General features: G+C 61.6%; 46 protein-coding genes, 15 tRNA genes and 6 pseudogenes (2 of these 67 cut by a window edge). 32 read left to right on the top strand and 35 right to left on the bottom strand.

Translation table 11 applies throughout. The annotated features are described in order from the left end of the window. The 5 genes in view from ABKF58_RS13165 to nudC are tightly spaced (at most 20 nt apart) and all read left to right on the top strand, a layout consistent with a single transcriptional unit that may run on beyond the window. Positions 1 to 754: the 3' portion of a cation:proton antiporter gene (locus ABKF58_RS13165; protein WP_482581134.1), read on the top strand. It extends 26 nt beyond the left edge of the window; 754 of the gene's 780 nt are visible here — the last part of the coding sequence; its start codon lies off the left edge, out of view; the stop codon is at positions 752 to 754. Beyond that, positions 682 to 1,116 carry a cation:proton antiporter domain-containing protein gene (locus ABKF58_RS13160; protein ID WP_482581133.1) on the top strand — a complete coding sequence of 145 codons (435 nt, stop codon included), beginning with the start codon at positions 682 to 684 and terminating at the stop codon, positions 1,114 to 1,116. The genes ABKF58_RS13165 and ABKF58_RS13160 overlap by 73 nt, the downstream gene beginning before the upstream one ends. Next, positions 1,110 to 1,256 (top strand): hypothetical protein, encoded by a 147-nt coding sequence (locus ABKF58_RS13155; protein WP_482581132.1) that lies wholly within the window; start codon positions 1,110 to 1,112, stop codon positions 1,254 to 1,256. The genes ABKF58_RS13160 and ABKF58_RS13155 overlap by 7 nt, the downstream gene beginning before the upstream one ends. Positions 1,257 to 1,269: 13 nt before the next feature. Next, positions 1,270 to 2,409 (top strand): YbdK family carboxylate-amine ligase, encoded by a 1,140-nt coding sequence (locus tag ABKF58_RS13150; RefSeq protein WP_482581131.1) that lies wholly within the window; start codon positions 1,270 to 1,272, stop codon positions 2,407 to 2,409. 20 nt (positions 2,410 to 2,429) lie between these two features. Continuing rightward, positions 2,430 to 3,215, top strand: a complete 786-nt coding sequence (nudC, locus tag ABKF58_RS13145; protein WP_482581129.1) for an NAD(+) diphosphatase — start codon at positions 2,430 to 2,432, stop codon at positions 3,213 to 3,215. Between the two features lie 177 nt (positions 3,216 to 3,392). Here the strand turns inward: nudC and ABKF58_RS13140 are convergent, their stop codons facing one another. The 5 genes from ABKF58_RS13140 to apaG form a co-directional block, all read right to left on the bottom strand. Then, positions 3,393 to 3,581 carry a hypothetical protein gene (locus ABKF58_RS13140; RefSeq protein WP_482581128.1) on the bottom strand — a complete coding sequence of 63 codons (189 nt, stop codon included), beginning with the start codon at positions 3,579 to 3,581 and terminating at the stop codon, positions 3,393 to 3,395. After that, a complete protein-coding gene (locus ABKF58_RS13135) occupies positions 3,578 to 4,198 on the bottom strand; it encodes a peptidase dimerization domain-containing protein (protein WP_482584377.1) in 621 nt (206 codons plus the stop codon). The genes ABKF58_RS13140 and ABKF58_RS13135 overlap by 4 nt, the downstream gene beginning before the upstream one ends. After that, entirely contained in the window at positions 4,156 to 4,845 is a 690-nt protein-coding gene (locus ABKF58_RS13130) for a M20/M25/M40 family metallo-hydrolase (protein ID WP_482581127.1), read from the bottom strand. The genes ABKF58_RS13135 and ABKF58_RS13130 overlap by 43 nt, the downstream gene beginning before the upstream one ends. Positions 4,846 to 5,331: 486 nt before the next feature. Further along, positions 5,332 to 7,125 carry an ABCB family ABC transporter ATP-binding protein/permease gene (locus ABKF58_RS13125; protein WP_482581126.1) on the bottom strand — a complete coding sequence of 598 codons (1,794 nt, stop codon included), beginning with the start codon at positions 7,123 to 7,125 and terminating at the stop codon, positions 5,332 to 5,334. 180 nt (positions 7,126 to 7,305) lie between these two features. Then, entirely contained in the window at positions 7,306 to 7,686 is a 381-nt protein-coding gene (gene apaG / locus ABKF58_RS13120) for a Co2+/Mg2+ efflux protein ApaG (RefSeq protein WP_008953633.1), read from the bottom strand. Between the two features lie 145 nt (positions 7,687 to 7,831). Between apaG and rpe the strand changes: the two genes are divergently transcribed. The 4 genes and pseudogenes from rpe (at position 7,832) to trpE (ending at position 11,624) form a co-directional block, all read left to right on the top strand. After that, a complete protein-coding gene (rpe, locus tag ABKF58_RS13115) occupies positions 7,832 to 8,512 on the top strand; it encodes a ribulose-phosphate 3-epimerase (protein WP_482581124.1) in 681 nt (226 codons plus the stop codon). Positions 8,513 to 8,514: 2 nt separating this feature from the next. Next, positions 8,515 to 9,264, top strand: a complete 750-nt coding sequence (locus ABKF58_RS13110) for an SDR family NAD(P)-dependent oxidoreductase (protein ID WP_482581122.1) — start codon at positions 8,515 to 8,517, stop codon at positions 9,262 to 9,264. Between the two features lie 94 nt (positions 9,265 to 9,358). Further along, positions 9,359 to 10,028, top strand: a pseudogene (locus ABKF58_RS13105) (phosphoglycolate phosphatase). A 132-nt stretch (positions 10,029 to 10,160) separates the two neighbouring features. After that, entirely contained in the window at positions 10,161 to 11,624 is a 1,464-nt protein-coding gene (gene trpE / locus ABKF58_RS13100) for an anthranilate synthase component I (protein WP_014087634.1), read from the top strand. A 110-nt stretch (positions 11,625 to 11,734) separates the two neighbouring features. Here trpE and ABKF58_RS13095 read toward each other — a convergent pair whose 3' ends face one another. The 4 genes from ABKF58_RS13095 to ABKF58_RS13080 form a co-directional block, all read right to left on the bottom strand. Beyond that, a complete protein-coding gene (locus tag ABKF58_RS13095) occupies positions 11,735 to 11,938 on the bottom strand; it encodes a DUF2788 domain-containing protein (protein WP_008953628.1) in 204 nt (67 codons plus the stop codon). A 93-nt stretch (positions 11,939 to 12,031) separates the two neighbouring features. Next, on the bottom strand, positions 12,032 to 13,252 hold the full coding sequence (locus ABKF58_RS13090) for an argininosuccinate synthase (RefSeq protein WP_008953627.1): 1,221 nt from the start codon (positions 13,250 to 13,252) through the stop codon (positions 12,032 to 12,034). Positions 13,253 to 13,474: 222 nt separating this feature from the next. Then, positions 13,475 to 14,398, bottom strand: a complete 924-nt coding sequence (gene argF / locus ABKF58_RS13085; protein WP_482581120.1) for an ornithine carbamoyltransferase — start codon at positions 14,396 to 14,398, stop codon at positions 13,475 to 13,477. Positions 14,399 to 14,578: 180 nt separating this feature from the next. Beyond that, positions 14,579 to 16,537, bottom strand: coding sequence for an aminotransferase class I/II-fold pyridoxal phosphate-dependent enzyme (locus tag ABKF58_RS13080; protein WP_482581118.1), 1,959 nt, complete (start codon positions 16,535 to 16,537; stop codon positions 14,579 to 14,581). A 150-nt stretch (positions 16,538 to 16,687) separates the two neighbouring features. Between ABKF58_RS13080 and dinG the strand changes: the two are divergent. The 4 genes and pseudogenes from dinG to map all read left to right on the top strand — a co-directional run bounded on the left by dinG (position 16,688) and on the right by map (position 21,949). Then, positions 16,688 to 18,812, top strand: a pseudogene (gene dinG, locus ABKF58_RS13075) (ATP-dependent DNA helicase DinG). A 124-nt stretch (positions 18,813 to 18,936) separates the two neighbouring features. After that, on the top strand, positions 18,937 to 19,251 hold the full coding sequence (locus ABKF58_RS13070; protein WP_008953623.1) for a DUF3579 domain-containing protein: 315 nt from the start codon (positions 18,937 to 18,939) through the stop codon (positions 19,249 to 19,251). A 625-nt stretch (positions 19,252 to 19,876) separates the two neighbouring features. Then, a complete protein-coding gene (locus ABKF58_RS13065) occupies positions 19,877 to 21,046 on the top strand; it encodes a porin (protein WP_482581116.1) in 1,170 nt (389 codons plus the stop codon). Positions 21,047 to 21,151: 105 nt separating this feature from the next. Continuing rightward, a complete protein-coding gene (gene map, locus ABKF58_RS13060; RefSeq protein WP_294863749.1) occupies positions 21,152 to 21,949 on the top strand; it encodes a type I methionyl aminopeptidase in 798 nt (265 codons plus the stop codon). Between the two features lie 136 nt (positions 21,950 to 22,085). Here map and ABKF58_RS13055 read toward each other — a convergent pair whose 3' ends face one another. From ABKF58_RS13055 to ABKF58_RS13035, 5 genes and pseudogenes are all read right to left on the bottom strand, one after another. Continuing rightward, positions 22,086 to 22,982 (bottom strand): ATP-binding cassette domain-containing protein, encoded by an 897-nt coding sequence (locus tag ABKF58_RS13055; RefSeq protein ID WP_482581114.1) that lies wholly within the window; start codon positions 22,980 to 22,982, stop codon positions 22,086 to 22,088. 81 nt (positions 22,983 to 23,063) lie between these two features. Beyond that, positions 23,064 to 23,673, bottom strand: a pseudogene (locus ABKF58_RS13050) (alpha/beta hydrolase). Beyond that, entirely contained in the window at positions 23,673 to 23,981 is a 309-nt protein-coding gene (locus ABKF58_RS13045) for a (2Fe-2S) ferredoxin domain-containing protein (protein WP_482581112.1), read from the bottom strand. Before ABKF58_RS13045 ends, ABKF58_RS13050 begins: the two are co-directional and overlap by 1 nt. 58 nt (positions 23,982 to 24,039) lie before the next feature. Continuing rightward, complete coding sequence (gene dnaB / locus ABKF58_RS13040) at positions 24,040 to 25,446, bottom strand: replicative DNA helicase (RefSeq protein WP_482581110.1); 1,407 nt, start codon at positions 25,444 to 25,446, stop codon at positions 24,040 to 24,042. A gap of 86 nt (positions 25,447 to 25,532) precedes the next feature. Then, the gene (locus tag ABKF58_RS13035; RefSeq protein WP_482581108.1) at positions 25,533 to 26,705 is read right to left on the bottom strand and encodes a BaiN/RdsA family NAD(P)/FAD-dependent oxidoreductase; all 1,173 of its coding nucleotides are present in this window, start codon (positions 26,703 to 26,705) and stop codon (positions 25,533 to 25,535) included. A 118-nt stretch (positions 26,706 to 26,823) separates the two neighbouring features. Here ABKF58_RS13035 and sodB point away from each other — a divergent pair. Then, positions 26,824 to 27,406: pseudogene (gene sodB / locus ABKF58_RS13030) on the top strand (superoxide dismutase [Fe]). A gap of 123 nt (positions 27,407 to 27,529) precedes the next feature. Here the strand turns inward: sodB and ABKF58_RS13025 are convergent. The 9 genes from ABKF58_RS13025 to ABKF58_RS12985 all read right to left on the bottom strand — a co-directional run bounded on the left by ABKF58_RS13025 (position 27,530) and on the right by ABKF58_RS12985 (position 36,022). Then, positions 27,530 to 29,359 carry a SurA N-terminal domain-containing protein gene (locus ABKF58_RS13025; RefSeq protein WP_482581106.1) on the bottom strand — a complete coding sequence of 610 codons (1,830 nt, stop codon included), beginning with the start codon at positions 29,357 to 29,359 and terminating at the stop codon, positions 27,530 to 27,532. Positions 29,360 to 29,431: 72 nt separating this feature from the next. Next, positions 29,432 to 29,508 (bottom strand) — tRNA-Asp (locus ABKF58_RS13020). A 6-nt stretch (positions 29,509 to 29,514) separates the two neighbouring features. Beyond that, positions 29,515 to 29,590 (bottom strand) — tRNA-Val (locus ABKF58_RS13015). A gap of 33 nt (positions 29,591 to 29,623) precedes the next feature. Continuing rightward, positions 29,624 to 29,893 (bottom strand): HU family DNA-binding protein, encoded by a 270-nt coding sequence (locus ABKF58_RS13010; RefSeq protein ID WP_014087648.1) that lies wholly within the window; start codon positions 29,891 to 29,893, stop codon positions 29,624 to 29,626. Between the two features lie 175 nt (positions 29,894 to 30,068). After that, positions 30,069 to 32,480: an endopeptidase La gene (gene lon / locus ABKF58_RS13005; protein WP_482581104.1), complete on the bottom strand. Its 2,412-nt coding sequence runs from the start codon at positions 32,478 to 32,480 to the stop codon at positions 30,069 to 30,071. 144 nt (positions 32,481 to 32,624) lie between these two features. Further along, positions 32,625 to 33,899 carry an ATP-dependent Clp protease ATP-binding subunit ClpX gene (gene clpX / locus ABKF58_RS13000; protein ID WP_008953610.1) on the bottom strand — a complete coding sequence of 425 codons (1,275 nt, stop codon included), beginning with the start codon at positions 33,897 to 33,899 and terminating at the stop codon, positions 32,625 to 32,627. 18 nt (positions 33,900 to 33,917) lie between these two features. Next, a complete protein-coding gene (gene clpP, locus ABKF58_RS12995) occupies positions 33,918 to 34,541 on the bottom strand; it encodes an ATP-dependent Clp endopeptidase proteolytic subunit ClpP (RefSeq protein ID WP_008953609.1) in 624 nt (207 codons plus the stop codon). A 22-nt stretch (positions 34,542 to 34,563) separates the two neighbouring features. Continuing rightward, the gene (tig, locus tag ABKF58_RS12990; RefSeq protein WP_294867957.1) at positions 34,564 to 35,871 is read right to left on the bottom strand and encodes a trigger factor; all 1,308 of its coding nucleotides are present in this window, start codon (positions 35,869 to 35,871) and stop codon (positions 34,564 to 34,566) included. Positions 35,872 to 35,937: 66 nt separating this feature from the next. Further along, positions 35,938 to 36,022: transfer RNA gene (locus tag ABKF58_RS12985), tRNA-Leu, on the bottom strand. 183 nt (positions 36,023 to 36,205) lie between these two features. Between ABKF58_RS12985 and ABKF58_RS12980 the strand changes: the two genes are divergently transcribed. Continuing rightward, complete coding sequence (locus ABKF58_RS12980) at positions 36,206 to 36,895, top strand: Bax inhibitor-1/YccA family protein (protein WP_014087651.1); 690 nt, start codon at positions 36,206 to 36,208, stop codon at positions 36,893 to 36,895. 92 nt (positions 36,896 to 36,987) lie between these two features. Here ABKF58_RS12980 and tilS read toward each other — a convergent pair whose 3' ends face one another. Continuing rightward, positions 36,988 to 38,331, bottom strand: coding sequence for a tRNA lysidine(34) synthetase TilS (tilS, locus tag ABKF58_RS12975; RefSeq protein WP_482581101.1), 1,344 nt, complete (start codon positions 38,329 to 38,331; stop codon positions 36,988 to 36,990). Further along, positions 38,303 to 39,268 carry an acetyl-CoA carboxylase carboxyltransferase subunit alpha gene (locus ABKF58_RS12970; RefSeq protein ID WP_008953605.1) on the bottom strand — a complete coding sequence of 322 codons (966 nt, stop codon included), beginning with the start codon at positions 39,266 to 39,268 and terminating at the stop codon, positions 38,303 to 38,305. Before ABKF58_RS12970 ends, tilS begins: the two co-directional genes overlap by 29 nt. Before the next feature lie 214 nt (positions 39,269 to 39,482). Here ABKF58_RS12970 and ABKF58_RS12965 point away from each other — a divergent pair. From ABKF58_RS12965 to ABKF58_RS12910, 12 genes are all read left to right on the top strand, one after another. After that, positions 39,483 to 39,558, top strand: a tRNA-Val gene (locus tag ABKF58_RS12965). Positions 39,559 to 39,567: 9 nt separating this feature from the next. After that, a tRNA-Asp gene (locus ABKF58_RS12960) sits at positions 39,568 to 39,644 on the top strand. Positions 39,645 to 39,669: 25 nt separating this feature from the next. Further along, positions 39,670 to 39,745: transfer RNA gene (locus ABKF58_RS12955), tRNA-Val, on the top strand. Positions 39,746 to 39,754: 9 nt separating this feature from the next. Continuing rightward, positions 39,755 to 39,831: transfer RNA gene (locus ABKF58_RS12950), tRNA-Asp, on the top strand. Between the two features lie 24 nt (positions 39,832 to 39,855). Then, a tRNA-Val gene (locus ABKF58_RS12945) sits at positions 39,856 to 39,932 on the top strand. Positions 39,933 to 39,939: 7 nt separating this feature from the next. Further along, positions 39,940 to 40,016: transfer RNA gene (locus tag ABKF58_RS12940), tRNA-Asp, on the top strand. Positions 40,017 to 40,041: 25 nt separating this feature from the next. Next, positions 40,042 to 40,117, top strand: a tRNA-Val gene (locus ABKF58_RS12935). A gap of 9 nt (positions 40,118 to 40,126) precedes the next feature. After that, positions 40,127 to 40,203 (top strand) — tRNA-Asp (locus tag ABKF58_RS12930). Between the two features lie 24 nt (positions 40,204 to 40,227). Next, positions 40,228 to 40,304, top strand: a tRNA-Val gene (locus ABKF58_RS12925). A 7-nt stretch (positions 40,305 to 40,311) separates the two neighbouring features. Then, positions 40,312 to 40,388: transfer RNA gene (locus ABKF58_RS12920), tRNA-Asp, on the top strand. 25 nt (positions 40,389 to 40,413) lie between these two features. Next, positions 40,414 to 40,489 (top strand) — tRNA-Val (locus ABKF58_RS12915). A gap of 9 nt (positions 40,490 to 40,498) precedes the next feature. Next, positions 40,499 to 40,575 (top strand) — tRNA-Asp (locus tag ABKF58_RS12910). A gap of 97 nt (positions 40,576 to 40,672) precedes the next feature. On the opposite strand, the pseudogene ABKF58_RS12905 reads toward ABKF58_RS12910, so the two are convergent. The 4 genes and pseudogenes from ABKF58_RS12905 to pmbA form a co-directional block, all read right to left on the bottom strand. Next, a pseudogene (locus tag ABKF58_RS12905) lies at positions 40,673 to 41,163 on the bottom strand (disulfide bond formation protein B). Between the two features lie 54 nt (positions 41,164 to 41,217). Beyond that, on the bottom strand, positions 41,218 to 42,363 hold the full coding sequence (locus ABKF58_RS12900) for a patatin-like phospholipase family protein (RefSeq protein ID WP_482581099.1): 1,146 nt from the start codon (positions 42,361 to 42,363) through the stop codon (positions 41,218 to 41,220). Between the two features lie 63 nt (positions 42,364 to 42,426). Then, positions 42,427 to 42,987, bottom strand: a complete 561-nt coding sequence (locus ABKF58_RS12895; RefSeq protein WP_482584373.1) for a DNA-3-methyladenine glycosylase family protein — start codon at positions 42,985 to 42,987, stop codon at positions 42,427 to 42,429. A 66-nt stretch (positions 42,988 to 43,053) separates the two neighbouring features. After that, positions 43,054 to 44,388, bottom strand: a pseudogene (gene pmbA / locus ABKF58_RS12890) (metalloprotease PmbA); the annotation flags it as partial. Between the two features lie 97 nt (positions 44,389 to 44,485). Here pmbA and yjgA point away from each other — a divergent pair. The 5 genes from yjgA (at position 44,486) to ABKF58_RS12865 (ending at position 49,148) form a co-directional block, all read left to right on the top strand. Next, complete coding sequence (yjgA, locus tag ABKF58_RS12885) at positions 44,486 to 45,031, top strand: ribosome biogenesis factor YjgA (RefSeq protein ID WP_085277102.1); 546 nt, start codon at positions 44,486 to 44,488, stop codon at positions 45,029 to 45,031. Then, positions 45,028 to 45,609, top strand: a complete 582-nt coding sequence (mog, locus tag ABKF58_RS12880; RefSeq protein WP_482581097.1) for a molybdopterin adenylyltransferase — start codon at positions 45,028 to 45,030, stop codon at positions 45,607 to 45,609. Before yjgA ends, mog begins: the two co-directional genes overlap by 4 nt. Continuing rightward, positions 45,609 to 46,571 carry a YheT family hydrolase gene (locus tag ABKF58_RS12875; RefSeq protein WP_482581095.1) on the top strand — a complete coding sequence of 321 codons (963 nt, stop codon included), beginning with the start codon at positions 45,609 to 45,611 and terminating at the stop codon, positions 46,569 to 46,571. The genes mog and ABKF58_RS12875 overlap by 1 nt, the downstream gene beginning before the upstream one ends. A gap of 19 nt (positions 46,572 to 46,590) precedes the next feature. Continuing rightward, positions 46,591 to 47,385, top strand: a complete 795-nt coding sequence (gene trpC, locus ABKF58_RS12870) for an indole-3-glycerol phosphate synthase TrpC (RefSeq protein ID WP_482581094.1) — start codon at positions 46,591 to 46,593, stop codon at positions 47,383 to 47,385. A 245-nt stretch (positions 47,386 to 47,630) separates the two neighbouring features. Next, complete coding sequence (locus ABKF58_RS12865) at positions 47,631 to 49,148, top strand: PilZ domain-containing protein (RefSeq protein WP_482581092.1); 1,518 nt, start codon at positions 47,631 to 47,633, stop codon at positions 49,146 to 49,148. A gap of 62 nt (positions 49,149 to 49,210) precedes the next feature. Here ABKF58_RS12865 and ABKF58_RS12860 read toward each other — a convergent pair whose 3' ends face one another. The 6 genes from ABKF58_RS12860 to ABKF58_RS12835 form a co-directional block, all read right to left on the bottom strand. Then, positions 49,211 to 50,413: an acetyl-CoA C-acyltransferase gene (locus tag ABKF58_RS12860; RefSeq protein ID WP_482581091.1), complete on the bottom strand. Its 1,203-nt coding sequence runs from the start codon at positions 50,411 to 50,413 to the stop codon at positions 49,211 to 49,213. 197 nt (positions 50,414 to 50,610) lie between these two features. After that, positions 50,611 to 52,986 (bottom strand): 3-hydroxyacyl-CoA dehydrogenase/enoyl-CoA hydratase family protein, encoded by a 2,376-nt coding sequence (locus ABKF58_RS12855; RefSeq protein ID WP_482581089.1) that lies wholly within the window; start codon positions 52,984 to 52,986, stop codon positions 50,611 to 50,613. 115 nt (positions 52,987 to 53,101) lie between these two features. Then, positions 53,102 to 53,473 carry an OmpP1/FadL family transporter gene (locus tag ABKF58_RS12850; RefSeq protein ID WP_482581088.1) on the bottom strand — a complete coding sequence of 124 codons (372 nt, stop codon included), beginning with the start codon at positions 53,471 to 53,473 and terminating at the stop codon, positions 53,102 to 53,104. Then, positions 53,409 to 54,563 (bottom strand): OmpP1/FadL family transporter, encoded by a 1,155-nt coding sequence (locus ABKF58_RS12845; RefSeq protein ID WP_482581086.1) that lies wholly within the window; start codon positions 54,561 to 54,563, stop codon positions 53,409 to 53,411. The genes ABKF58_RS12850 and ABKF58_RS12845 overlap by 65 nt, the downstream gene beginning before the upstream one ends. A 195-nt stretch (positions 54,564 to 54,758) precedes the next feature. Next, a complete protein-coding gene (locus ABKF58_RS12840) occupies positions 54,759 to 55,157 on the bottom strand; it encodes an acyl-CoA thioesterase (RefSeq protein WP_482581084.1) in 399 nt (132 codons plus the stop codon). Positions 55,158 to 55,240: 83 nt separating this feature from the next. After that, positions 55,241 to 56,237, bottom strand: partial view of an acyl-CoA dehydrogenase gene (locus tag ABKF58_RS12835; protein WP_482581082.1) — the final stretch only. The gene runs 1,457 nt beyond the window's last position; only the last 997 of its 2,454 coding nucleotides appear in the window; its start codon lies beyond the right edge, outside the window; its stop codon occupies positions 55,241 to 55,243.

The following is a 56,237-nucleotide window of genomic DNA, read 5'->3' as shown; positions in this document are numbered from 1 at the left end:
ACCTACACTCAGGGCACATCCGCCGCCGAGCTTCGTACAAAAACACACCAAAGGAGGTTTCATGCACGATTTGCCCTGGCAATCGCTCGCCCTGAACCCGCTTGCCGCTTTCGGCATTCTGCTGGCGCTGGGTGTACTGGGCGGGCAGATTGCTGTCCGCGTGGCCAAACTTCCCGGCATCACCGGCTACATCCTGAGCGGACTGATCATCGGCCCTTCGGGCCTCAAATTGCTGGACCAACAGTTGATCGACGAGGCCGGCCTGTTCATCCAGCTGGCGCTGGGCCCGGCGCTGTTCGACATGGGCCGGCGCGTCGACTTGCGCTGGCTGCGCCGTGAAAAAGCGCTGTTCGCCACCGCCCTGCTGAGCGGCGTCATCACCTTCCTCGGCCTGCTGGCCCTGCTCACGTTCTCGGGCTTCCCGATGGCTCCGGCCTCCTTGCTCGCCGCCATCGGCATCGCGACCTCGCCGGTGGTGCTGCTGGAACTGGTGCGGGAAAGCCGGGCCGAAGGCCGAGGTCACCGAGCGCCTGATGGCCTGCACCGGACTCAACAACCTGTTGAGCCTGACAGTCTTCACCCTGGCACTGTCGTTTACCCATTTCAGCGCCGGTCACGGCGTGGAATCATTCATTCTGCTGCCAGGCTGGCTTCTGCTGGGCTCGGTCCTGCTGGGCACTGGTGGCCGGCCTCCTGGCGATCCGGCTCAACGTCTGGCTGGGCGGCGGCAAGCGTGAAGCGCAGACCGTGCTGATGTTCGGCCTGATCGCCCTGGTGGTGGGACTCTCCGCCATGCTCAAGTTGCTGCCGGCACTGGCCATCCTGATCTTCGGCCTGGCCACGCGCAACCTAGAGCGCGGTTATGCAGTGGCCGAACCCAGCCTGTCGAGCCGCTCCAGCTTCTTCTTTGTCGCCTTCTTCGTGGCCGCCGGAGCGCAATTGATGCCGCTGCCCCTGGCGGCGCTGTGGCCGTCCGCCGTCGGCTTCGTGCTGGTACGCAGCCTGCTGGCCGCCGGCTCGTGGTGGGTCGCCGCCCGCAGTAACGGCCTCCCCCAAGGCATGGCGCGTTGCTCGGCCTGGGCCTGCTGCCGATGTCCGGCAGCGCCGTCATGCTGATGACGATGGGCGCCCTGACCCTGTCGGCAGGAGCGGCCGAATTCAGCGGCTTCCTGCTGTCAGTGCTATGCCTGACGGAGCTGCTGGGACCCATCGTGACGCGCTTCGCCCTGCGCTGCGCGCAGGAAACCCGCGACTGAGAAAGGAAGGATCATGCTGGAATTTTCGACCAGCCAGCCCCTGACACTGGGCGTGGAACTGGAGCTGATGATCGTCAACCGCCGCGACTACAATCTGACGCGCGGCTCCGACGACCTATTGCACCTACTCGGGCGCAGCCCGCACGGCTACGACATCAAGCCGGAGATCACCCAGGGCATGATCGAGATCGGCACGGCCGTGCACAGCGACGTCAACACCATGCTCGAGGAACTGCTGGCCATCCGCGCCTTGCTGGTGCGCACGGCCGAGAAGCTCAACCTGGGACTCGCCGGTGGCGGCTCCCACCCATTCCAACACTGGAGCGACCAGCGCATCTACCCCAAGGAGCGCTACCAGCTGGTTTCCGAGCTATACGGCTACCTCGCCAAGCAGTTCACCGTCTACGGCCAGCACATCCATATCGGCTGCCCGGATGGCGACACCGCGGTGCGGCTGACGCACTACCTGTCACGCTACATTCCGCACTTCATCGCCCTGTCGGCCTCGTCCCCGTTCCACCAGGGTGTCGATACGTTGTTCCAGAGTTCGCGGCTGACCAGCGTCAACGCTTTTCCGCTATCCGGCTCGATGCCGTGCGTCGGCAACTGGGACGAGTTCAACGACTACTTCACCGGCATGGCCGATCTCGGCATCGTGGCGAGCATGAAGGACTTTTACTGGGATATCCGCCCCAAGCCGGAATACGGCACGGTGGAAATCCGCATCTGCGACACCCCGCTGGGGGTGGACACCCCGGTGCTGCTGGCGGCGTACGCCCAAATGTTGGCCCGGCAATGCTTCGAAGATGGCTGGGACGATATCTCGCCGGCCCATTACCTGACCTACAGCTACAACCGCTTCCAGGCGTGCCGCTTCGGCTACGACGCGGTGCTGGTGGATGGCGTGAAGAAGCGCCAGACCAGCCTGCTGGAAGACATGCTGGACACCCTCAACGGGCTGTTGCCGCATGCACAGGCGCTCGGCATCGAGGCACAGCACAATGCCTTGCGCGAGCGGATCCTGCAGCGCCGTCTCGATAGCCATTGGCTGCGCCGAGGTCTACGACGACAGCGGCTCGCTGTCCGAAGTGGTGCGCCGCCAGAGCGAGTTCTGGATGTACGAAGCACCCGCGCTCAGCGTAAACTGACGTGATGTCCAACAGGATGCCACCCATGCCCTTCGATCTGCCGAGCCAACCCGACCTGTCCCTGCCTGCCCGGTGGTGCGTGTTCGACGAACAGCGCCTGCTGCTCGTCAACGGCACACTGCCCGGCAGCGAAGCCGCGAGCTGGCCGCTGACCGAGCGCCTGTTCCTGGCGCAGCTGGGCGGGGTCAACCTGTTTCAGGGCGAGCTGGTGGGGCCGATGCCGACGAGCGGGGAATGGGTGAGCCTGCGCCAGGCGCTGATGCAGCTGCCGGCCGAGCTGGCTCCCGCGCTGGCGCGTGCGGCACAATTGCGCCAGTTCCGCCGCACCCACCGTTTCTGCGGTCACTGCGCGACCCCGCTGCAGCAGCACGAGCACGACCAGGGACGGCATTGCCCGCACTGCGGCCAGCTCTACTACCCACGCCTGTCGCCGGCCATGATGGTGGCGATCTATCGTGGGCAGGAACTGCTGCTGGCACGCGCGCCGCATTTCGCACCCGGCATCTACAGCGCCCTGGCCGGCTTCGTCGAAGCCGGTGAAACGCTGGAAGAGTGCGTGCATCGCGAAGCGTTGGAGGAAGTGGGAGTGCGGCTGAAGAACCTGCGTTACGTCGGCTCCCAATCGTGGCCGTTCCCGCATTCGCTGATGCTGGCCTTCACCGCCGAGTACGCCGGCGGCGACATCGTGCCGCAAGAGGGCGAGATCGAGCACGCCGCCCGGTTTCCCATCGACGACCTTCCCCTTATCCCGCAGTCGATGTCCATCGCCCACTGGCTGATCCGCCATGCCGTGGCCGAACTGTCGCGCTGATTCGGCACCGCCACCAACCGTAACCCCCAGGCCGCCGCAGAGGCAGAGCGGATGAATGGCCTGGCCGAGACGATTCGCCGGCGCTTCACGCGCTTTCGCACCAGCGTCTGAAGCGCCGGTACGCCTTACAACGCAAGGCCCCGCTCGAGGCGGGGCCTTGTCGCAGGGAACAACCCCTCAGGCGCGTTCGGGCACGACCGCCAACACGGACTGCAGCAGCCGCCAAGCGTGGCCGACCGTCTCAACCCGCACCCGCTCGCCCGGCGCATGGGCGCCGCGGATGTCCGGGCCAAACGACACCATGTCCATGTGCGGGTATTTGCCGCCCAGAATGCCGCACTCAAGGCCGGCGTGGATCACTTTCACCTCGGCCCGGCGACCGTATTCACGCTCGTAGACCTGCTGGAACAGTTCCAGCAGCGACGACTGCGGATTCGGCGCCCAGCCGGGGTACTGACCTCTCTCTCCACCTCGGCACCGATCAGCCCGAACAGGCTCTCGATCTCGTCAGCCAATTGCCGCGCCCCGGCGTCCAGCAACGAGCGCACCATGAAATTGGCGAACAGCTTGCCCTGGTCCAGCGCAATCACCCCCAGGTTGTTGGAGGTCTCCACCACGCCCGGCACACGGCGGCTCATGCGCCGCACTCCGTGTGGAGCGGCGAGCAAGGCCGCGAAAATCACGCGCTGATCGTCCGGAGACATGGTCACGTTGGCCGAAGCCGGCTCCAGTGTCAGTGTCACCCCGTCGTCCACGCCCGCCAGCTCGAAACGTGCCGCCTGCTGGAACGCGTCCAGCCGCGCCACCAGCTTTTCGGCAGCGCCAGCCGGATAAGCCACCACGGCGAAGGCTTCGCGCGCCAGCGCATTGCGCGCCGACCCGCCCTGGAACGAGACCACGCGCAGCGCCAGCTCGTGTTCGAGTTCGCGGATCAGCCGGATCAGCAACTTGTTGGCATTGCCACGTTCCTCGTGGATGTCCACCCCGGAGTGGCCGCCACGCAGCCCCTTGACCGACAGGCGCCCCACCGCATAGCCGGCCGGCAGCGCCTCCACGGCGTAAGCGCGACGCACACTGACGTCCACCCCCGCGCAGCCGAGGTAGAACTCCCCCAGTCCTCGGTATCGATGTTGATCAGCAGATCGCCTTCGAGCACACCGGTGTCCAACCCGAGGGCGCCTCCCATGCCGGCTTCTTCGTCCACCGTCAGCAGCACCTCGACCGGCCCGTGAACCAAGGTATCGCTGGCCAGCACCGCCAACGCCAGCGCCACGCCGATGCCGTTGTCGGCACCCAGCGTGGTGTCTTCCGCCACCAGCCAGCCATCGCGCAGGACAGGCCGAATCGGGTCCTGGAAAAAGTCATGCTCCGTGCCGGAGTTGGCCTGGCACACCATGTCGAGATGGCCCTGCAGCACCACCCCGCGCCGGTTTTCCAGCCCAGGGGTGGCCGGCTTCCGGATGATCAGATTGCCGGCACGATCGACCTGCGTCGACAAGCCTTTCAACTCCGCCCAGCCCTGCAGGTAGTCGCGCAGATGCTGTTCGTGCTTGGAGGGGCGAGGAATCTCGCACAGGGTCTGGAAGTGCTCCCACACTTCGCGTGGTTCGAGTTCTGCGATGGCTGTCACGTCGGATCCTAACGCACGGCGGGCCCAGACTGAGAACCCTGCCGGCGAGCTTGCTAAGAAAATGTTATAGGTGTTTCTGCTACCCAATCGACTCTAGCATGCCCTTCGTCCAAGTGTCATGAAGGCAAAAAACCTGGCGAAACACAGCAACCCGGCACCGTCTCCCGCCAGGCTCCCCGGCTATGCCGCCGGCACGTCCTTCCGCCCGTTGCCGCGGCCCACAGCAACGCGTCACCCACCCCAGAGAAATAAACTCACCCACCCGCGTCAAGCCAGCAACGACGGGCCTTTCCGCCCATCGGGCCGGCGCAGATCAAAAGACGCAGCATTATGTCAAGCAACGTACCCTCACGCTGGCTCAGCGAGATAACCCTCGGGATTCGGGAGGGGATTCGGATAATGTTATACGACAGCAAAAAGGGGGCAATGAAGCCCCCTCAAATGTATTACCAAAAACAAATCAGAATTCGATCAAATAACCAAATGTTATAGTGCTTCAGCCGTACTCTCGCTCTCCTGCTGCAGCAGCCACATCTCCGCGTAGCGACCGTTCTGCTCGACCAGCTGGCGATGGCTGCCGCGCTCGATCACGCGGCCGCCGTCCAGCACCACGATCTCGTCGGCGTCGACCACCGTCGACAAGCGGTGCGCGATAATCAGCGTGGTGCGGTTGGCCGAAATCTCGGCCAGTTCGTGCTGGATCGCCTTCTCGGTGCGCGAATCGAGCGCACTGGTCGCCTCGTCGAATACCAGGATCGGCGGATTCTTCAGGATGGTACGGGCAATCGCCACGCGCTGCTTCTCGCCGCCGGACAACTTCAGGCCGCGCTCGCCCACCAGGGTGTCGTAACCGTCCGGCAGGCCAACCACGAAATCGTGGATGTGCGCCGACTTGGCCGCCTCGATGATCTCCTCGCGGCTGGCGCCGGGACGGCCGTAAGCGATGTTGTAGTAGATGCTGTCGTTGAACAGCACGGTGTCCTGCGGCACGATGCCGATGTGGGCACGCAGGCTGTCCTGCGTCATCTGGCGGATGTCGGTGCCGTTGATGCTGATGCCGCCGCCACTGACGTCGTAGAAACGGAACAAGAGCCGCGACAAGGTCGACTTGCCCGCCCCGCTCGCCCCCACCACCGCCAGCGTGCGCCCCGGCGGGATGCTCAGGCTGACGTCGTGCAGAATCTGACGCTTGGCGTCATAACCGAAGTCGACATGCTCGAAACGCACCCCGGCAGCACGGGTCGCCAGCACCTCGGCCCCGGCGCCGTCAGCCACCTCGGCATGGGTTTCCAGCAGGCCGAACATGCGTTCCATGTCGGCCAGCGAGTGCTTGATCTCGCGGTAGATGAAGCCGAGAAAATGCAGCGGCGAATAGAGCTGGGTCAGGTAGGCCGACACCAGCACCACGTCGCCGACGGTCATGGTATGGTCCACCACCCCACGCGCCGCCAGCACCATGATCAGCGTTGTACCGGCGGCGATAATGACGCCCTGCCCGGCGTTGAGGAAGGACAGCGATACCTGGTTCTTGATCGCCGACTCTTCCCAGGCGGCGAGATTCGTGTCGTAGCGAGCCGACTCGTAGGCTTCGTTATTGAAGTACTTGACCGTCTCGTAGTTGATCAGCGCGTCGATCGCCTTGGCATTGGCCTTGGAATCGAGTTCGTTCATGCTGCGGCGGAACACCGTGCGCCACTCGGTGACGGTCAGCGTAAACGTGATGTACACCGCGATGGTCCCCAGCGTGACCACGGCAAACCAGCCGTTGTAGCGGTGCAGCAGGATGACCGCCACCATCAGGATTTCCAGCAGCGTCGGCAGGATGTTGAACACGGTGAAATTGAGCAGGAAACCGATGCCGCGGGTGCCGCGTTCGATGTCGCGGCTCATGCCGCCGGTCTGGCGATCCAGATGAAAGCGCAGCGACAGCTTGAACAGGTGCTCGAACACCGAGCGCGCCACGGTGCGGACCGCGCCCTGGATAACGCGGGCGAAGATGGCGTCGCGAATCTCCCCCAGCAGACCGGCCATCAGCCGGGCCAGGCCGTAACCGAGCAGCGCCGCCACCGGGATCGCCAGCAGGGTGGCCGGCACGGACAACTGGTCGACGATATCCTTCAGGTAGAGCGGAACGCTGACGTTGGCGACCTTGGCCAGCACCAGACAGGTCATCGCCAGCAAAACCCGCCATTTGAACGCCCAGAGGTAGGGCAGTAAGGTTTTCAGGGTTTTGAGGTCGTTGCGATCTTTGGGCGCTGGGCCGCTGTGGGTGAAACGCATGGTGGGTTTGCCTGTTTGCCGAGCTTGGCCGATGATGGACAGGTGGGGCCGCCCCGTCGCCCTATCAACCTCACCGGGATGATGCCGATGTGGATACTGCTTGCCGAAGCCGCCCTTGCCCTTGGGCTTGCCGGCTTTATCGTATGGTGGACCTGGCCTAAACGCTAGGTCGGGCCCGACTCAGTGCAGCACGCGCGGAGCGACCAGCTGGAACTCGGGAATTTCCGCCTCGAAACGCTGGCCGTCGTCCGCCAGCATCTGGTAGCTGCCCTTCATGGTGCCGAACGGCGTGCCGATCTGCGACCAACTGCTGTACTCGTAGCTCTGCCCCGGTTCCAGTCGCGGATTTTCCCCCACCACCCCCATGCCGCGCACTTCCTGCACCTTGCCGTCGGCTTCGGTAATGAACCAGTGCCGGCTGATCAACTGGGCGGTTTTGGTACCGCTGTTGGTCAGCCTGATGCGGTAGCTGAACACATAGACATCCGCCGCCACGTTGGAGCGTTCTTCCACGTAGGAGGATTCGGCAGTGACTTCGACACAGTATTCTTTGTTTGCCATTGCTTGGGGATCCGTTCAGGCGGGCCGGGCGGCGCCGATGTTCCCATTCTAGCAGCAATCCCGCCCCGGACCGGGGCGCGAAGCATGACGCTGCCCGGCGATGGGGCTACAATTCGCTTTTCCGTCCAGCTTGTTAGTTCATCTCATGCGCCCATTCCGCATCGCACCCAGCCTGCTTTCCGCCGACTTCGCCCGACTTGGCGAAGAAGTCCGTGACGTCATCGCCGCCGGTGCCGACATCATCCACTTCGACGTGATGGACAACCATTACGTGCCCAACCTGACTGTCGGCCCGCTGGTCTGCGAAGCCATCCGCCCTCACACCAGCGCCCTGATCGACGTGCACCTGATGGTGACACCGGTCGATGCACTCGCCGCCAGCTTCGCCAAGGCCGGTGCCGACATCATCACCTTCCACCCCGAAGCCTCGCACCACATCGACCGCACCCTGGGCCTGATCAAGGACGCCGGTTGCAAGGCCGGCCCGGTGTTCAACCCGGCCACCCCGCTGTCCTTCCTCGACCACGTCATGGACAAGATCGACATGATTCTGCTGATGTCGGTCAACCCCGGCTTCGGCGGCCAGAAGTTCATTCCGCAGACGCTGAACAAGGTGCGCGAGGCGCGTCGCCGCATCGACGAGTACACCGCAGCCCATGGCGGCGAGATCTGGCTGGAAGTGGACGGCGGCGTGAAGATCGACAATATCGCCGAGATCGCCGCGGCCGGCGCCGACACCTTCGTGGCCGGCTCCGCCATCTACGGCACCGACGACTACAAGGCCACTATCGACGCCATGCGCGCCGAGCTGGCCAAGGCAGGCTGACCATGTCCAGCGCCGCCATCGTCACCGGAGCCTCGCGTGGACTGGGGCTCGCCCTGTGCAGCAACCTGCTGGCACGCGGCTTCTGCGTGGCGGCGCTGGCGCGCAGCCAGGGCGAGGGCCTGGCCCGGTTGGCCGAAGCCCATCCCGGGCAACTGCATTGGCTCAGCACCGACCTGAGCGACCCGGCCCAGCAGGACAGCGCCATCGCTCGTGCCCTGGCCACCCTGCCCCGGGACGGGCAGATACTGCTGATCAACAACGCCGGGGTGGTCTGGCCGATCGCGGTGGCCGGCCACTACGACGACCATGCCTTGCGCCACGCCCTGAGCCTCAACCTGGCGGCACCAATGGTGCTGAGCAACCGTTTCCTTGCCGACACCACCGCCTGGAGCGACCGCCGCATCCTCAACGTTTCCTCCGGCGCCGCAGTGAAGGCCTACCCGGGCTGGGGCGTTTACGGCAGCGGCAAGGCGGGACTGGACCACTTCAGCCGCCACCTCGCCGTGGAACAGGCGGCTTCGGCCAACCCTGCACGGGTCGCCGCGGTCTACCCCGGCGTGATCGATACCGACATGCAGGCCGAAATCCGTCATGCCGCACCGGAAAGCTTCCCCAACCTGCCGCGCTTTCTGGCACTAAAACAGGAAGGCGCGCTGGACAGCCCGGAAGCCGCCGCCGGCAAACTGCTGGACTACCTGTTGGGGCCCCACTTCGGCGAAGAGCCGGTGGTCGACATCCGCGCCCTGCCGTGAGCCGCGGCGCGGTCGGCGCCCGCGCCTGGTGTATACTCGCGGGCAGGACAACCGTTTCCGCCTGCCCGTGCAGGCGCTCACTTTCACGCACCCCATGACAGCAAAACACATCAAGGCCGTGGCGTTCGATCTGGACGGCACGCTGGTCGACTCCATCCCCGATTTGGCCGCCGCCGCCAACGCCATGCGCGCGTACCTCGAGCTGCCCGCTCTGGCTGAACTGCGCATCCAGCAGCACGTCGGCGACGGCATCGCCAGCCTGGTGCACCGCGCCATCACCGACGAGCGCGACGGCCGTGGCCGAACCCGCGCTGTGGGAACGCGGCTTCACCTTCTTCGTGCAGTACTACCGCGATCACCTCAACGTACACAGCCGCGTCTACGCCGGCGTGCACGATGCCCTGGGGCTGCTGCGCGCACTGCAACTACCACAGGTGGTCATCACCAACAAATCGGAACGGCTGGCGGTACCGCTGCTGGAGGAGCTCGGCATGGCCTCCTCGTTCAGCATGATCTTGGGCGGCGACAGCCTGCCCGAGAAGAAGCCCTCGGCCCTGCCGCTCCTGCACGCCTGCCAGACGCTGGGCATCCGCCCCGACGAGCTGGCGATGGTCGGCGACTCGCACAACGACGTGCTGGCGGCACGCGCGGCCGGCAGCCTAGCCGTGGCGGTAAGCTACGGCTACGGTGACGCCACCAGCCTCGAGGCCGACCACGTGGTGGACAGCCTTGTCGAACTCTACGATTTGTTTAAGAATACCTGACATTGTCTGACGCATTTCTGGATACCGTTTGCATCATGAAATTCCTGCCCAACCTGGCCAGCTGGCGATGGCAACCCTGAGCCACACCTCCGTTTGCATCGTTTTCCGTTTCTGGTCATTTTGGGATAAAGCATGACGCACGACGAATTCACCCGCCTTGCCGCCGCCGGCTACAACCGCATTCCGGTCACCCTCGAACTGTTCGCCGACCTCGACACCCCGCTGTCGGTCTACCTGAAACTGGCCAACCAGCCCTACTCCTACCTGCTGGAGTCGGTGGTGGGCGGCGAGCGCTTCGGCCGCTACTCCTTCATCGGCCTGCCCGCCACCACGCGCCTGCGCGTCAACGGCCACAAGGTGCAGGTCGAGTACGGCGACAAGGTCATCGAGCAGTACGAAGGCGACCCGCTCGCCTTCATCGACACCTTCCAGCAGCGCTTCCGCACCCCGCCGGTCGAGTCGCTGCCGCGCTTCACCGGCGGCCTGGTCGGCTATTTCGGCTACGACACCATCCGCTACATCGAAAAGCGGCTGGCCGCCACGCAGAAACCCGACCCGGTCGGCACCCCGGACATCCTGCTGATGCTGTCGGAAGAACTCGCCGTGGTCGACAACCTGTCCGGCAAGCTCTACCTGGTGGTGTACGCCGACCCGGCGGTGCCCAACGCACTGATCAAGGCGCAGGCGCGCCTCGGCCAGCTGCGCGCCAAGCTGCGCGAACCGGTGGCCATTCCGCTATCGCTGCCGAGCCAGCCGACCCAGGCGCGCTCGGAATACGGCCAGGAAGAATTCAAGCACGCCGTCGAGCGTGCCAAACAATACATCGTCGACGGCGACATCATGCAGGTGGTGCTGGCGCAGCGGCTGCAGATGCCCTATCACGACTCGCCGCTGACGCTATACCGCGCATTGCGCAGCCTGAACCCGTCGCCGTACATGTTCTTCTACCACTTCGACGATTTCCACGTGGTCGGGGCCTCACCGGAAATCCTGGTGCGGCGTGAGAACGACACCATGACGGTGCGACCGATCGCCGGCACCCGCGTGCGCGGCAAAAACCGCGAGGAAGACGAACGGTTGGCCGAAGAATTGCTGGCCGACCCGAAGGAGATCGCCGAACACGTCATGCTGATGGACCTCGGCCGCAACGACGTCGGTCGTGTCGCCGATGTCGGCAGCGTCAACGTCACCGACAACATGGTGATCGAACGCTACTCGCACGTGATGCACATCGTCTCCAGCGTCGAGGGCCGCGTTTCCCCCGAGGTTTCGAATATCGACATTCTCAAGGCCGCCTTCCCGGCCGGCACCCTGTCCGGCGCCCCGAAAGTGCGTGCCATGGAGATCATCGACGAGTTCGAACCCACCAAGCGCGGGGTCTACGGCGGCGCCGTCGGCTACCTCGGCTTCTCCGGCGACATGGACCTCGCGATCGCCATCCGTACCGCCGTGGTCAAGAACAACATGCTGTACGTGCAGTCCGGCGCCGGCATCGTCGCCGACTCGGTCCCCGAATCGGAATGGCAAGAAACCCAGAACAAGGCGCGCGCCGTGATCCGTGCCGCCGAACTGGCACAGAGCGGGCTCGACGCTTAAGCCATCTCTACACGCGTACGACAGGCGTAAAAAAACACTGGCCCTTCCAACAGGAAGGGCCAGTGTTTTTTGATCCATCGAGCAACCACGGGGAGCAAGGCCCCGATCGGCTACTTCAGAATGAAAAACTCCACCAGGACATTCTTGAAGATGAAGCCACCGACCCCCAGCCCCAGTACCAGGAACAGCACCGCCGTGCCGAACTTGCCGGCACCCGACTTCTTGCCCAGATCCCAGATGATGAATCCGATGAACACCACGAGGCCGGTCAGACACACCGCCAGCGAGATATTGGTGAACTGCTCTTCGCTCATTGCAAGTCCCTGATTTGTTTAGCCCCGCCATTATACGGAGCCGATAAAAAAACCGCACCACCCGGGTGCGGTTTTTGTTGCGTCATGCCACGATTACTTGTTGTACAGCTTGGCGGCAATGCGCATGCGCAGCGAATTGAGGCGGATGAAGCCGGCGGCATCGGCGTGGTTGTAGGCACCGAAGTCTTCATCGAAGGTCGCGATGTTCGGGTCGAACAGCGAATCGGTCTTCGAATCGCGGCCCACCACGATCACGTTGCCCTTGTACAGCTTGAGGCGTACCCAGCCGTTCACGGTGGCCTGCGACGCGTCGATCATGCTCTGCATCATCTTGCGTTCCGGCGCCCACCAGTAGCCGTTGTAGATCAGGCTGGCGTACTTGGCGATCAGCTCGTCCTTGAGGTGAGCCACTTCGCGGTCCAGCGTGATCGATTCGATGGCGCGGTGCGCCTTCATCATGATGGTGCCGCCCGGGGTTTCGTAGCAGCCGCGCGACTTCATGCCGACGTAGCGATTTTCCACGATGTCGAGACGGCCGATGCCATGCTTGCCACCGAGGCGGTTCAGCTCGGTCAGCACCTGAGCGGGGCTCAGCGCCACGCCGTTGATGGCGACGATGTCACCGTTCTTGTATTCGAGTTCGACGTATTCGGCCTGGTCCGGGGCATTTTCCGGCGACACGGTCCACAACCACATGTCTTCTTCCGGCTCGGCGGCCGGGTTTTCCAGCACGGTGCCTTCGTAGGAAATGTGCAGCAGGTTGGCATCCATCGAGTACGGGCTGCCGCCGCTCTTCTTCTTGGTGATGTCGATGCCGTTCTTCTCGGCATAGGCCAAGAGCTTCTCGCGCGACAACAGGTCCCACTCGCGCCACGGGGCGATCACTTTGACATCCGGCTTCAGGGCGTAGTAGCCCAGCTCGAAACGCACCTGGTCGTTGCCCTTGCCGGTGGCGCCGTGCGATACCGCGTCGGCACCGGTCTGGTTGGCGATCTCGATCTGGCGCTTGGCGATCAGCGGACGGGCGATCGACGTGCCCAGCAGGTACTCGCCTTCGTAGATGGCGTTGGCACGGAACATCGGGAACACGAAATCGCGCACGAATTCTTCACGCAGGTCGTCGATGAAGATGTTTTCCTGCTTGATGCCGAGCGCCACGGCTTTCTTGCGCGCCGGTTCCACTTCCTCACCTTGGCCGATGTCGGCGGTGAAGGTGACGACCTCACACTGATAGGTATCTTGCAGCCATTTGAGGATAACGGAGGTATCCAGGCCGCCGGAATAGGCCAGCACTACTTTTTTAATGTCAGACATTACGTTTTCTTTCGGCGAAATGTTCGGAGTTCCCTTGCAGGAATGTAGGCCTATTTCAGCAGGCGAGCGAGCCGGAGCAGATCGAGCGCCGCCGGAGCAAGGGAAACCTCAATGTACTCAGAGCACATGAGGATTCCGCATCGCTGGGCGAATTAAAAATTCGCCCGCAGTCCGCCGGCACTCTAAGGTGCGAAGGCTCAGCCGCCTGATGAAACAGGCTCTTCAGTCGTCTACACGACCCAGCAGGAGATATTCTATTAGGGCTTTCTGCCCGTGCATACGGTTTTCCGCCTCATCCCACACCACGCTTTGTGGACCGTCGATCACGTCGGCGGCCACCTCTTCACCGCGGTGCGCCGGCAGACAGTGCATGAACACGGCATCCGGCTTGGCGTGCTTCATCAGATCGGCTGTGATCTGATAGTTGCGGAACGCTTCCATGCGCGCCACGGACTCCGCTTCGAAGCCCATGCTGGTAAACACGTCGGTGGTCACCAGATCGGCGCCGGCCACGGCGTGCTCGGCACTATGGCTGGGCTCGAAGTGTTCGGGACCGTAATGCTGGCCATCGATGGTCTTCAGTTCATAGCCCACCGGCGTCGCCACCTTGAGCTTGAAATCGAGCAGCTTGGCGGCCTGCAGCCAGGTGCGACACATATTGTTGCCGTCGCCCACCCAGGCCACGGTCTTGCCCTGGATCGAACCACGATGCTCGATAAAGGTCAGGATGTCGGCCAGGATCTGGCACGGGTGATACTCGTTGGTCAGCCCGTTGATCACCGGCACGCGGGAATTGGCGGCCAGACGCTCGACATTGGATTGCTCGAAGGTGCGGATCATGATGATATCGCTCATGCGCGACAACACCCGCGCCGTATCCTCGATCGGCTCGCCGCGCCCCAGCTGCGACGTGTTGGCATCGAGGAACATGGCGTGGCCGCCCAGCTGGGACATGCCGGCTTCGAACGACACCCGGGTGCGGGTGGAGTTCTTCTCGAACACCATCGACATCACCTTGCCTACCAGCGGACGGTACAGCTCTCCGGAGCCATGTCGTCGCTTCAGTACCTGGGCACGCTGGAAGAGGTACTGGTAGTCATCGCGGTTCAGGTCACTGAATTGCAGGTAATGTCTTACTTGCGTCATGGTCACAATCCAAAATAAATGGCCGCCGGGCCCGGAAGTCTCGCGCGGCGGCACGTACTACACGCTGGTTGCAAAATTATCGGTACATCAGGATGTCGCAAAATGTGGCCAATCGGCCGAAAACTTACACAAATGCGACAAACCTTATATTTATCGGAAATCGGCCGAACTGGCAAGCAATCAACTGAACAATATTCTGCTCGGCAATTGCAAAAACTCTACCGAACTTAGAACCCGCACCACGTAATCACCAGAATTACCTGCCAAGCCGTGCATTTCTATGGTTTTTTGTGCTTTTTGCAGGCGCGCCAGGTAGGACAGGATGCTCTCGTCGATCACCTGGCCCGGCACCAACACCGGAATCCCCGGCGGATAGGGAACGATCTGGTCGCAGCACACCCGCCCTACCAGCTCGCCATTCGGCCGCCCCTCATCATCCAATAAGGGCAGACGTTCCCCTTCTTCATAAAAGGCATCGCGTGGCAGACACGCCAGCCGGCTGAAATGGGGAATCTCCGGCAGACGCCGCGGCGTATGCCGCGGTCGCTTTTCCTTGGCCAGCCGCAGCATGGCATCGTGCAGCCGCGATACCTTGCTGCGCATAGTGCCGATGGTCAGCAACAACGTAACCGTGCTGAATGTCGACTTCTCCACCTGGATGTTGTAGCGCTCGAACAAGGCCTGCTGCAATTCATCCGCACTGAATCCGGAGCCGGTGATATCGATCGTGAGCTTGGTGGGATCAAGCCGGATACCATCCTCCCGTACCTCCTCCGGCAGCAGATCCTCCAATTCCAACACGCGAAATACGCCGGTCGAATCGATCTTCTGCCGCAACTCCTGGGCCAGCCTCAACGTACGCTCCAGCAACCGATACCCCTCCATCACCGCCTGCTTGCGCGCCACATCGAGGCTGGCGATCAGGTTGTACTGGGGGCTGGTCGAGGCGTGCATATTGAAATTTTCTCGAAACAGATGCTCGTCGAAGTCGGGGTCGTTGACGTGAATCATGCCCGCCTGCGAAAAGGCCGACAGCACCTTGTGGGTGCTTTGCGTGACATAATCCGCCCCCGCCTCCAGCGCGGTAGGCCGAAGTTCCGGATGGAAGCGGGCAAAGCCATACCACGCCTCGTCCACGACTACCTTTATACCCCTGGCGTGAGCCGCCTCGACGATCGGTTCGAGATCGTAGCGCAGCCCGTCGTAAGTGCACGAGGTCAGGATCAACACCCGCGCCTCCGGGTGCGTCTGGATGGCAGCGAACAGGGTGGCTTTCGACACCGGCCCGAAAATGCCGTACTTGGGATTGATCGAGGAATCGAGATAGACCGGGCGGGCACCGGACAGGATCACACCGTGATGCACCGACTTGTGGCAGTTACGATCCAGCAGCAGCGTCGCGCCCGGCGTCAACAAAGTCTGGAAAATGACCTTGTTCGATGTCGATGTGCCATTGGTGGCGAAATAGGTCTTGTGCGCGCCGAACGCCTTGGCGGCCAGCGCCTGCGACTCGGCGATCACTCCGGTCGGATGCAACAGCGAATCGAGCATGGGCACCGACACCGATAAATCGGCCCGCAGCATGTTCTCGCCGACGAATTCGTAGAAATCACCCACCCATGGGCTGCCTTTCAGCGAGTCCCCCCCGGAATGCCCCGGCGTATGCCAGGAATCCTTGGCCATCCGTACGTACTGTTTCAGCCGGTCGTAGAACGGGGTAGCCGATTTTTCGGCCAACTCGGCCGTCAGAATCCGGAACCAACCGCTGAAGTCGAGTTCATCCCGGTAAAAATAGCCATCCACGGCATGACTGGCCATCTCCTCGACCAGCAGTTTCTGGTCATCGTCCACCAGCAGGATGTACAGCGACAATTCGGGACGGAAGGCGACGATCCGGTTCGCCAACTGCACCGCCGGCTGGGCAAGACCTTCCTCACCCAGCTGTTTGTCGATCAGGACGATCTGGACATCCCCTTCGGCCGCCACCCTCTCCATGGCTTCGCCCAGCCGGGCCGCTCCCAGAAAGCTAAGACCGAAGGGATTCTCCAGCTGCACCGCCACCGCCCCCAGCCCCGCCAGCACTTCCCCTTGCCATTTGGCATCGTCGCTCACCACCAGCACTCGGCTCACGGGTGTCATTTACCCCTCCTCCCGACTCAACGCGATGATGCTGACCCATGTCAGTACGACATTCTGTTCACATGCTAGTTTTGCCCTCATCCTAGCTCGCGGACAGTGGTGCGTCATTGATGCGGGCGCACAATCCCCCCTTCGGGTAAAATCTGCCCCATGCTGACCGATGCCGAAAAAGACGCCATTCGCGACCACTACCGCACCATTGCCGACAACCTGCCGGGCTTCCGCCCGCGCAATGCCCAACGCCGTATGCTGGCCGAAATCGCCAACGCCTTCTCGCGCAGCAAGAACAAGGAAGGCGATGAGCTGCCCGAGCGCGAGGGGGAAAGCATCATCGTGGTGGAAGGCCCCACCGGTGTCGGCAAGAGCACGGCTTACCTGCTGGCCGGGGGCGTCATGGCGCGCGCGCGCGGCAAGAAGCTGGTGGTCACCAGCGCCACCGTCGCGCTGCAGGAACAACTCGTCAACCGGGACCTGCCCTTCGTGGTGGACAACAGCGGGCTGCCGCTCACCTTTGCCCTGGCCAAGGGGCGCGGGCGCTATCTTTGCCCGCACCGCCTCTATCAACTGACGGCAAATTCGGCACAAGGCCAATTGCTGGCGCCGGAGCCGGAATTGGCACTGTGGGACCGCAAGCCCCAGGCCGAAGAGCTGGAAACCCTGCGCCAGATGGCCGATGAATTCTATTACCGGCGCTGGAACGGCGATCGCGACACCTGGCAAAAGGTAGTCGAAGACGGCCTATGGAGCCGCGTCACCAATGACCGGCACAGCTGCCTCAAGGCTGCGTGCCCCAATCGTCCCGAATGTCCGTTTTATCTCGCCCGCGAAACCCTGGAAACGGTGGACGTCGTGGTCGCCAATCACGACCTGATGCTGGCCGACGTTGCCATGGGCGGCGGGGTCATCCTTCCGGCGCCCGATGACAGCTTCTACTGCATCGACGAGGCGCATCACCTGGCCAAGAAGGCGGTCAACCAGTTCTCGGCCGAGCACTCGCTGGCGCAGGCCATGTTCTGGCTGGAAAAGGTCGCCGCCGTCGCCACCCGCGTCGACAGCCTGACCAACAAGAGCGAACTGGCCGGCAATGCCATCGAGGCCGCTGGCGCCTGCATGGAGACGCTGACCGAATGGCTGTGGCTACTGGAAGGCGAAGAAGCACTGGCCGCCAGCAGCGACAACCTGGAACCGACCTGGCTGATCGATGACGGCATCCTCCCCGAACGCTTCACCGTGCCCGCCGCCAACCTCGCCATGTCGGCACGAATGGTCTACAAGCACCTGACGTCGATGAGCGACGCACTGGGCGAAGTGCGCAAGGACAAGGGCAGCGAGGCCACACTGGTCGACAAGCTCAGCAGCGACCTGGGCTTTTTGATCGGCCGCTCAGAGCAACTGATGGCGGTGTGGGATCTGTTCGAGAAGACCCCCGACGAGAACGCACCGCCGATCGCCAAGTGGATCACCCGGCGCACCGAAGGCAAGGGCGACTACCTGTTCAGCGCCTCGCCGGTCAGTGCCGCCGCGAGCCTCGCCGGCACCCTCTGGCGCCGCGTCGCCGGCGCCCTGTTGACCTCGGCCACGCTGCGCTCGCTGGGCGAATTCGACCTGCTGCTGTCGCAAACCGGCCTCAAATGGCTGCCCGATGTCAGCTGCGTCGCCCTCGACTCGCCATTCAGTTTTCAGGAACAAGGGGAGTTGTACCTCCCCCATGGTAGCGTCCCCCAAGGACCCTGCCGCCCATACCCGGGAGATCGTCGAATGGCTGCCGCGACTGATCGACGTCACCGAACCACTCGGCTCGCTGGTGCTATTCTCGTCACGCAAGCAGATGCAGGAAGTCGCGGCCGCCGTACCGGCAGGACTGCGCGAACGGCTGCTGATCCAGGGCGAACTGCCCAAGAGCCGGCTTTTGGAGCAGCACCATGAACGCCTCAAGCAAGGTGAAGCGAGCGTCATTTTCGGCCTTGATTCATTTTCGGAAGGACTAGACCTGCCCGGCGAGAGTTGCGTACACGTGATCATCGCCAAGCTGCCCTTCGCCATGCCGGACGACCCGGTCGGCCGCACCCTGTCGCGCTGGATAGAGAAGCGTGGCGGCAACCCGTTCATCGAGATCACCGTGCCGGAAGCATCGATCAAGCTGATCCAGGCTGTCGGCCGGCTAATTCGCACCGAACAGGACTACGGCCGGGTCACCATCCTTGATAATCGGCTGATGCGCCAGAGCTATGGCAAGAAGCTGCTGGCCTCATTGCCCCCGTTCAAGCGCATCTAGTTTTGGGGTAGAATGCGGGCAAACCCTCGAGTGCACACCCCGGCAAAATGGGTAAAACACCAATAGCACCATCGGCCGGGATTCGAGAGACTACACAGAACAAGTACTCCTCCGGTCCATCACTATGATCTGTAACCCATATGAAATCGTCATTCAGGGTCTCACCTCTGAAGGACGCACCTTCCGCCCGAGCGACTGGGCCGAACGCCTCTCCGGCATCCTGGCCTCCTTTGGCGACAATCAGAAACTGGCTTACCACGCGTATGTGCGCCCGATGTTGCTCGAAGGAGTACGCTGCGTGGCGGTCGACAAGAAGCTGGAAAAAATCGACCCTGCCGTGTTTCAGTTCCTGCTGGATTTCGCCAAAGACAATGATTTACGTGTCGTCGATTGCCGCACCCTGATCGACGAGGTCTACCCCAACAAATTTCTCGCCTGACCCCTCTGCAAAATTCGACCATTCCGGTCAACACCACCGCATTCGCCAAAATCAGCTTCGGGCTTTCCCAGTGGCCAGAAGCTGCTTTTGGGCCCTTCTCCCCAGTTCCCTCGCTTACAACCACCACTCCGAGCCGATGCCCATCAGGGCAAGCGCCGACCTTGCCTTCATTCATTGTCTGTTGCACAAAACGTACATGTGCACGAATACGACACTATTTTGCAACAAACAGACAAAAAAACAACACTTTGAGCGGCCAGTTAAAACAATCCGTCACAATTTCACCACACACATCGGTAGCGATACCCCCGCAAAACCACAGAAGAAAACCTATTGACGTTGGCATTTTATGCCGCAAATTTTCTGTTTTATTGGCATACCACCACACTTAACCCTCATCCCTTACCAAGCCCGGCGCATATGACAGAAACAAGGAATTCGTCAACTGGCGTTTTACCCTACTTCAGATCAAGACACGAAAGCGGCATTGTTTGTTACAAATACACCGCGGCGAAAACCATATGAGTTTTCCTTGGTTATCCCGGCACGGGGGCCACCGTAATAATAAAAAGCTGATCAATTGCTTACTTCCACCAGCAGTACCCATAAGAAAGGTCATTGCCAAATGAAACAACTGTTTGCTAACAAACAAATCATGATCGCCGCCGTCGTTGCCGGCGCGTTTGCCGCCCCGGCCATGGCCGATGTAACCATCTACGGCTTTGTGAGCGCCGGTGTAGAATCCGTTAAGGCCACCGGCAACGGTGATTCGTCCAAGGATTACAAGTCCCGCACCCGCGTTTCCGATGAAAACTCCCGCATCGGCTTCAAGGGCAACGAAGATCTGGGTAATGGCCTGAAAGCGATCTGGCAGGTTGAAAGCAGCCTGAAAAACTTCGAACAAGGCGGCACCAACGACAAGGGCGAAACCGCAACCTTCGCTACCCGCAACAGCTTTGTTGGCCTGGAAAATGCAAACTTCGGCAAAGTGCTGCTTGGTCAGAATGACACCGCCTACAAGGCACTGACCGATATTGGCATCAACGCCATGGCCAACACCACGGCAGATACCCAAGGTGCGACCGCCATCTTCAGCCGCGGCGAAACCCGCCTGAAGAACTCGGTTCACTACTTCTCGCCGAAGATGGCCGGTTTCGAGCTGGGCGCCTCTTACGGTGTGGATGAAATCCGCACCTACGTAGACCCGGCAACCGGCACTGAGACCCGAGCTACTGACCAGCAAAATAACTACCGCCTGTCGTTGGCCGGTAAATACACTTGGGACGCATTGACGGTAGCACTTGGCTATGATCGCCAAGGCAGCAAAATGGCCAGCGCCAGCAGCAACGACCTAAACAACACCCAGTACTACAAACTGGTTGCCAGCTACATGTTCCCGACCGGCACCATGATTGGCGCTGGCGTCGAGCAGGCACGCAACGACTATATTTCGGGCAACGACACCAAACAGATCGACTGGACTGTAGCCCTTTCTCAGAGTTTTGGTGCCACTACTGTCAAGCTGTCGTACAGCGAACTGGGCAAGCTGAAAGATGCACGCACCGGCGCAGAAGACGACTACAAGGCGAAGCAGTGGGTACTGGGCGCAACGTATGACCTGTCCAAGCGCACTCAACTGCTGGCCTACGCCACCAAGATCACCAACAACAGCAGAGCCGCCGTCAACCTGCAGAACAACCCGGTTTACGACAGCAACCTTGGCAAGTCCACTGCCGCCCTTACCGCCGGCAACGACCCGCAAGCTTTCGGTATTGGCATGAAGCACAGCTTCTAAGCGCTGTTAGCTTCTTAAGAGTCAGTTTTTACGGGCGCCTGAGGGTGCCCGTTTTTTATGGTATTTGCTACTATTAGCCTTTGAACCCACCGACGCAGCAGAAGCATGTCCATCACGCTCAAAACCCCGGAAGACATCGAAAAAATGCGCATCGCTGGCCGCCTGGCCTCCGAAGTGCTCGACTACATCACCCCTTACATCAAACCCGGCGTAACCACCGAAGAGCTGGACAAGCTCTGCCATGATTACATGGTCAACGTGCAAGGCACCATTCCGGCCCCGCTGAACTACGCACCGGATGGCCACAACCCCTATCCCAAGTCGGTGTGCACCTCGGTCAACCATGTCATCTGCCATGGCATCCCCAACGACAAGCCGCTCAAGAATGGGGACATGCTCAATATCGACGTCACCGTGATCAAGGATGGCTATCACGGCGACACCAGCCGTATGTTCTATGTCGGTGAAGTCAGCCCGCATGCGCGCCGCCTCGCCAAGGTCACCTACGAATGCATGTGGCTAGGCATCGACAAGGTCAAACCGGGCGCCAAGCTGGGCGACATCGGCTACGTCATCCAGCGCCACGCCGAAGCCGCCGGCTACAGCGTGGTACAGGAATTCTGCGGCCACGGCATTGGCAAGAAATTCCACGAAGAACCGCAGGTGCTCCACTACGGACGCCCCGGCACCGGCCTGGAGCTGAAGGCCGGCATGATCTTCACCATCGAGCCGATGATCAACCAGGGCAAGCGCCATCTGCGCCTGCTGGGCGACGGTTGGACCGTCGTCACCAAGGACCGCAGCCTGTCGGCCCAGTGGGAGCACACCATTCTGGTGACCGAGACCGGCTACGAGGTGCTCACCCAGTCGGACGGCACGCCGCCCAAGCCGGTATTCAAGTAAGCCCGGGCCGCCGCCTGGGTGACATACAACGGGTGCCGATCCGCAAAAACAAAGCCTCCGGGGATTGACCACGGAGGTTTTGTTTTTCCTGCCTGTCAAATCTTCGGGCGACTTGCTTCCAGCCGGACGCGTTCAATCACGCAACTCGCGCCCGGTCAGGCGTAGGAACACGTCCTCCAGATTGGCCGGCCGCAGCACGTAGCGCAAACCACTCTCGCCCAGCGCCGCCAGTAGCGTCTCCATGCCCTGCCCATAGAAAAAGGCCGTTTCGCCGCTGAGCTCCATCCGCACGCCATCCGCCGATGTCTGCACTGGCCCAGTCGATGGCGCCATCGCCAAACACCTCGACCACATCGGCCTCGATCAGCGACTGAATCAGCTCGCGCGGCGAGCCTTCCGCCATCAGCCGCCCGTGGTCCATCACCGACAAACGCGTCGCCAGGCGCTCGGCCTCTTCCATGAAGTGCGTCGTCAGCACCAGGGTCTTGCCCGCCCGCGTCAGTTGCCGCAGCCGGTCCCAGATCAGATGGCGCGCCTGGGGATCGAGACCGGTGGTGGGCTCGTCGAGAAAGATGATATCGGGATCGTTGACCAGAGCACGGGCCAGCGTCAGGCGGCGCTTCATGCCGCCGGACAGCTCCCCTACCTTGGCTTCGGCACGACCGGCCAGGCCGGCGAAGTCGAGCAGGTAGGGCACGCGCTCGCGTAGATCGGCGGGACGCAGGCCGAAATAGCGCCCCCAGACCAGCAGGTTTTCGGCCACGGTGAAGTCCGGGTCGAGGTTGTCGAACTGCGGCACGACACCGACCCGGCTGCGCGCTTCCCGCGCCCGTGCCGGTATGGGTTCGCCGCACAGCATGATCTCGCCGGCATCGGGCAATACCAGACCAAGCGCCAGTTTCATGGTCGTGGTCTTGCCGGCACCGTTGGGGCCGAGCAGGCCGTAGCACTCGCCGCGCCGCACCTCGAAACTGATGCCGTCCACCGCATTACGCTCGCCGTAGCGTTTGACCAGCCCGCTCACCCTGAGCATGTCATCCCCCTGTTGCCGGCAACTTTTTCCTACACTAGAAACGCTTCGGCCAACCCGCAAGGTTGGCCGAAGACAGACTCGTTACCAGCAGCGCTGGATCCATTTTCCGAGCGGCACCAGCTTGCCGTGGAAGAAGTGCCCGGTACCCGGGAACACCGTCACCGGCAGCCCCTGCGGCACTGGCCCAGTCGAGCACCGCCGACAGCGGGATCACCTCGTCCTCTTCGCCATGCACCACCAGCGTGTTGGCCGGCACTTCGGGGGTCGGAATGGCGTACTTACCGACCGCCACCCCCATCAACAGCAGCTGATCCGCCTCGATGCGTTCGCGTACGCTGGCAGCGACGAAACCGCCGAAGGAGAAGCCCGCCAGCGCCAGCGACAGGTCACCCTGCTCGGCTCGCGCATGCTCGACCACGGCGATAACGTCATCCACTTCGCCCGTACCGTAATCGTGCACGCCCTCGCTGTTGCCCACCCCGCGCAGATTCGGGCAGTAGCAGGCGTAACCGAGCTGGGACAGCGCCTTCGCCGTGGTCTGCACCACCTTGTTGGTATTGGTGCCGCCCTGGGTGGGATTGGGATGGCAGATCACCGCGATGCCACGCGTCTCCCCGTGAGCGGCGATGTAGATGGTTTCGAGCGATCCGACCGGACCGCGGATGGAAATGACGGGAGGAACCTTCAGCATCAGATTTTCAGCCTTTCCACCACCTGGCCCTGCACCAGGTGACTGTCGATGATCTCGTCGAGATCGTCCTTGTCGACGAAGGTGTACCAGGTCTCCTGCGGATACACCACCATCACCGGACCGTCGTCGCAACGACCGAGGCACCCGGCCTTGTTCACGCGCACCTGCCCCTCTCCGGCCAGGCCCAGCGCCTTGACGCGGTCCTTCATGTAGCCCAGCAATGCCGGCGTACCGAAGTCGGCGCAACAGCCCTCGCCCTCGGCACGCTGGTTGCAGCAGATGAACACGTGCTTGTCGTAATAACTCATGTCTCTCTCGTCTCGATAAAGGTTGGCCGAAGACCACGCTTCGGCCAACCTTGATGGATCAGGAATCGTTGTCTGCCCAGCCGGTGGCACCGACGGAGGCGGCATTGTCGAACTTGGCGTAATGGCCGATGAAGGCCAGCCGCACCGCACCGGTCGGGCCGTTACGATGCTTGCCGATGATGGCTTCGGCCAAGCCCTTCTGGTCCGAGTCCGGGTTGTAGTACTCGTCGCGGTACATGAAGATGATCAAGTCGGCATCCTGCTCGATGGCACCGGATTCACGCAGGTCGGACATCATTGGCCGCTTGTTGGGACGTTGCTCCACCGCACGCGACAACTGCGACAGCGCGATCACCGGCACCTGCAGCTCCTTGGCCAGCCCCTTCAGGCCACGCGAAATCTCACCCAGCTCGGCGGTACGGTTGTCGCCGCGACCCGAGCCGGACATCAGCTGCAAATAGTCGATCACGATCAGGCCCAGCTTGCCACCGTGCTGACGCGCCAGGCGACGTGCGCGCGCGCGCAACTCCAGCGCGGTCAACGCCGCCGTCTCGTCGATGTACATCGGTGCATCTGACAACTTGCCGATGGCGTAGGTCAGCTTCTGCCAGTCATCGTCGCCCAGCTTGCCGGTGCGCAGTATGTGCTGGTCGAGTCGCCCCACCGAACCCAGCATACGCATCACCAGCTGCGAGCCGCCCATTTCCATCGAGAACACTGCCACCGGCAGATGCTGCTCCACCGCCACGTGCTCGGCGATGTTCATCGAGAAGGCGGTCTTGCCCATCGACGGACGACCGGCGACGATGATCAGGTCGCCGGGCTGCAGGCCGGAGGTCTTGGCGTCCAGATCAATGAAGCCCGTCGGCACGCCAGTCACCTCGTCCGGGTTCTCGCGGCTGTACAACATGTCGATACGCTCGACCACTTCCTTCAGCAGGTTCGGCATCTCGAGGAAGCCCTGCTTCGACTTGGCGGTCGATTCGGCGATGTGGAACACCTTGCCCTCGGCCTCGTCCAGCAGCTGGGCGGCGTCGCGCCCCATCGGCGCGTAGGCCGCCTCGGCAATCTCCGTACCAACCTGCGCCAGCTGGCGCATGATCGAGCGCTCTCGCACGATCTCAGCGTAGCGGCGGATGTTGGCGGCGGACGGCGTGTTCTGCGCCAGCGTGGCGAGATAGGCCAACCCGCCTACCGCCCCGCTCTCGCCCGACTTGTCGAGGCTTTCCAGCACCGTCACCACATCGGCCGGCCGCGAGTGTTCGACCAGTTTGGCAATATGCTTGTAGATCAGCCGGTGGTCGTGACGGTAGAAATCCGCTTCGCCCACCACGTCCGCGATCTTGTCCCAGGCGCTGTTATCGAGCAACAGACCACCCAGCACCGATTGTTCGGCCTCGATGGACTGGGGCGGGGTGCGCACCGCAGCGGTGGCACTGTCAAAGTATTCAGTCGAGTCGGTCATGTACAACATCAAGTAAGACGACACCGCTTGAAAAGAGTGTCGTGGGGTGGGGTTCTGTCCTGTCTGGCACCAGACGAACCGCGATTCTAACAGTTTTCGCCGGCAACGAAGCCGGATGACCAGGCCCACTGGAAGTTGTAGCCGCCGAGCCAGCCGGTCACATCCACCACCTCGCCAATGAAGAACAACCCCGGCACATCCTTGGCCATCATGGTCTTGGACGACAGGTCGCGCGTACTGACGCCGCCACGCGTCACCTCCGCCTTCTTGTAACCCTGGCTGCCGTTGGGGCAAACGCGCCAGTGGTGCAGCGTTTCCGCCAGCTGGCGACGGCGCTTGCCGGGCAGATCCTTCACACGCCCGCCAAAGCCCACGCCGTCCAGCCAGGCCTGGGCAAAGCGCTTCGGCCAACCGGCATCGGCCAGGGCATTCGCCAGCAGCTGGTCGCTTCCCTCACGCTCAGCCAGGAACGCCTCGGCGTCGAGTTCCGGCAGCAGATCGAGCACCAGCTCCTGACCCGGCGTCCAATAGGATGATGCCTGCAGGATGGCCGGCCCGGACAAGCCTTTGTGGGTGAACAATACGTTCTCCCGGAAGCGCGTCTTGCCACAGCCCGCCACCGCATCGAGCGAAACGCCGGCCAGCGGCGCAAAGCGTGCGGCATCGTCGGCATGAAAGGTCAGCGGCACCAGCGCCGGCACCCTCGGCGTCAGTGCCGGGCCGAACTGTTCGGCCAATTGGTAGCCGAAACCGGTCGCCCCAATCTGCGGAATCGACAGCCCGCCCGTCGCCACAACCAGCGAAGCCGACTCGAACACCCCGGCCGAGCTCTGCACCCGGAAGCGGTCCGAACGCTCCACCGCGCCCACCGTCACCCCCATGCGACGATCGACCCCGGCCTCGCGGCACAGGCCGTCCAGCATGTCTATAATTTGCTGGCTGGACTCGTCACAGAACAATTGGCCCAGCGTTTTCTCGTGGTAGCCGATGCCATGCCGCTCCACCAGGCGGATGAAATCCTGGGCGCTGAATTGTGACAGGGCCGAGCGGCAGAAGTGCGGATTCTCCGAGAGATAGCACTCGGGCCGGGCCTGGAGGTTGGTGAAGTTGCACCGCCCGCCGCCGGAAATACGGATTTTCTCCGCCAGCTTGGCCGCATGATCGAGCAACAGCACCGAACGGCCCCGCTGCCCGGCGGTAGCCGCACACATCAGCCCGGCGGCGCCGGCCCCGATGATGATTACGTCAAAATACGCCATGAAACCCTTTACTCTACCTTTTTAGTCGGCTATTGGCCGGCCCCGGCAATTCCAGTAAACTTGCCGCCATCATCGTGTCGGCCCGGAGCCGACATTCACCCCCACTTAGGAGATCAAGATGGAACACAAACTGCCGGAACTCCCGTACGCGCTGGACGCCCTCGCTCCGTACATTTCCAAGGAAACCCTGGAATACCACTACGGCAAACACCATCAGACCTACGTCACCAACCTGAACAACCTGATCAAGGGCACCGAGTTCGAGAACGCCAGCCTGGAAGAAATCGTCAAGAAATCGACCGGCGGCCTGTTCAACAATGCGGCTCAAGTCTGGAACCACACCTTCTACTGGTTCGGCCTGGCTCCGAATGCCGGTGGCGAGCCGACCGGCGCCCTGGCTGACGCCATCAACGCCAAGTGGGGCTCGTTCGACGAGTTCAAGAAAGCCTTCAACGCCGTCGCTGCCGGCACCTTCGGCTCCGGCTGGGCACTGGCTGGTGAAGAGCCCGGATGGCTCGCTCGACCTGGTCTCCACCAGCAACGCCGCCACCCCGCTGACCACCGACAAAAAAGCGCTGCTGACCTGTGACGTATGGGAGCACGCCTACTACATCGACTACCGCAACAGCCGCCCGAACTACCTGGAAAGCTTCTGGAAGCTGGTGAACTGGAACTTCGTGGCACAGAACTTCGCCGCCTGATTCATTACAGGATCGCCACAAAGGGCCTCAGGGCCCTTTTTTCATGCCCATCGAAACAACAAAACAAAACCGGCGCAACTCCGTTGCGCCGGCTTATCCAACTATAACCGCCTCAACGGGCCGTTACTCGGCCGGCTGCTGGCTCAGCGTCACCTTGTACTTCTCGCGCAAGGCCTCCAGGTAGCTCGCCACCTGGGCATTCGCATTCATTTCACCGATCAGGCCGCTCAACTGGCTGCGCTCGGCCTGGCTAGGTGCCGGAGCGGGAATCACCTTGTCGACACGATACACCACGTAGTTGCCGCCATCCTGCTTGACGCCGGCAAACGCCGGTAGCTTGGTCGCGCTAGCCGCGAACACCGCCCGCACCTCGGGCAACGACAGCGCACCGAAGGAACGCCGTGACACCGTCTGGGCGGGCTCCCACGGCTGGCTGTCGATGTTCTTGCCCGCCTTCAGCTCGGTCAACAAGGCATCACCACGCTTCTCCGCCAGCTTGGCCCCCTCGCGCCGTACCAGCTCGGCCTTGATCACGTTCTGCACTTCCGCCAGCGTCTGCTGACGCTCTGGCTGGTGCTCGGCCACCCGCACCACCACCAGGGTGTTCTTGCCGAGGTCGACCGGCTCGCTGTTATGCTTGCCCTTGAGGACATCGTCGCTGAAAGCGGCTTCCAGCAACTTGGGGTTGTTCAGCACTGGGGTGCTGGCCGGCTTGCCGCGCACCAGCCAATCGGAATGCTGTGGGCTCAGCTTCAACTGATCACTGATCGCCTTGAGCGAATCGGCCTGCTGATAAGCCAACTCCCCCAGTTTCTCGGACGCGGCACGGAACTGTGCGGCCGCCTTCTGGCGTTTAAGACGCAGCTCGACCTCACCCTTGACCGCGGCAAAGACCGGCTGCTTGACCTCTTCCAGCTTCAGGATATGGAAACCGAACTCCGTCTCCACCACTTCACTGATCTGGCCCGGTTGCATGCGGAATGCAACGTCCTCGAACGGCTTCACCATCGCACCACGGCCGAAGAAGCCCAGATCCCCGCCGTTGGCGGCCGAGCCCGGATCCTGCGAGCGGGTCTTGGCCAACTCGGCGAACTTGGCCGGGTTGGCGCGCACCTCCTTCAGCAAGGCTTCAGCGGCGCTGCGCACCTTGGCCTTCTGCTCCGCCGTTGCCTTCGGCGGCACCGTCAGCAGAATATGCGATACGCGCCGCTCTTCGCTGCCGAAGTCAGCCTTATGTTCGTTGTAGTAGCTTTCGACTTCTTGATCGGTCACCGCCTGAGCCGCTGCCAGCGCATCCTGCGACAACACCACGTAATCCAGCTTGACCGCCTCAGGGGTGCGGAAGCGCTTCAGACTCGCGTCGTAAAACGCCTTCAAGGCGGCGTCATCGGTCTTGACCTCGGCGGCAAACGCCTCCGGCTTGAGCACCAGCGCCCGCACCTCGCGGCTTTCGCCCAAGACCCCCGCCATGCGATCGACCACGGCACGAGGCACAATCTGGCTACCCAACAGGCTGGTCAGCTGACCTTGCAGCAGGATGTCTCGCTTGACCAGTTCCTCGAAGGCCACCGACGACTGATAGCGCCCGGCCAGGAACTGCTTGTAGCGCTCGGCGCTGAAAGCCCCGTTTTCCTGCAAGGCAGGTATCGAGGCGATCGCCTTGCGCAGCTGGGCATCAGAAACGGTCAGGCCCGCCGCATGCGCATCGGCCAGCAGCAGTTGTTGGCGGATCAGGTTCTCCAGCACGGCCTGGCGGGTGGCAGCATCGGCCGGCTGGCCTTCCAGGGCACGGTCCAGATCCTGTTTGTGTATCTTCACATTCCCCACCTTGGCCAGATAGGGCTCATCCACTGCCGTGGTATAGCTACCCACACCAAAACCGACAAAGGTCAGCGCAATAGCGCCAAGAATGACTTTGATGACAAATTTATTGTTCTGGACAAACTCGAACATGGTGCGAAAGGCGGATGCCACCTCGGTAAAAAAAAGGTGAACGGAAGTGTCGTTCACCTTTTTTGTCTGTTCTGGCGGAGCGGACGGGACTCGAACCCGCGACCCCCGGCGTGACAGGCCGGTATTCTAACCAACTGAACTACCGCTCCGAACTTTGGTGGGTGATGACGGAGTCGAACCGCCGACATTCTGCTTGTAAGGCAGACGCTCTACCAACTGAGCTAATCACCCCTTGAAACCTTGTCTTTACGACAAGGTTTCAAATTATAGCGCGTCCTTCAGGGCTTTGCCAGCACGGAACTTCGGCGAACGGGCAGCCGGAATCGTGATGGAGTCGCCGGTCTTCGGGTTACGGCCAGTGCGCTCAGCACGCTCACCAACATAGAAGGTGCCGAAACCAACCAGCGTAACGGTATCACCTTGTTTCAGCGCGCCAGTCACGGCGGCAATCATGCCGTCCAGAGCCTTGCTAGCAGCAGCCTTGGGAATATCAGCCTCAGCGGCGATAGCATCGATCAACTCAGACTTGTTCACGTAAGTCCCCTTTCGTCGTTCTTCGGTCTACGTAATTCGGATAAAAACCGTTTGCTTTATAACAAGCCCGAAATCCTTGTGTCAAGCGGCTTTCGGAGCATTCTGCCACTTTGGCGACGGCACTGGAAGCCCAGACGGCAAGGCATTTCGAGCATTTATACAAACGACTGCGTTATCAGTGTTTTACCACAGCCGGCACCACGGCACTTTCGACCCCTGCTGCCAGCGGCTCGGCCACCTCGGTCTCGGCAAGAGGCTCCGGCATCCGCTCCAGAGCCAGTGCCAGGACCTCATCAATCCACTTCACCGGATGGATTTCCAGCTTCTGCTTGATATTGGCGGGAATCTCGGCCAAGTCCTTGACGTTGCCCTTCGGGATGAGCACATGCTTGATCCCGCCGCGGTGAGCCGCGAGCAGCTTTTCCTTCAGGCCGCCAATCGGCAATACCTCGCCGCGCAGGGTGATTTCGCCCGTCATGGCCACATCGGCACGCACCGGGATACCCGTCAGCACCGATACCATCGCCGTCGTCATGGCAATGCCGGCACTCGGGCCATCTTTCGGGGTCGCCCCTTCCGGCACGTGGATGTGCATGTCCTGCTTTTCATAAAAATCAGGCCGAATGCCAATGGCGCGCGCGCGGCTGCGCACCACGCTCATGGCAGCCGTGATCGACTCCTGCATCACCTCACCCAACTGGCCGGTGCGGATGATATTGCCCTTGCCCGGCAGCGCTACCGCCTCGACAGTCAGCAGCTCGCCGCCCACCTCGGTCCAGGCCAAACCCGTCACTTGGCCGACACGGTTTTCTTCCTCGGCGATGCCGTAATCGAAGCGGCGTACCCCCAGGTACTTCTCCAGCGTCTTGGCGCTGACCGTTACCCGTCCGGCTTTTTCCTTCAGAGACTGCGCCATCACGACCTTGCGGCAGATCTTGGCGATCTCCCGATCCAGGCTGCGCACACCGGCCTCGCGCGTGTAGTAGCGCACGATATCGCGCACCGCCGACTCCTGGATCACTGCCTCCTCGTCCTTCACGCCGTTGGCCTTCATCTGCTTCGGCACCAGGTACTTCAGCGCGATGTTGACCTTCTCGTCCTCGGTGTATCCGGACAGGCGAATAATCTCCATACGGTCGAGCAGTGCCGGCGGAATGTTCAACGAGTTGGCCGTGGCCACGAACATCACATCGGACAGGTCATACTCGACTTCGGCGTAGTGGTCGACGAAAGAATGGTTCTGTTCCGGGTCCAGCACCTCGAGCAGGGCCGAGGACGGGTCGCCACGGAAATCCGCGCCCAACTTATCGACTTCGTCGAGCAGGAAGAGCGGATTGCGCACCCCTACCTTGGTCATGTTCTGCAGCACCTTACCCGGCATGGAGCCGATGTAGGTTCGGCGGTGGCCGCGAATTTCGGACTCGTCACGCACACCGCCCAAGGCCATTCGCACAAACTTACGGTTGGTGGCCCTTGCAATGGACTGCCCCAGCGAGGTCTTGCCAACCCCCGGAGCTCCGACCAGGCACAGGATCGGTGCTTTCAGCTTGTCGACGCGCTGCTGCACCGACAAGTACTCGAGGATGCGCTCCTTGACCTTCTCCAGGCCGAAATGGTCTTCATCCAATACCACCTCGGCGTTGGCCACATCCTTGTTGATCTTGGTCTTCTTCTTCCACGGCAGATCGAGCAATATTTCGATGTAGTTGCGCACCACAGTGGCTTCCGCCGACATCGGCGACATCATTTTCAGCTTCTTGAGTTCAGAGGTTGCCTTCTCGCGAGCCTCCTTGCTCATACCGGCAGCCTTGATCTTTTTCTCAAGCTCATCAAGGTCGCTGGCCTCGTCCATTTCGCCCAGTTCTTTCTGGATGGCCTTGACCTGCTCGTTGAGGTAGTACTCGCGCTGGCTCTTTTCCATCTGGCGTTTGACGCGGCCGCGGATGCGCTTTTCCACCTGCAGGATGTCGATCTCGCCTTCCAGCTGCGACAGCAGATGCTCGAGGCGTTCTTTGACTTCGAACATCTCCAGCACTTCCTGCTTTTGCTCCAGCTTGAGCGGCAGGTGGGCCACGATGGTGTCGGCCATGCGCCCGGCTCGCTCGATACCGGCGAGCGAGGTCAGGATTTCCGGCGGAATCTTCTTGTTCAGCTTGACGTACTGCTCGAACTGGGCGAACAGCGCGCGTCGCATCGCCTCGGTCTCGGTGGAGTCTTCTCCATCGCTGGTCAATGGGGTGACCTTACCGACAAAACAATCACCTTCATCCTGCACTTGCTGGATAATGGCGCGCTGTCGGCCTTCAACCAGCACTTTGACGGTGCCGTCGGGCAGCTTGAGCATTTGCAAGACGGTAGCAATCGTCCCGACACCGTACAGATCGCCGGCTTCCGGCTCGTCCTTGGACGCCGAGCGCTGAGCTACCAGGAGGATTTGCTTGCCCTCGTCCATGGCATTCTCAAGGGCGGAAATGGACTTGGCCCGCCCGACAAACAGCGGGATCACCATGTGGGGGAAGACGACAACGTCCCTCAAGGGCAACAGTGGAAGCGTGGTCTCTTCTCTGAGTTCTGCGGATTGCGGCATATCACCTGACCTTGCTTACATGAATCGATGCTAGGGAAATGGGGGATGAGCGGCGAAATATCAACGCCCATACTAAAACAGTTTTATCGCACCAGAAATAAAAAACCGCCCAACAGGGCGGTTTTCATGGGGAGCGGAACCGGCTCAGGCCGATTGCACCTCGTCGTCCTTGTCCTGGTAAATGAACAACGGCTTGTCACCCTTCTCGATGACTTTCTCGTCGACCACCACTCTGGAAACGTTATCCATCGAAGGCAGCTCGTACATGGTATCGAGCAGCGCACGCTCAAGAATGGAACGCAAGCCACGTGCACCAGTCTTACGCACCAAGGCCTGCTTGGCAATCACGCGCAGGGCCGACGGACGAATCTCGAGCTCCACCCCCTCCAGCGAGAACAGGCGCTGGTACTGCTTGACCAGTGCATTCTTAGGCTGGGTCAGGATGGTCACCAGCGCTTCTTCATCAAGTTCTTCGAGAGTAGCAACCACCGGCAGACGGCCGATCAGTTCTGGAATCAGCCCAAACTTGATCAGATCACCCGGCTCCACGTCCTTGAACAGCACCGAGATGCTCTTGCTCTCGTCCTTGGAGGAGACCTCGGCGCCAAAGCCAATGCCGCCCTTTTCCGAGCGACGGCGGATGATTTTTTCCAGCCCGTCGAAGGCACCACCGCAGATGAACAGGATGTTGGTCGTATCGACCTGGATGAACTCCTGATTCGGATGCTTGCGACCGCCCTGCGGGGGAATAGAAGCCACCGTGCCCTCGATCAGCTTGAGCAGTGCCTGCTGTACGCCTTCGCCGGATACGTCGCGCGTGATCGACGGGTTTTCCGACTTGCGCGAGATCTTGTCGATCTCGTCGATGTAGACAATGCCGCGCTGGGCCTTCTCCACGTCGTAATCGCACTTCTGCAGCAACTTTTGAATGATGTGCTCGACATCCTCCCCCACGTAACCGGCTTCGGTCAGGGTGGTGGCATCGGCGATCACGAACGGCACATCCAGCAGGCGCGCCAGCGATTGCGCCAGCAGGGTCTTGCCGGAACCGGTCGGGCCGATCAACAGGATGTTGCTCTTGGCGAGCTCGACATCGTCCTTGTCGGTCGGGGTGTAGAGACGCTTGTAGTGGTTGTACACCGCCACCGATAGCGTCTTCTTGGCGATATCCTGACCGATGATGTACTGATCCAGATCGGAGCGGATTTCTTGCGGGGTCGGCAACGGCTGGCCTTCACCCTCGGCCGCCTCGATGCCAACGCCTTTTTCCAATTCTTCTCGAATGATGTCGTTGCACAACTCGACACATTCGTTGCAGATGAATACCTGAGGTCCAGCAATCAGCCGCTGCACCTCATGCTGACTCTTGCCGCAAAAAGAGCAGTAGAGCAGTTTTTCGTTGCTGTTTTTATCAGCCATTGTCAATGTCCGTACCGATTAGGCCTGCGCGTCCCGGCGGGACTGCAGCATCTTGTCGATCAAGCCGTAAGCCAGCGCTTCTTCGGACGACATGAAGTTGTCACGGTCGGTATCACGCTCGATTTCCTCGATGCTGCGGCCGGTATGCAACGCCAGCAACTCGTTCAGGCGGCGCTTCATGTAGAGGATGTTCTTGGCGTGAATCTCAAAGTCGGACGCCTGTCCCTGGAACCCGCCCAGCGGCTGGTGAATCATGATGCGCGAGTTCGGGAGTGCAAAACGCTTGCCCTTGGCACCGGCGGACAGCAGGAATGCCCCCATGCTGGCAGCCTGGCCGATACACAGGGTGGACACGTCCGGCTTGATGAAGTTCATGGTGTCGAAAATCGACATGCCGGCCGACACCGAGCCGCCCGGCGAGTTGATGTAGAAATAGATATCCTTGTCCGGATTTTCCGACTCAAGGAACAACATCTGGGCCACCACCAGATTGGCCGACTCATCCGTGACGGGCCCAACCAGGAACACGATACGTTCCTTCAAGAGCCGCGAGTAGATGTCGTAAGCGCGCTCGCCACGACCGCTCTGCTCGACCACCATGGGAACCAGGCCCAGCGCTTGGGTATCCATCATTGAAATCATCGACCGCTCCGGTAGTTGGTTATCAGGCGTTGTTACCCATCAGGGCATCAAACGACATTTCTTTTTCTACTACATTGGCCTTGCCGAGCACAAATTCAACCACGTTATCTTCCAGCACCATGGAGGTCGGGCCTTCGATACGTTCCGGGCTGGCGTAGTACCACTGCACCACTTCTTCCGGATGCTCGTAGCTTTCGGCGAATTCTTCGATCATGGCCTTGATCTGTTCCGGCTTGGCTTCCAGCTTGTTCTCGGCCACGACTTCGGCCAGGATCAGGCCCAGAGCCACGCGGCGCTCGGCCTGCTGCTGGAACAGTTCCGGCGGGAACGGCATATCCTTGACCTTCAGACCACGCGACTCCATGTCACGGCGAGCCTGCTCGATCAGACGGCCGACTTCCAGCTGCACCAGCGCCTTCGGCAGTTCGATCTCGGTAACGTCGAGCAGAGCCTGCATCACGTTCTCCTTGATGCTGGCCTGCAGGCGGCGCTTCACTTCGCGCTCGACGTTCTTCTTGATCTCGGCGCGCATCTTTTCGATGTCGCCGTCGGCGATGCCCAGCAGCTTGGCGAACTCTTCGTTCACTTCCGGCAGCGTGGCAGCGGCGACGTTCTTCACGGTGATCTCGAACACGGCGGTTTTACCGGCCACGTCCTTGCCGTGGTAGTCTTCCGGGAACACGACGGTGATGTTCTTGACTTCATCTTCCTTCATGCCGGTAACGCCGGCTTCGAAGTCGGCCAGCATCTGGCCCTGGCCCAGCACGAACGGGAAGTTCTCGGCGGAACCGCCGTCGAACAGCACGCCGTCGATGCTACCCTTGAAGTCGATGATGACGCGATCGCCCGTGGCGGCTTCGCGCTCGACACGCTCGTAGCGGGTACGCTGCTTGCGCAGGATATCAATCGTTTTATCGATTTCGGCCTCGGTCACGACGACAACCGGCTTCTCGACTTCCTTGCCAACCAGTTCGCCCACCTTGACTTCCGGGTATACTTCGAAAGAAGCGGCGAACTTGAAGCTGTCCTTGTCGCCTTCATTGGCAACCGGCTCAAAACGCGGATAGCCGGCAACGCGCAGCTTCTGCTCGCTGACTGCCTTGTAGAAACCTTGCTGAACCTGCTCACCCAGCACTTCTTCGCGCACTTGGGCGCCGTAATTCATTTCGACGATCTTGAGCGGTGCCTTGCCCGGACGGAAGCCCTGGATCTTGGCTTTGCGCGCCATGTTCTTGAGTCGCTCGGTCACCTGGGCGTCGATAGCAGCCATCGGCAACGCGATGTTCATGCGACGCTCGAGGTTGCTCAACGTTTCCAACTGTGCTTGCATGTCCAATCCTTAAACTGTGTTCGAGTTTAAACCTGATGCAGGGAAAGGCGACGTTACGTCGGTTGCTGGTGCGAGGGAAGAGACTCGAACTCTCACGCCTTGCGGCGCTGGAACCTAAATCCAGTGCGTCTACCAATTCCGCCACCCTCGCAATTGGGTGCGTGACCGCGCTTGCGTAATTTCCCGGCCGGTCAGCCAAGGCGCAAGAATACATCAAGCCCCCTACCCGGGCAAGACACCTTGCGCCGGGCTGCCGCATCGCGGAAACTTAATGGCAGGTGGATAAGTCTACCCACCACTCGCACCAAATACTTTCGATCTCTGGGAGAGAAGCATGCACCCGAACCTTCAGTCCGGCTATCAGACCTTGACGCTTGATGGCTCACGCCACAAGGTTCTTCGCAATACCTATGCCCTGCTGGCGCTATCGATGATCCCGACCGTGATGGGAGCCCTGATCGGCACCAACATGAGCTTTGCCTTCCTGGCAGGCAGCCCCATCATCGGCATGCTCGCCATCATGGCGGTGTTTTACGGTCTGACCTTCGCCATCCAGGCCAACCGCAACAACGGCCTCGGCGTCGTGCTGATGTTGGGCTTTACCTTCCTCATGGGCGTTTTGCTGGGCCCCTTGCTGCAGTTCGCCCTGCGCTTCGCCAACGGCGGCCAGCTGATCCTGGTGGCGGGCGGCGCGACCGCCGCCGTGTTCTTCGTGATGGCGGCGATTGCCACCACCACCAAGCGCGACCTGTCCGGCATGGGCAATTTCCTGACCGTGGGCGCCATCGTGCTGATGGTCGCCATCGTTGCCAACATGTTCCTGCAACTACCCGGCATGACACTCGCCATTGCGGCGGCCATTGCCCTGTTCAGCTCGCTGATGATCCTGTGGGAAGTGAAGAACGTGGTGGATGGCGGCGAAACCAGCTACATTTCCGCGGCACTGGGCATCTACATCAGCATCTACAACCTGTTCACCAGCCTGCTGCGGCTACTGCTGGCCTTCAGCGGCGAACGCGACTAACCGCACCGGTCGAGTACTTCAGCAAAACACCCGCTTCTGGCGGGTGTTTTTTTATTCTTCCACGGCCACGCCCAGTACCCGCCTCACTCCGTTCAGGAACCGGGCAACGAGCACGGCCACCATTCCGGCCACCACCCCGGACCATCGTGGAGCTTGACCCCTTCGGAGACCGCAACACCAGGAATGGCCACGAGACGGCCATCCGGCAAAAACAGCAACGGCCACTGCGCCCGCAAGGCGGGAGGGATTCCGGCTTCCTGCAGCAGGGTTTTCACTGGCTTTCGGCCAACCTGCTGAGCAAGCCGCTCGCCTCCGGCCCGGACCCGCAGTTCGAACCCGCCCTGCAAACAAAGGGGATCGAGACCTCCCGATCGAAGCACAAACCCAAGCTCGCCCGACCAACCGGGCGGAACCACTCTGGCACCCAGGACACCCGCGACTAGGCGGGTCGTTTGCGGAGCCATCGCAACGGCAAGCGGCCACAGCTCCCCCCGGTAACGGAAGATTCGTCCCTGAGGCAAGAGCAGCTCGGGGTTTCTGTCCGGAGCCGCATGCAGTACTTGATGCCGAAATTGCTCCAGCGCTTCCGGCGCCGCCACACCCAGACCGAGCCGCTCCAGCCAGTATTGCAACATGTTGCGCTGACGCGGCGGGCTGAGACTGGACAAGGGTTGTACGAGCAGACGTCCAGCGTCGCGGCAGCGCTGCAAATCCTGCTCAGCCTGCTCATCGAGAACGACTGATGCATCCGCCATCAAGACGGCCGCGCGCTGCAAATGCTGCCGATAATAGGGAATGGCGGACTCGATAAGAGGTAGGATGTCGTGGCGCAGCAAATTGCGGCGCCAGCGGGTGTCGACGTTGCTTTCGTCCTCGACCCAGACCAGTCGGCGCCAACGCGCATACGCTTCGATTTCGGCACGAGAGATGGCGAGCAAGGGCCGCCACAGCCAGCGGCCGGCATGTCGGCGCAGTGTCGGCATCGCCGCCACGCCCTTCGGCCCGGCGCCGCGCAGCAATTGCAGCAGCACGGTTTCGGCCTGGTCGTCCTGATGATGGGCCAACACCACTGCGTTGGCCGAAGACTCGCCATAAGCCCTGTAACGATGCTGTCGCGCCACGGCCTCGAGACTCTCGCCGCCGGCCACCTCGACCTTCACCGCTTCCGACCGCAATGGCACGCTCCACTCCAGGCAGAGCTGGCGACAATGCTCCGCCCAGGCATCCGCCTGCGGGCTGAGCCCGTGATGGACATGTACAGCCGCCAGCTTCAGCCCCCGCTCCGGACGCAGGCGCACCAGCAGGTCCAGCAGCACCACCGAATCGATGCCGCCACTTAGCCCCACCTCAAAAGCACATTGGCCGGACAATTCGTCCGGCCAATGTGCGATGAGGCGATCAATCAGGTCAGGCAGCGTCTTCCTTGAAGCGCCCATAACTCATCAACCGGTCAAAACGGGTTTTCAGCAATTCTTCCAGCGGCTTGGCCGTCAGATCGCGCAACTGCTCTTGCAGCATACGCTTCATCGAGCCCATCATCTGCGCGTGATCGCGGTGTGCCCCGCCGATCGGCTCGTTGAGCACGCGATCGACCAAGCCCAGCGTCTTCAGGCGGGTTGCCGTAATACCCAGCGCTTCGGCGGCATCGGAGGCGCGTTCGGCCGTCTTCCACAGAATCGAAGCACACCCTTCCGGCGAAATGACCGAATAGGTGGAGTATTGCAGCATGTTGACGTAATCGCCGACGGCAATCGCCAAGGCCCCGCCGGAGCCACCCTCACCGATCACGGTGCAGATCACCGGCACTTTCAGGCGAGCCATTTCATACAGGTTACGCCCGATTGCTTCGGACTGGCCACGCTCTTCTGCACCGATACCGGGGTACGCACCCGGGGTATCGACGAAAGTGATCACCGGCAGACTGAATTTTTCTGCCAATTTCATCAACTTCAAGGCCTTGCGATAGCCCTCGGGGCGAGGCATGCCGAAATTGCGGTAGATCTTTTCCTTGGTGTCACGCCCCTTCTGATGACCGATCACGACGACGGACTGGCCATTGAAGCGCGCGATGCCACCAACGATGGCGGGATCGTCGGCAAACGAACGATCACCGTGTAACTCGTCGAAGTCCGCAAACAGCGCCTTGATGTAGTCGAGGGTATAGGGGCGCTGCGGGTGGCGTGCCACCTGAGAAATCTGCCACGGAGTCAGCTTGCCATAGAGCGTCTTGGTCAGCTCCTGGCTCTTTTTCTGCAAGCGCGAAATCTCTTCGGAAATGTCCAGCACTGAGTCATCCTGGACAAAGCGCAGTTCTTCAATTTTGTTTTCCAGCTCGGCAATCGGCTGCTCAAAATCGAGAAAGGTCTGCTTCATTACTATAACCGTCCGATAAAGCGAATCGGCAGATAATACATGAGGTGCAAAGAGTGCGTCACGCCCCTGTCGGACAAAATGCCTTGAGCATGAAGAATGATGCGGGACGTTTTAAACAAGGGCGTGAAAATTTCACCCACCCCTCTTGCATGACAGAAACCACTGTGCTTTAATTCGCCTCCTCGCTGTTGAGCCCAGCAAATACAGCGAGCGGGGGCGTTTAGCTCAGTTGGTAGAGCGTCTGCCTTACAAGCAGAATGTCGGCGGTTCGACTCCGTCAACGCCCACCAAGTTTGTGTGGAGTGGTAGTTCAGTTGGTTAGAATACCGGCCTGTCACGCCGGGGGTCGCGGGTTCGAGTCCCGTCCACTCCGCCAACAATACAAGCAGTACCCAAAATTTGGGCGTTTAGCTCAGTTGGTAGAGCGTCTGCCTTACAAGCAGAATGTCGGCGGTTCGACTCCGTCAACGCCCACCAAGTTTGTGTGGAGTGGTAGTTCAGTTGGTTAGAATACCGGCCTGTCACGCCGGGGGTCGCGGGTTCGAGTCCCGTCCACTCCGCCAACAATACAAGCAGTATCCCAATTCGGGCGGTTAGTCTCAGTTGGTAGAGCACTGCCTTCACACGGCAGGGGTCGCTGGTTCGAGTCCAGTACCGCCCACCAGTTTGCTGGAGTGGTAGTTCAGTTGGTTAGAATACCGGCCTGTCACGCCGGGGGTCGCGGGTTCGAGTCCCGTCCACTCCGCCAACAATACAAGCAGTACCCAAAATTTGGGCGTTTAGCTCAGTTGGTAGAGCGTCTGCCTTACAAGCAGAATGTCGGCGGTTCGACTCCGTCAACGCCCACCAAGTTTGTGTGGAGTGGTAGTTCAGTTGGTTAGAATACCGGCCTGTCACGCCGGGGGTCGCGGGTTCGAGTCCCGTCCACTCCGCCAACAATACAAGCAGTATCCCAATTCGGGCGGTTAGTCTCAGTTGGTAGAGCACTGCCTTCACACGGCAGGGGTCGCTGGTTCGAGTCCAGTACCGCCCACCAGTTTGCTGGAGTGGTAGTTCAGTTGGTTAGAATACCGGCCTGTCACGCCGGGGGTCGCGGGTTCGAGTCCCGTCCACTCCGCCAACAATACAAGCAGTACCCAAAATTTGGGCGTTTAGCTCAGTTGGTAGAGCGTCTGCCTTACAAGCAGAATGTCGGCGGTTCGACTCCGTCAACGCCCACCAAGTTTGTGTGGAGTGGTAGTTCAGTTGGTTAGAATACCGGCCTGTCACGCCGGGGGTCGCGGGTTCGAGTCCCGTCCACTCCGCCAACAATAAAAAAAGCAGCCCGAAGGCTGCTTTTTTTGTTTTCCAGGCACTTTCAACCTCTGGCTGGGCGATCAAACTGATCCCCAGCCCCTCCGGGGCTTACTTCTTGGTAAAGAAAGCCTTCGCCAACAATACCAGAACCAGAGCAAAGAACACTCCGGTCCAGAACGGCATCGACATGCCGAGGAAAGTCCAGTCGATCGAGGCACACTCGCCACTGCCCTTGAGCACCTTGGACAGTACATTGCTCATCGGCATGGTTTCCAGCATGTAATCCAGGCCGGGACCGCAGGACGGGACCTGGTCGGGCGGCAGGTGTTGCAGCCAGACGTGGCGCACCGATACAGCCCCCCGGCCAGCGCCGCGATGGCCGCGAGGCCAGCCCAGAGCCGCCCACCGAGCTGGCCAGGGTTATGGATTGCCGCCAGCAGGGCAATGGCGCCCACGGCCATCACGCCGACACGCTGGAAGATACAGAGCGGGCATGGCTGCAGACCCCAGACATGCTGAGCGTACAAGGCAAAACCGATGGCCGCGGCGCAAGCCAGCGCGATCAGAAGAAAAATGCTTCGGCGACTATTCAGTCCCATTCCATACCCTTTACATAAAAAGAAACACAAACGCTATCGGAACTGTCGACCTGGTCAAAGTTCCAGAAATTCACCGATCGCCTGCTTTTGATTGAGCACGTCCTTGTAGCCCAAGGCGATCAGTTCACGGCAATACTCGGGTTCGAACAACAAATAGCTGGCCAGCACGCTACCGCGCTTGCGCGTGGCCCCAGCCCCTTGCATGACGAAACGCATCACCCGGGGGAATCGCCCGCTATGACGATAGGCAATTTCCTCCAGAGAGCGACTGGGGTTCAGCACAAACGCCTCGACCCGGCGCAGCGGGGTCTGCTCGGCCAGTTCGGGATAGGCCTGCAACAGGGAAACGGTATGGTTGATACGGAGCAGACGCTCCATGTCGGATGACAAGCTATCGAGAAAGACGCTATCCAGCAGATGCCCGAAAATCTGTGCCGGCGACGGAGCGGCTCCTCCTCCACCCTGCCGGCGTTCGGCTTGAGCGACGTCGCGGCCCCCGACCCCGACTATGAACAGCTTCTCTGCCCCCATGTGTAGCGCGGGTGACAACGGCGCCATCTGCCTGACGGCGCCATCGCAGTAGTAACGGTTGCCGACCTGGGCCGAGGGAAAGATCAAGGGGATAGCCGAGGTGGCCATCAGGTGATCGACGCCAAGTGTCTCACGCACGCCGGCGCGCCGGTAGCGCGACCAGGGCTGGATGCTGTCGTCCCCCTGGAAAAAGGTTTCCGACATGCCCGAGCTGTAGCAGGAAGCGGTCAGCGCCACCGCACGCAACGCGCCGGCACGAATGGATTGCTCGATCCCTTCGAATTGCATGACGCTGGAGAGCAGTTCGCGCAGGGCGGAGTTGTCGAGAAAACTGCGCGGATTGGTCCAGATACGCCCGCCGCTCAACACCGAGACGCCAAAATGCAGGAAGGTCTTGAGGAAGTAGGCCAGACTCGGGTCGTAGATGTATTCGATGTGCACCTGCTTCCAGACCTGCGCCAGGTAGCCGGCGGCACGGCGGAAATCGGTGGCACCGGCGGCCATGGCCACGGCATTCACGGCACCGGCGGACGTGCCGGAAATAATCGGAAAAGGATTGCGGGAAGGATCCGGCAGCAGTTTGGACAGGGCCAGCATGGCTCCGGCCTGATAGGCAGCACGCGCCCCGCCTCCCGACAGGATCAGCGCTACAGTGGATTTGCCCGACATGGCGGCACCTCTTCAGGATGCTTCAAATAAGGAGTCTCGCCTTCACCATCCATCCCGGAGTCGTCAATACACCACTTCCAGCGGCTCGACGTGACGCCACAAGTACCAGCTGGCCACGCTGCGCCATGGCCGCCAGCGCTCGCCCAGCTCGCGCAGAGCGGCGGGGGTTGGCCGAAGCCCGTCCAGGTACAGCCCGGACACCGCACGCTGCAGGCCGATGTCGTCGATTGCCCAGACATCGGGCCGCGCCAGATGGAAGATCAGGAACATTTCCGCCGTCCAGCGGCCGATGCCGCGTACGGCAACCAGCTCCCGGATGATGTCCTCGTCGCCGAGCGCCGGGAACGACTGCGGGTCGATACGGCCATCGGCAAAATGCCGAGCCAGATCCTGCACGTAGTCGGCCTTGCGCGCCGACAGGCCGGCTTGTCGCAGGGCATCGACCGACGCGGCCAGGATGCTGTCCGGGCTGTCGCAGCGGACCATTGCCGACAGCCGGCTCCAGATGGCGTCGGCGGCCTTCAGCGAAATCTGCTGGCCGACAATGGCCCGCAGCAAGGTTTCGAAGGGTTGTCCGCGCGTCACCAGCCGTGAGCCAGGAAAGCGTGCGATCAGCCCGGCCATGACCGGATCGGCTTCGGCCAACCCTTCGCAAGCGGCCTGCCACTCGGCCGGCGTCATGCCCCCCTGGCCTGCCACCATCATCGACTCGATCAGGATGGAGCCCACGTGTTTGGCCCCGCGCACCAGCACGTCGTCGCCGATGCCCACCACCTGCCGGAGCATGTCGCGCAGATTGCCGGCGATGGTGATCTCCTCCACGGCATGGGCAATGACGCCGTTCTCCACCCAAAAGCCCGCGGCGCCCCGCGAGTAATCGCCGGTCAGCGTATTCACGCCGTGACCGAGCAATTCGGTGACCAGCAGACCGGTTCCCATCTTGCTCAGCAAATCGTCGAAGCTGTCGCCGGTGGAATGCACGATGAGATTGTGCGGCCCGCCGGCATTACCGGTGGTTTCCATGCCGAGCTTGCGCGCCGAATAGCTGCTGAGCATGTAGCCCTTCAGTACGCCGTTGTCCACCAGCCGGCGGGCGCAGGTTTCCACTCCCTCGCTGTCGAAGGGGCTGCTGCCGAAGCCGCGCAGCAGGAAGGGATCTTCATCGATCACCACGCAAGGCGAACACACCGGTTTGCCGAGGCTGTCGAGCAGGAAGCTCGACTTGCGATAGAGCGCACCGCCACTGATGGCGGACACCAGATGGCCGATCAGTGACGCCGCCACCGGCGCCTCAAACAGCACCGGATACTGGCCCGTCGTGATACGGCGGGCATTGAGGCGGCGTACCGTGCGTTCGCCGGCGCGGGCGCCGACCTGCATCGCGCTCTCCAGATCCTCGCGGTGGCGAGCGGCACTGTACCAATAGTCGCGCTGCATCGACTGGCCTTCGCTCGCGACCACCGCCGCCGACAGGCTGTGGCGCGACGACGGGAAGCCCCCGACAAAGCCATGGCTGTTGGCATAGATGAACTGGCTTTGCTGGGTGGAGACCGTGGCGCCTTCCGAATTGCTGATGCGGCTATCCACGGCCCGCGCCGCCTGCTCGCACTCGCGCGCGAGTTCGATCGCCTCGGCCACCGGCAAGGCCCACGGATGGTACAGCGCCAGATCGGGGAAGTCGGTGGCGAGCAAGGATGGCTCGGCCAGGCCGGCGCAATCGTCCGCAGCGGTGAAACGGGCGATGTTGACGGCAGCGCCGACCGTATCGGCCAGGGCCGTCGCGGTGAAATCGGAGGTGCTGGCGTGGCCCTTTTTCTGGCCGAAATACACCGTGACATCGACACCCTTGTCCTGATTGTATTCGATGGTTTCCACCTCACCGAGGCGGACGCTCACCGATTGCCCCGTGCCTTCGGAAATGTCCACCTCGCAGGCGGTTGCGCCCTGCTGGCGCGCCAGTTCCAGCACCTGTGCGGCAAGGCTTTCGAGGTGACTGCGGGTATAGCTGAAAGTGGTATCAGACATAGACTCTTTCACTGTTATCGGACGGCCGGATCAAGAACCGCCGGTCTAGGCTTTTCCGGTATCATACCAGCCTTGAAATATGAAGAGCTCGACAACGATGACCGATTACTTGAACGATAGTGCGGATCAGGAATTCAGCAAAACCCGCCGCAAGAAAGAAATGATCGCCCTGCAGGAGTTGGGTGAGGAATTGCTGCAACTCTCAAACGACCGCCTCAAGCAGATGACCCTGCCGGAAAACTTGGTGGAAGCCATTCGCGAATACAAGCGCATCTCTTCCCACGGCGCACGCAACCGCCAGGAGCAATACATCGGCAAGCTGATGCGCGATATCGATCCCGAACCGATCCGCCAGCAACTGGCGGTGATCCGCGGCGAATCGGCCGAACATACCGGCTGGCTGCACCTCCTGGAGCGCTGGCGCGAGCGCCTGATGAGCGATGACAAGATGCTCGCCAGCTTTATTGCGGACTATCCTGAAAGTGACGCTCAGTACTTGCGCACGCTGATCCGCAACGCGCGCAAGGAACAACAGGACAACAAGCCGCCGAAATCCTTCCGGCTGCTGTTCCAGGCGCTCAAGGAAATCATCCCGGAACCGGGCAAGCCTACCGGGCAGCAAACCGAGGAACACGAAGAATGACACTGAAAATCGGCCTGGTTTCCATCTCCGACCGCGCCAGCCAGGGCGTGTACGAGGACAAGGGGATTCCGGCACTGCAGGAGTGGTTCACCAGCGCCCTGAGCAGCCCGTTCACTACGCTGACCCGGCTGATTCCGGATGAGCAGCCGGTGATCGAAGCCACGCTGAGCGCACTGGTCGACGACGAAGGCTGCCAGCTGGTGCTGACCACCGGCGGCACCGGCCCGGCACTGCGCGACGTCACTCCCGAAGCGACCCTGGCGGTGGCGGACCGCGTGATGCCCGGCTTTGGCGAACAGATGCGCCAGATCAGCCTGAAATTTGTGCCGACCGCCATTCTGTCGCGCCAGGTGGGGGTGATCCGCAAGCAGTCGCTGATCCTCAACCTGCCGGGCCAGCCCAAGGCCATCAAGGAGACGCTCGAGGGCCTGCGGGACAGCGAAGGTAGCGTCATCGTGCCGGGCATTTTCGCAGCCGTGCCCTACTGCCTCGACCTGATCGGCGGCCCTTACGTAGAGACGCAGGAGGCGGTGGTCAAGGCTTTCCGCCCCAAATCCGCGCAGAAACCGGTGCCGTAATGCACTACCAGGCCCCCCTCTGGCTCAAGGGTGGCCACGCCCAGACGGTGTGGCCGGCCCTGTTCATCCATCTGCCGCGCCCGTCGTACCGGCGCGAAGTATGGAGCACGCCGGATGGGGGCGAGATCGCCGTCGACTGCATCGACGGTGATGGCGACGCCCCCTTGGTGGTGCTGTTCCATGGGCTGGAGGGCGACAGCGACAGCCATTACGCGAAGGCGCTGATGCTGGAGGTGCAGGCTCGCGGGTGGCATGGCGCCGTGCCGCACTTTCGCGGCTGCGGCGGCATCAGCAACACCCTGCGCCGCGCCTACCACGCTGGCGATTCGGCCGAGATCGGCTGGATCCTGCAAAGGTTGGCCGAAAGCCACGCCGTGGTGCTCACCGCCGGCGTCTCGATCGGCGGCAACATGCTGCTGAAGTACCTGGGCGAACATGGCCGCCGCGCCCTGCCGCTCGCCGCCGCCGCCATCTCGGTTCCGGTGGACCTCGCCGCCGCCAGCGCACAGCTCGACCACGGCCTCGGCAAGGTGATCTACACCCGCATGTTCATGGCCACCCTCAAGCCCAAGGCGCGCGAGCAGCTTGCCCTCCACCCCGGCCTCTTCGACGCCTACAAGCTGGACCGCGCCAAGACCTTCCGCGAATTCGACAACCTTGTCACGGCACCAATACATGGGTACCGTGATGCCTTTGATTACTGGGACCGCGCCAGCAGCAAGCCCTTCCTGAGCCGGATCGAAACCCCGACCCTGGTGCTGAACGCCAAGAACGACCCCTTCCTTCCTCCCAGCGCCCTGCCCCTGCCGCAGGATACCAGCCGCTGGGTGACGCTGGAACAGCCGGAAGAAGGGGGGCACGTCGGCTTTCCCACCGGGCGCTTCCCCGGCCAGCTCGACTGGCTGCCCAAGCGCCTGCTGGCCTACTTCGACCAACAGCTCGCCGCCGGTCCGACGCCCTAACCGAGAGATTGCCATCACGATGTCCGACATCCTGAAGACCATCATAGCCACCAAGCACATCGAAGTGGCCGACTGCCTGAAAACCCGTTCCCTTGCGGACGTCCGCGCCGACGCCGAAGCGCGCCGCGACGATCGCCGCGACTTTGTGGCCGCGATTCGCGCCAAGCATGCGGCCGGACAGGCTGCCGTCATCGCCGAAGCCAAAAAGGCCAGCCCGAGCAAGGGCGTGATCCGTGCCGACTTCGACCCCGCCGCCATCGCCAGAAGCTACGCCGATCACGGCGCGGCCTGCCTGTCGGTGCTGACCGACCGCCAATACTTCCAGGGCAGTGCCGAGTATCTACAGGCTGCCCGCGCCGCCTGCGCACTGCCGGTGCTGCGCAAGGACTTCATGGTTGGCGAGTACCAGATTTACGAAGCGCGCGCGATGGCCGCCGACTGCATCCTGCTGATTGCCGCGGCGCTGTCGTTGTCCGAGATGCGAGCCTTTGAAGCGCTGGCCCTGGAGCTGGGCATGGCGGTACTGGTGGAAGTGCACGACGAGGCCGAGCTGGAACTGGCGTTGCAACTGACTACCCCGCTGATCGGCGTCAACAACCGCAACCTGCGCACCTTCGAGGTCAGCCTCGACAACACCCTGAAGCTGCTGCCACGCATCGGCAAAGACCGCATCGCGGTGACCGAGAGCGGCATCCGTAGCACCGAAGACGTACGACTGATGCGCGACCACGGCGTGCACAGCTTCCTGGTCGGCGAGGCCTTCATGCGAGAGCCGGACCCAGGCCTGGCGCTGGAGCAGCTGTTCCGCGATTAAAGCGCCCTGACCTCGGCCATCTTCGGCCAACGTGTTACCCTATGGGCGACCGTTGGCCGCACCCCACCCCCGACGATAAAGGACGCCCTGACCTGTCACCCGGCAGTGCCGGCCCCCACCGCCACGGCCGCTGTCCACAACGGTAGTTTTACCGCTACCATTGCTTGGAACAGCTTTCACGACAAATGCAAACTAGCGTAAACTTGCCACGCAGTGGCATTCAAATTTCATAAAGCGTCACCCTCATGTTCGATTTCAAATCTCTAGTCAGCTCCCTGCTGAGCAAAGACTCCCCGGAAAGCGACATCCTGCCTTCCGCTACAGTCCTTGTCAGAGATCTGCCGCAAACCGAATACTTCACTGCGACCGTCGAAATCATCAAGGCAGTGGCCAAGATCAGCGCCGACGTCAAGATGTCGCTGAAGGAGCGGGTGCGCACCCTGCTGTACATCGATGAAAAGGCCCACAGCATCCAGCGCCGCCTGCGTAACGATTACCTGGATCAGAAGCCCGGCAGCAAGAACTACCTCCCGACTATCCTCGCCTACTGGCACGAGCTGGCCAATGCCTATCACATCTGCGTGCGCCTGGCCGAGAAATCCAACGGTTCCTCGCTCGACGACGAGCTGGCCCTGGCAACGCTGCGCGGCTTGAATTACCAGAAGCAGCTCGTCACCTGGAGCGCCATGCGCTACCTGAAGCCGGAGGCGACGGTGTGGCAGCAGGCCTACCGGTTCTACCAGTACGCGGAAGCGCATGACTTTTCCCGCACGCCGATGCGGCTGTTCGAGGACCACCCCTGGGAAGTCAGTTGCGAAACCGTATTGATACACGCCTGCATGATGCACTTGGCACAGACCGACAATATGCAGCAGACGGAAATCCTCGCGACCGACCGGCTGCTGAATCTCCTGTGTCAGCCCTTGAAACTCGATTTTCAGCCGCAACCGAAGCGCACCGTATTCCTCGTCAACCTGACCTTGCCGGAACCTCCCCGCCGCATGCTGCGCGGCATGGCCGGCAAGGACTGCCGCTACTGGAACACCGAACAGGTGACCCAAAAGCTGGCCGACCTGATGTTCGATCTGGACCAGCGCCTCCCCTCCGCGCTGGCCAATTTCGGGCTGGGACTCACCCAGAAGGACTGGTCAACGATTTGCGAAAAACTGGCGGTGCGCTGGTCCGACGATGGCGGGAAATCCCACCGCAAGGCCGAGCGCTCGCCCAAGCTGGAGTCGGCCACGGTCGACATCGGCTTCGAGCGCATCGCCTACCTGACCAAGGTCCAGGACGATGATCGCGCGGCCCCGCCCGAGAATGACGATTGGCGCATTACCGATTACAGCGCCACCGGATTGGGCCTGACCTACCTTGGCAAGAGTGTCGACGAGCTGGCACTGGGCCGACTGATCCGGGTCTGCTCGCTGTCGCATTCGGACGCCCTGGGCATCATTCGCCGCCTGTCCCGCCACAAGAACGGCACCCTGGTCGGTGTGGAAATCCTCGGCACCCAGCCCGCCGGCATCACCCTGATCGAGCCCGACAGCCCGGACAGCACCCCGGCCAGCGCTCTCTACATCACCCAGCTGAACTCTACCAAGAGCCAGCGCTGGTTCCTGATTCCCAAGGCACTCGCCGAACCTGGACGGGAACTGCATCTGGTCGCACAGGGCAAGACCTACAAGATACGGCTGAAATCCCCCAGCCAGGAGTTGCAGGAGTGCACCCACATCGAATTCGACACGCTGGCCAAACTCGAATAGCCATCGTCTCAATAAAAAACGCCAGCCCCTTGTGCTGGCGTTTTTCTTTGCGTGCATGCGGCTCAGAACACTTCCAGGATACCCGCCGCGCCCATGCCGGTCCCGATGCACATTGTCACCATGCCGTAGCCTTTCAGCCCCTGGTCACGCATGCCATGAACCAGCGTCGCAGTCCGGATGGCACCGGTCGCCCCCAGGGGGTGGCCCAGCGCAATGGCACCTCCGTGCGGGTTGACACGCACCGTATCCAGCTCGAGATCCCGGATGACCGCCAGCGCCTGGGCGGCGAACGCCTCGTTCAGCTCGATCCACTTGAGCTCCTCCTGCCCGATGCCAGCCTGGCGGCAAGCCGCCGGAATGGCCTCTTTCGGGCCGATCCCCATGATGGCCGGCGGCACGCCCTTGACCGCGAACGTCACATAGCGGCCGAGCGGGGTAAGGTTGAATTCCTTCAGCACCTTTTCCGATACCAAGATCACCGCGCCGGCACCGTCGGACATCTGCGAGCTGTTGCCCGCCGTCACCGAGCCCTTGGCGTCGAACACCGTTTTCAGCTTGGCCAGGCCTTCCGGCGAGGTATCGCGTCGCGGTCCTTCGTCGGTGTCCAGCATGCGGGTCTTGCTGATCACTTCGCCGGTTTCCAGGTTCGGCGTACGGTAGGTCACTTCCAGCGGGCTAATTTCATTCTTGAACTTGCCGCCGTCAATCGCTGCGATGGCGCGGCGGTGAGACTCCACCGCAAAGGCATCCTGGTCCTCACGCGACACATTCCACTGCTGCGCCACTTTCTCGGCGGTCAGCCCCATGCCGTAGGCGATGGCATAGTTCTCGTCCTTGGCGAAAATGGCCGGGTTCAGCGACACCTTGTTGCCCATCATCGGCACCATCGACATCGACTCGGCACCGGCGGCGATCACCACGTCGGCCTCACCCATGCGGATACGGTCGGCCGCGATCTGCACCGCATTGATGCCCGACGAGCAGTAACGGTTGACGGTAATGCCGCCCACGGTGTCCGGCAGGCCGGCCAGCAACACGCCGATGCGCGCCATATTCAGACCCTGCTCGGCCTCCGGGAAGGCGCAGCCCACCACGCAGTCGGAAATCCGGTTCGGGTCCAGCGTCGGCACCTGGGCCAGCGCGCCGGTGATGACGTGAGCCAGCATGTCGTCCGGACGGACGTGGCGCATCATGCCGCGTGGCGCCTTGCCGACCGGGGTGCGCGTTACCGCGACGATGTAAGCTTCCTGTACTTGTTTAACCATGTTTGCAATTCTCCTGAGAGCAGACTGGACAAGCTCTCAACCTTGCCAGTCTGCCGGTATTCTGGCTGCCGTCCGAGCTTGTGGAAGAATCCGTCGCGAGCGGGCCGAGGTCAAAGTGAGGAACGCAGCTGTACAAGTGGTACAGCGAGTACCGCAGCTTGGCGATCGGCACGCGCGGCAGGATTATTCCCAAGCGATCAGTTGCGCAGCGGCTTGCCGGTCGTCAGCATATTGGCGATGCGATCCTGGGTCTTGGAATTCTTCAAGAGCTTCATGAAGGCCTTACGCTCCAGGTCGAGAATCCATTGTTCGTCGACTTCGGTGCCGGCCTCGAGATCGCCGCCGGTCATCACGTCGGCAATCAGCGAAGCGATGGTAAAGTCGTGCTCGCTGATGAAGTGCCCCTCCAGCATGTTGACCAGTTGCCCCTTGATCGACGCCGCACCGCTCCGGCCGGCCACCGCAAAACGCTTGATCTTGAGCGGCGGACGGTAGCCCGCTTCGGCCAAGGCCAGCGCCTGCTGCTTGGCCACGTAGAGCAGTTCGTAGGCGTTGAACACCACGCAGTCGCTCTTGCGGAGGAAGCCGATCTCTTGCGCCTCGAGCGCGCTGGTGGCGACTTTGGCGGTCGCAATCGCCATGAAGTAATCCTTCAGCGCCGCCAGCACATCCCCACTGGCCTCCTGGGAGGCCCGCAGGGCAAACTCCTTGCAACCGCCGCCGCCCGGCAGCAGGCCGACACCCACCTCGACCAGACCGATGTACGACTCCAGCGCGGCCACCACGCGGTCGCAGTGCATGACGAACTCGCAGCCGCCGCCGAAGGCGTAGCCCTGGGTTGCCGCAATGGTCGGAATCTGGCTGTAGCGCAGGCGCATGGAAGTGGCCTGGAAGCGGTTGACGATGCCGTCGATACTGTCCCAATCACCCATCATGAACGCCGGCAGCATCGACTGCAGATCGGCCCCGGCCGAGAACGGCTCTTCGGTCTGCCAGAGCACCAAGCCCTTGAAACGGGCTTCGGCGATATCGATGGCCTGGTTGAGCCCTTCCAGCACGTCCGGGCCGATGGTGTGCGCCTTGGTCTTGAACGACACCACCAGGATGCCGTCACCGGTCGTGAAGGCACGCACGCCGTCGTTCTCGAACACCGTTTCGCCCAACGGTGCCGTTGCCTCACCCAGCAGCTTGGCTGGCGCCAGCTGACGCTGGTACACGTCCAGCGTCGAGCGGCCAAGCAGTCGCGCTCCGGCCGCATCATACGAACCTTGGGCAAAGTGCACGCCGGCGCGATCGGATTCCAGCACCCAGGCCGGAAGGTTGGCCGAAGCCAGCGCCTTGCCGGCTTTGACCTCCTCGTCGATCCACTGCGCCACCTGCTGCCAGCCAGCCGCCTGCCAGGTCTCGAATGGGCCGACACTCCAGCCGAAGCCCCAGCGAATGGCAAAGTCCACGTCGCGCGCGCAGTTGGCGATGTCGCCCAAGTGGAAGCCGATGTAATGGAATACGTCGCGGAAGCAGGCCCACAGGAACTGCGCCTGCGGATGGCTGCTGGCACGCAGCTTGCGGAATTTCTCCGCCGGGTCGGCGATCTTGAGGATGTCCTTGATGGCATCGTCCCCCTTCTCGCCCGCGCCCACGTACTCGCCCTTGAGCGGGTCGAGCACGAACATCTTCTTGCCGTCTTTCTTGTAAATGCCGACCTTGGTCTTGGCGCCCAGCGCACCCGCAGCGATCAACTTCTGCAGCCATTCCGGCGCTTTGAACAAGGGGTGCCACGGGTCGTTGGGCAGGGTGTCCTGCATGGTCTTCACCACGTGGGCAAAGGTATCCAGACCGACCACGTCGGCGGTGCGGAACGTGGCCGATTTCGGCCGTCCCAGGCGCGGACCGGTCAGGTCGTCCACCACGTCGAAGCGGATGCCGAATTTCTCGGCATTAGCGATGGTGGCCAGCATCGAGAACACGCCGATGCGGTTGGCGACGAAGTTCGGCGTATCCTTGGCCCGCACCACCCCCTTGCCCAGCGTGGTGACGAGGAAGCACTCGAGATTGTCGAGCATGGCCGCATCCGAACCCAGGCACGGGATGATTTCGACCAGGTGCATGTAGCGCGGCGGATTGAAGAAATGCACGCCGCAGAAGCGCGCACGCACTTCTTCCGGACAACTTGCCGCCAAGGCATTGATCGACAAGCCGGAGGTATTGGTGGCGAAGATGGTATGCGCCCCCAGATGCGGCGCTACCTTGCGGTACAGATCCCCCTTCCAGTCCATGCGTTCGGCAATGGCCTCGATCACCAGATCGCAGTCTTTCAACAGGGACAGGTCGTCGTCATAGTTGGCCGGCTGGATGTACTGCGCCAGTTCCGCCGCAGCCAGCGGCGACGGCTTGAGCTTCTTCAACCCGTCAATGGCCTTGAGGGCAATGGCATTTTTGTCCCCCTCCTTGGCCGGCAGGTCGAACAGGACCGTCGGCACCTTGGCATTGACCAGGTGGGCGGCAATCTGCGCGCCCATGACGCCGGCGCCGAGCACGGCCACCTTGCGCACAATGAATTTGGTGTGAGACATGGGTTTCCTCGTTGGTTGAACACGGTCGTGAGGCAGGCCCCTCATACCTGCCTTGCCTTGATGCAGCCGGGGCAAGGCCCGGCTCTTGCTTTCACCCTTCTAACGCGTGAGGCGTTTAGAAGTGGTAGTTGTACTGCACGCCGACGATCTGCAGGTTGGTCTTGTATTCGCCCTTGGTTGTTTCGCCGTTGCCGGTGCAGGACGCACCGCCAGCCGGATTGCAGCTGTCGGTATAGTTCATGTTGCCATCCTTGAAGTAGACGTAGCTGTACGCCAGGTCCACCGAGGACTGCTTGTTGAGTTTGTAGTTGGCGCCCACCGAGAACCAGTAGCGGTCGCTGTCCGGCAACGCCGGGTGACGCAGGTTGTCGTTCTTCACCGGGGACTGGTCGTAGGCGACGCCGGTGCGCAGCAGCAAGTTGTCACTGTAGTGATAGTTCATCCCCAGCGACAGCTTGTAGGTGTTCTTCCATTGCTGGTTGATCACCGAGGTCACCCTGCGACACGCCGTTGACGGTGCTCTGCTGGATTCGGATCTCGTTCAGGCGCGAGTGGCGAGTCCAGGTGAGGTCGCCCATCACATCGATCTTGTCGTTCAGCTCGTGAAAGAAGTTGGCCGAAGCGGACTCGGGAGTCACCACTTTGACGGTGGCGTTGGAGTCGGGGTGCTCCATGCCGGCCAACGTTGCAACAGACGTGGAGCCCGGGACAGGCAAACCGGTGAGGATGGCATTGGGAACCGCGCCCGTTACGTTGGAGAAGTCCCAGTCCCATGTCCCCTTTAGGGTGTGGTTCACCTTGGAACGGTAGGCCAAACCGAAGCGGGTACGGTCATCCAGCTTGAACATATAACCGACGTTCCAGCCGAAGCCCCAATCGTCCCCGTTGACCGTGCCGGTGCCGTCGCCACTGATGCCATAACTCGCCAAGGCACCCTGAACAAGCGGACTCGTCGGCGACAGACCCAGACGCTTGGCTGCCAACAAGGCGACCCCCGTCTTGGCGTCCGCCCCCTGCACCAGTTCGGCATCCATGTACTGCGCCGACACGCCGAAGCCGAGGGATTGGCGATCGTCCAGCTTGAAGGAAATGGACGGATTGATGTTGATCGTTTTCATATCAATCTTTTCCAGGCTGTAACGCCCGGCCCAATTGCTGCCGTAATCCAGCTTGGCGCCATACGGTACGAATATCCCCAGACCGATGTGCACCCGGTCGTTGAGCTGGTGGGTCAGATAAAACGACGGCGCCACCACCAAATCCGGCGCGTAGGTGCCGCCATTGCCGCTACCGGTCGATTGACCAAGGTAGTTGGTGGAACCGTGATCGGTATAGGACGAGTCCGGAATGACGAAGGTCAGACCGCCTGCAAACTGGGTCCCTTCGAGCAAGGACATGCCCGCCGGGTTGTAGAACAATACCGAGGCATCCGCGGCTTCGGCGCTGTTGGCGTGAGATGTCCCCTGCGCCGAAACGCTTTGCGAGCCAAAGTGATAGCCCGAAGCCATGGCAGCAGGAACCGGCAGTCCGAACGCCAGTCCCACCATCACGGACAAGCTGAGACTCTTGAGTTTCATGTTATCCCTCTCCTTGTATCTTTTATTTGGCTAGATGCCTCGTGGCGAGATGCACTCATGTGGTGCCTACGCCTCGTCGATACTATTGAGGGCCCCTTGGCTTGTCCAGAAATTTACGATCGTTTGTTCGAAACGAACGTTTGATTCAACATAATGGCAACAGTAGGCCTTTCCGTTAATGGATACGCTAAAAAGTCAGTCGGCTTTGGACAGCAGGCGCGACTTGCCGTTGCTATCGATTGCTACAAACGTGACGATCACTTCCGTCACCAGCACCTCTTCTCCCTGCAAGCGCTCGGCCAGCACGCAAATCTTGAACGTCAGCGATTTCTGTCCGACACGCAAGGTGTCCACGTACAGGCTGACGGTATCCCCGACCTGAATCGGGGCGGCAAACTGGAAGGCATTGACCGCAACCGTGGTCACCGGCCCTTTCGACAAACGTTCGGCGACCATGCTGCCCGCCATGTCGATCTGCCCCATCAACCACCCGGCCTGAACCTGCCCATAGGCGTTGGTACTGGATGGCAGGGCCCTGACGCGCAGGGTCGGGATGCGGGCTTGCGATGTATTCATAGGGTTGTACTCCAACACAGGGTCGCTCCGGGAAATGGCGCTTCGGAAGAAAGCCCGTTCCCGGACGAACCGGCCCCGCTAGCGGAACCGGTCCTGGATGATCAGAAAATCAGACGCTCGAGCAAGGCCTCGTCATGCTGGGTCAGCGAACTGTCGAAGTCGTCGACCATGATGACGTCCCGCTTGAGCTTGCGCGCGCGTGTGACCGCATCGAACTCGGCCTGGGTGAGCAAGCCGGCATGCCGCGCTTCGGCCAACCTCTCGCGTGCCGTAATCGTGGCAAACCGGCCCTCGCGGGCCCACTTCCGCAGCCGTTGCTCGATAGGCTCGGTTTCGACGATTGCTTGTAACGCCGGGGCGAGCACCCCGACCGCATCGCGCTCGTCCTGCGGCACATACATGCCATGCGTCAGCCGGGCGCGGGTTCCGCCCTCCTCCATCATGGCACGCGCCACCCGGGTGCCGATCTTGTCGCCAGCCGGCTTGAGCGTCAGCCCCCACGGGAAGATCACCCGGCGCAACACGAACGACAACGCCCGATTCGGCAGGTTGGCCAGGAAACCGTCCATCGCCTGCTGCAACTCGTAGATCGCGTTTTCCACCGCCCATTGCAGCACCGGCAAGTCCTCCTGCGGCGCCCCGTCACGCTCGAAGCGCTTCAGACAGGCCGAGGCGATATACAGGTTAGACAACATGTCGCCGAGTCGAGCCGACAGTTTCTCACGGAATTTGAGGGTGCCGCCAAGACTGAACATGGCCATGTCCGACAGCAGGGCGAAGTCCGTGGAGAAACGGGTCAGCTGCCGATAATAGCGTGCCGTCGCACCCGCTTTGGGCGACATCGCCAGGCGGCTGCCGGTCAAGCCCAGCCAGAAGGAACGCACCACGTTGCTGATGACGAAATTGACATGCCCGGTGATGGCCAGATCGAACTCCCGGCCATCGTCCTCCATGGCCGCGCGCATCTCGCGCAAGACGAACGGATGGCAGCGGATGGCGCCCTGGCCATAGATGATCATCGAGCGGGTCAGTATATTGGCCCCTTCCACCGTGATGGCGATCGGGATCGACTGGTAGACTTGCGCCAGATAATTGCGC

Source organism: Pseudogulbenkiania sp. AW2-16 (genome assembly GCF_056824575.1).
The sequence above is the reverse complement of the archived record's forward strand: the minus strand, read 5'-3'. Positions and strand labels throughout refer to the sequence as shown.

What these genes read in the sequence shown, in the direction of transcription:
- ABKF58_RS13045 (WP_482581112.1), bottom strand. Translation starts at nt 23,981, where the DNA reads ATGAGTTATTACGACAAGCACGTGTTCATCTGCTGCAACCAGCGTGCC.
- ABKF58_RS12845 (WP_482581086.1), bottom strand. Translation starts at nt 54,563, where the DNA reads ATGAAACTCAAGAGTCTCAGCTTGTCCGTGATGGTGGGACTGGCGTTC.
- ABKF58_RS13055 (WP_482581114.1), bottom strand. Translation starts at nt 22,982, where the DNA reads ATGCTCAGGGTGAGCGGGCTGGTCAAACGCTACGGCGAGCGTAATGCG.
- ABKF58_RS13035 (WP_482581108.1), bottom strand. Translation starts at nt 26,705, where the DNA reads ATGGCGTATTTTGACGTAATCATCATCGGGGCCGGCGCCGCCGGGCTG.
- ABKF58_RS12980 (WP_014087651.1), top strand. Translation starts at nt 36,206, where the DNA reads ATGCACCCGAACCTTCAGTCCGGCTATCAGACCTTGACGCTTGATGGC.
- ABKF58_RS12900 (WP_482581099.1), bottom strand. Translation starts at nt 42,363, where the DNA reads ATGTCGGGCAAATCCACTGTAGCGCTGATCCTGTCGGGAGGCGGGGCG.
- ABKF58_RS13080 (WP_482581118.1), bottom strand. Translation starts at nt 16,537, where the DNA reads ATGACACCCGTGAGCCGAGTGCTGGTGGTGAGCGACGATGCCAAATGG.
- argF (WP_482581120.1), bottom strand. Translation starts at nt 14,398, where the DNA reads ATGACGCAAGTAAGACATTACCTGCAATTCAGTGACCTGAACCGCGAT.
- ABKF58_RS12895 (WP_482584373.1), bottom strand. Translation starts at nt 42,987, where the DNA reads ATGGCCGGGCTGATCGCACGCTTTCCTGGCTCACGGCTGGTGACGCGC.
- ABKF58_RS13150 (WP_482581131.1), top strand. Translation starts at nt 1,270, where the DNA reads ATGCTGGAATTTTCGACCAGCCAGCCCCTGACACTGGGCGTGGAACTG.
- lon (WP_482581104.1), bottom strand. Translation starts at nt 32,480, where the DNA reads ATGCCGCAATCCGCAGAACTCAGAGAAGAGACCACGCTTCCACTGTTG.
- ABKF58_RS13065 (WP_482581116.1), top strand. Translation starts at nt 19,877, where the DNA reads ATGAAACAACTGTTTGCTAACAAACAAATCATGATCGCCGCCGTCGTT.
- tilS (WP_482581101.1), bottom strand. Translation starts at nt 38,331, where the DNA reads ATGGGCGCTTCAAGGAAGACGCTGCCTGACCTGATTGATCGCCTCATC.
- tig (WP_294867957.1), bottom strand. Translation starts at nt 35,871, where the DNA reads ATGCAAGCACAGTTGGAAACGTTGAGCAACCTCGAGCGTCGCATGAAC.
- mog (WP_482581097.1), top strand. Translation starts at nt 45,028, where the DNA reads ATGACACTGAAAATCGGCCTGGTTTCCATCTCCGACCGCGCCAGCCAG.
- apaG (WP_008953633.1), bottom strand. Translation starts at nt 7,686, where the DNA reads ATGGCAAACAAAGAATACTGTGTCGAAGTCACTGCCGAATCCTCCTAC.
- map (WP_294863749.1), top strand. Translation starts at nt 21,152, where the DNA reads ATGTCCATCACGCTCAAAACCCCGGAAGACATCGAAAAAATGCGCATC.
- ABKF58_RS12860 (WP_482581091.1), bottom strand. Translation starts at nt 50,413, where the DNA reads ATGGTTAAACAAGTACAGGAAGCTTACATCGTCGCGGTAACGCGCACC.
- dnaB (WP_482581110.1), bottom strand. Translation starts at nt 25,446, where the DNA reads ATGACCGACTCGACTGAATACTTTGACAGTGCCACCGCTGCGGTGCGC.
- rpe (WP_482581124.1), top strand. Translation starts at nt 7,832, where the DNA reads ATGCGCCCATTCCGCATCGCACCCAGCCTGCTTTCCGCCGACTTCGCC.
- ABKF58_RS13125 (WP_482581126.1), bottom strand. Translation starts at nt 7,125, where the DNA reads ATGCGTTTCACCCACAGCGGCCCAGCGCCCAAAGATCGCAACGACCTC.
- clpX (WP_008953610.1), bottom strand. Translation starts at nt 33,899, where the DNA reads ATGGCTGATAAAAACAGCAACGAAAAACTGCTCTACTGCTCTTTTTGC.
- clpP (WP_008953609.1), bottom strand. Translation starts at nt 34,541, where the DNA reads ATGATTTCAATGATGGATACCCAAGCGCTGGGCCTGGTTCCCATGGTG.
- ABKF58_RS12970 (WP_008953605.1), bottom strand. Translation starts at nt 39,268, where the DNA reads ATGAAGCAGACCTTTCTCGATTTTGAGCAGCCGATTGCCGAGCTGGAA.
- ABKF58_RS12865 (WP_482581092.1), top strand. Translation starts at nt 47,631, where the DNA reads ATGTTCGATTTCAAATCTCTAGTCAGCTCCCTGCTGAGCAAAGACTCC.
- ABKF58_RS13070 (WP_008953623.1), top strand. Translation starts at nt 18,937, where the DNA reads ATGATCTGTAACCCATATGAAATCGTCATTCAGGGTCTCACCTCTGAA.
- ABKF58_RS13110 (WP_482581122.1), top strand. Translation starts at nt 8,515, where the DNA reads ATGTCCAGCGCCGCCATCGTCACCGGAGCCTCGCGTGGACTGGGGCTC.
- ABKF58_RS13155 (WP_482581132.1), top strand. Translation starts at nt 1,110, where the DNA reads ATGCTGATGACGATGGGCGCCCTGACCCTGTCGGCAGGAGCGGCCGAA.
- trpE (WP_014087634.1), top strand. Translation starts at nt 10,161, where the DNA reads ATGACGCACGACGAATTCACCCGCCTTGCCGCCGCCGGCTACAACCGC.
- ABKF58_RS12855 (WP_482581089.1), bottom strand. Translation starts at nt 52,986, where the DNA reads ATGTCTCACACCAAATTCATTGTGCGCAAGGTGGCCGTGCTCGGCGCC.
- yjgA (WP_085277102.1), top strand. Translation starts at nt 44,486, where the DNA reads ATGACCGATTACTTGAACGATAGTGCGGATCAGGAATTCAGCAAAACC.
- ABKF58_RS13095 (WP_008953628.1), bottom strand. Translation starts at nt 11,938, where the DNA reads ATGAGCGAAGAGCAGTTCACCAATATCTCGCTGGCGGTGTGTCTGACC.
- nudC (WP_482581129.1), top strand. Translation starts at nt 2,430, where the DNA reads ATGCCCTTCGATCTGCCGAGCCAACCCGACCTGTCCCTGCCTGCCCGG.
- ABKF58_RS12875 (WP_482581095.1), top strand. Translation starts at nt 45,609, where the DNA reads ATGCACTACCAGGCCCCCCTCTGGCTCAAGGGTGGCCACGCCCAGACG.
- trpC (WP_482581094.1), top strand. Translation starts at nt 46,591, where the DNA reads ATGTCCGACATCCTGAAGACCATCATAGCCACCAAGCACATCGAAGTG.
- ABKF58_RS13090 (WP_008953627.1), bottom strand. Translation starts at nt 13,252, where the DNA reads ATGTCTGACATTAAAAAAGTAGTGCTGGCCTATTCCGGCGGCCTGGAT.
- ABKF58_RS13025 (WP_482581106.1), bottom strand. Translation starts at nt 29,359, where the DNA reads ATGTTCGAGTTTGTCCAGAACAATAAATTTGTCATCAAAGTCATTCTT.